Source organism: Motilimonas sp. 1_MG-2023 (genome assembly GCF_030547455.1).
Classification (GTDB): Bacteria; Pseudomonadota; Gammaproteobacteria; order Enterobacterales; family CBDFNC01; genus Motilimonas.
This window is the reverse complement of record NZ_JAUOPX010000007.1, coordinates 1-57,671: the sequence shown is the minus strand read 5'-3', so window position 1 is coordinate 57,671 and position 57,671 is coordinate 1. Positions and strand designations below refer to the sequence as shown.

The window sequence follows — 57,671 nt, the reverse complement described above, 5'->3', positions numbered from 1 at the left end:
ACTTACTCATGATCCGTTCGATTTCTTCAACCACTAAACCGTGTTCGTGTAGATCTTTACTGGTATTGAGCAGTGAGTTAATGGCGTGTTGATTTTGTTCATCTGAATCAGAGCGTGGGCGAGAGCCAGCCAACGGATTAGAAATGAGATGACTGCCTTTTTTTGCCACCAGCAGCTCAGGGCTGGCTCCCATCAGCTTTTGCTCGGCACTGATATTGGCTGCAAAGGTATAGCCTTTCGCGTTGATAGATAAAAGGTTACGTAGCAGTGTTTGCTGCTGGATATCTGTGTCTGTTGCCACGTCGATAGTGCGTGAAAGGACGACCTTGGCAAGCTCGGTATGAGCAAACAAATTGATTAGATCGGATACGCCTTGTTTGTAATGATGACCACTTGGCGAAGAAATCACGCGAGCATTGGCTGGCGTAAGTGCGTTTTGGCGCAAGGCTCGGGTGCTACTCGATACGAACAACTGCTCGGGAATAATGAATTTGGTCGGGTTTTTTTCATTAAATGGCACAATACCAAACAAAACCGGGTTATCGGATTCAGACTTTTTAGCGTCCTGTAGCATAGCATTCGCTTTATCAGCTAATGCTGAAAATGCAATAGGCTGGTGGCATTCCATTTCAATGCCTTTACCTAGCATAGTGTTGTTAGGAGAAGCGAAGAAGAATGGAGAAGACGCTAGCTCATTATCCAAAAGCTCACTTTCCATTTTTGAATAGCCAATCACTTCACGTTTCATAACAGATCCCTCTTGATATATAGATCGTGATGACGCTGCACAATCACCCTCAAACATGGTTAATGGATTGTGCACTTCATCGGGTTGCTTATTTTGGTCAGTAAGATTACATTTACTTTTTGATAAATGCTAATGATAATAATTGTTATTAGGTTTTATCTTTTGGTTTTAGCCTGGCTGGATATTTATTCGCGCCAGGCAGCAGGTAGTTGGTTTTTATTTAGGCGGTTCATCTCACACATGGAAAAGTTTCTTAAACAGCAGCACGTGTTATTAACAGGTGCTGCCAAAGGTATTGGGTTTAGTACCCTAGAGCATTTACTCCAATCGGGGGCCAAGGTGCTGGCAACGGATATTGATGAACAATTGCTAGCCAGTCACAGCGCTGTCCTTGCTGCGCAGTATCCGGGGCAACTTAGGGTGGCAAAGCTGGACTTGTCACAGCCTGAGCAGGTGAAACAGCGTATTGCTCAATGGGTGACAGAGTTGGGTGAGTTCGATCACCTAGTTAGCTGTGCAGGCATTCTTCACCTTGGATCGCTGTGTGATATGCCATCAGAACAAATAGAACAAACCTTTATGGTTAATTCGTTTGGCGTTCTAGCCGCCATGCAAGGGGTGGCAAAGTGCATGAAGTTACGCCGCAAAGGCAATATTGTGGTCGTTGGCTCCAATGCCGCCAATACACCCAGAGCCAATATGGGGGCTTATGCGGCATCTAAGTCGGCGCTGCACATGTTGGTCAAGTCAATGGGGATAGAACTCGCGCCATTAGGGATCCGTTGTAACCTTGTCAGTCCGGGTTCAACCCGTACCGAAATGCAACTAAAGCTGTGGCACGAAAACTACGGTGAAGAGCAGGTGATTGCTGGCGACGCCAAGCAGTTTCGATTAGGTATTCCCCTTAATAAAATCGCTGAGCCAGCCGACATTGCGCAATCAATATTGTTCTTGATGTCTGATGCGGCTAACCATATCACCTTACACGACCTGCGTATTGATGGCGGCGCAACGCTGGATCATTAATAGCCCTAGTTTAGTGACGTAAACAGTGGCGCATCAAAAGTGCATTTAATGGATTAAACATGTTGGAAATAAAAATGAGAGAACTGACAACGATACAAGCTGCTTATTTAGTAGGCAGACAATCAGGCCAAGCTATGGGGGGGATAGCAGCCCATATTTATGCCGAGTTTGATAGTGAGCACCTAGATCAAATTAGATTAGCGCAGGCCGTTACTAAACTGTTCACTCAGCATCCCATGTTGCGCATGCAGATAACGCCAGAAGGTCAGCAAACCATCGCGCCTTTGTCCTCGATTCATCAACTCATGGTCGATGATATTGAGCACCTCTCACCAGAAGACACGTGCGCCTTTTTGAGTAATAAGCGCGTATCCATGACTGACCAGCAATTGGATTTGAGCCAAGGGCAAGGTGCGCAAATTAGCTTGACGCGCCATGCAAACGGGCAATGTCGTTTGCATATCGATGTGGATATGATGGCCGTTGATGCGCAAAGCTTTCGCATCTTAGTCGCTGACTTGGCGCGTTTCTATCACGACCCAGCGGCAGGCAGCGAAGCGCCAGTTGGGGTTTCTTTTTTTGACTATTTAGCCCAGCAAGCGGCAGACTGCTACTTGATTGCGAAAAGGAAAGTGGACAAACAATGGTGGCAAGGGCAATTAGCCAAGGTGGCCGATGCCCCAAGCTTGCCTTATGTGAGTGAGAGTATAGATCGCCAACATGGCCATAGTCAGCGCTTTACTCATTTGTTCACGACTGCAGAAAGAACGGCCATCGAAGGGCTAGCCAAGCAGCATCATCTTACTTTAACCCAGTTATTTTTAGCTTTATTCTCGCAAGCCGTGGGCAGTGCCTGCGATAAGCCTAATTTTCGTTTGAATGTGCCGACTTTCCATCGCGGCTTTTATACCCAAGACGTGGATTTGACCATAGGCGACTTTTCCAATCTGTTGATTTACAGTGCCAGTTTACGCGCTCAGGAATCAACCCTGCAGCTGTGTCGTCGCACTGCAAATCAATTAAATCAATTACTTAATCACGAAAGTTATTCAGGGGTTGCGGTGATGCGTGATCTATCGCGGTTGCACGGCGCGGTGCAAGCATCACCTATCGTCTTTACCTCGGGCATGGACATAGCGGGTGATAACTTGTTTGCTGATGAGGTGACGCAGGCATTTGGCAAGATGAACTGGGTGATTTCGCAAAGTGCGCAGGTGACCTTAGATGCGCAGATTGCGCCGGCTTATGACGGTATTTTTGTTAACTGGGATGTGCGTATGGACGTCTTTCCTGACGGTTTTGTCGATACCTTGTTCAACAAGTTTATCGCCATGGTGCAAGCCTTGGCTGGCGATCCGCAAAGCATACATCACACCTTAGAGCACACCTTGGCTAAGCTTGGCTTTGCTTGTCCTGTGTTGCCATTACCGAGTTCGGATCCTAAGCCATTAACCGAGCTGCAAAAGTCTTATTTGCTTGGTCGCTCGACTCATATCCCGATGGGCGGCTGCGCGATGCATGAATTTAGGGAATATCGCGGCCAAATCGACCCGAGTGTGGTGGAAATGCGCCTGCAACATTTGGTGGCCAAATACTCAGCCCTGCGCACCTACATAGATGACGTTAAATTAGTGCAATATGTATCGGCTGAGCCCGCGCTCAATTATCAGTGCCATGACCTGCAACATTTAACGATTGACGCCGCGTTGCAACAGGTACAGTCGATCCGTCAAGCCAGTAGTCATGCCAAGCACGAGTTGTCTAAGTCGCCTTGGTCGGTGACAGTGATCCAACTGCCCGCATCGGATTTAGCTTATCAAACCTTAGTGTTTACCAGCTTTGATGCGCTGATTGTCGATGGCCGCACTCACTCACTTATTTTATCCGAGCTATTGCAAAAAGACAGTGAGCAAGGCCATGGTTTAGCTGCAAGCTTTGCCAATGCTCAAGCCAGTGGCCAAGGGATGAAATCAGCAACGGACAGTGCCAAGCGACAGGCGGATGAAGCCTATTGGCTCAATAAGCTGAACCCTGAGTGCGCGCCGCCAGCGCTGCCTTGGAAACAGCGCCTTGATCAGATTAAAGGGTCGCGCTATCAGCGTGAAAGTATCGTGATTGAAAAGTCGCTATTAACCCAACTGACCATGGTGGGGGCAACTCATAGCTTGTTTTTAAACTCGACGCTGTCGGCGTTGATCCTTGAAGGCATCTCTTATTGGACCTCAGAACAAGAGATGCGAGTTGGTTTTCCCGTTGCCATTCCACAAAGCGAGCGCCCGTTAGGTAATGATTCGACCTTTGTGATGTTAGAATACCGCAAGAACGAAGGCAGCTTATTAGCGCGCGCGCAAGGCATGCAAAATGACATGTTAGAAGCACTGGAGCACCTTGATTTTTCAGGCATTGATATCAACCGCCAGCTGATCAATGCGCGCTCAACCGCACTGGCGTTACCCGTTGTGGTGACCAACGGATTAGCTTGGCATACCTTATCGGCCCAAGACGACTTAGTCTTCTTTGATGGCATCACGCAGACCCCTCAGGTTGCCTTAGATATCCGGCTTAATTTCGATGAGCACAAGAACCTAGTATTAAGCTTTGACTTTGCCGTTGAGGCGTTAGAGCAACGTGTGGTGGTGGCAATCCTAGAAGCTATTGAGCGCCACATCCAAACCTTATGTGAAACCCAGAGTTTTGCGATTGCTTCCCATCAGGTGCTTAACCTTGACCACTACAAGCTGAACCGCGATAGCAACGAATTTGCCTGCTCGCAGTTTTTAGCCAAGATAGCGGATAACCTAGGCGCAAACGCCAGCACTGATATCGCGATTATTTGTGGTGAACGCCGAATTAGCTATCAAGACTTTGGCGCCGATGTACATAAAGTGATGCAACACTTAGCCCATTTAGGCTTAGGGCAAGGCGATGTGCTGGCAATTTGTTTACCAAAAAGCCCAGAGCATTTGGTGGTGACCTTAGCTTGTTCTCTATCTGGCATTATCTGGGTGCCGATTGATGCATCGTCACCTGAGGGGCGCTTGGACTACTTACTCAGTAATTGTAATGCTAGTCGAGTGGTGACATTGGCGCCGTCAACGCGGGCCAACGCCGTCACTTATGCTTCGCTGCTGCAAAGCGTTACATCAACCTATGAACCGCTTTCGCAGCAAGTCTTGGTTGAGCTTAGCCAAAGTGAGCAGGGCGCTTATTACCTTTATACCTCGGGCACCACGGGCAAACCTAAATGCGTGGTGGTCAACAGTCGCGCCACTTCGAATGTGATTGGCGAAACCTGCAAGGCGTGGCAGATAACGTCTGACGATGTGCTGATGTGTGTTACGCCATTTCATCACGATCTTTCGGTATTCGATATTTTTGCGGCGTTTTCCTCGGGAGCGACCTTGGTCTTGCCAGCCGCGGGCGAAGAAAAAGATGCGATCAGATGGAATCAGTTGGTGGAGCAGCACGGCATTACTATTTGGCAATCGGTACCGGCCTTAATGGAAATGCTACTGGCTTGTATGCAAGGGGAAAAGCTCAAATCCCTGCGACTGGTGTGTCAGGGCGGCGATTATGTTAAGCCTAAAACCATCGACGAGCTTAGAGCGTTGCCGCAAGACATCACGCTGGTCTCTATTGGTGGCCCAACGGAAACCACGATTTGGAGCATTTGGCACTTTATCACCGACCAAGACAAAACAGTGATCCCTTACGGCAAGCCATTTCCTGCCAATCAATATTACATTATGGATGGCCTAGGCAAGCATGTGCCACAAGGCGTGGTCGGTCGGATCATGACGGCTGGGGTGAACTTGGCATCTGGCTATTTAGCCGACGGCGAGCTTACCCAAACGGATTTTGTCACCATTATGGACCACCAAGGCAAGCCGGTCAGAGCCTTTAGAACCGGTGACTTGGGCTACTACCGTGAAGATGGTAACATCATTTTTGCTGGCCGAGTTAACGGTTATGTCAAGGTAAGAGGGGTGCGTGTTTCGTTGCCGGATGTCGAGAAAGAGCTCAACCTTTGCCCTTTGATAGAGCAAGTCTTGATCGTGGACTATACCGAGCGCAATGGCGATATCGCCCTTGGCGCAATTTACACCTTGGCCGAGGGCCTATCCGCCAGCGCCGCCGAGATACGAGAGTTTGCTCAGCAATGTTTACCCAACTCGCATGTGCCGTCACAGCTGCTTGAACTTGAACAACTTCCCTTATCGAGAAACGGTAAGTTCGATCGCATCCAAGCCCTAGAGTTATTAGTGAATGCAATGACTCAAGCCAAGCCTGAACAACAAGTGGCTGCTCGATCAGTTAAACCTAACAATGGCGCAGCAAACAGCACAGTAGCCACAACGGGTGATCTCATCACTAACCTTGTTACAACTAACGTTACAAGAACGAACATTGCCGCGATAATTGCAGCGTATGAACAAGCAACAGGTCAACAACGTGCAGATTTTGATGAAGAAAGCGCATTACTTTCGTTAGGATTAAAGCCGTCCCACCTCAAAGGGGTAGCCGCTGAACTTGGCCGTGTATTTGGGCGTAAGGTACTGGCGCACAAGTTGATAAAATGTCGAAACGTAAAAGAAGTTGCGGCAGTGGTGTTAGGCTAGCAGCAACAGCTTCATCGTTTAAATAATCTAATTTTAAAATGCTGAACCCTCTTAGCCCTCCTGTTTTTGATACTTAATATTCAGAGGGGCTTAGGTGGGGGATCTTGTTATTTATAAAACATACTTTACTAGGCAGCGTTTGGCTTAATCTTATGATTGCGGCAGCAATTGCCCTTTAACGAGATCATCTAAATAGATGTTTGAGCTCGCCGTGATCATTTACAAACCAAATAGGCATATCTAATTTAGGTTTGAAAATTCATGAACTTCCATCACCTGTTCAGCCCGTAACACAAAGTAGGATTATCTTGATTGTTATGTATGATAATAGTTATCATACAGTTTATCAGTTGTGTTAAGTGGGCGGTTTCAAATAACCCAGGTTGAAAAATACACTTAATTTCATCAATCGCAGACGAACGGAAGCCAAGCAGAGCAATGAAAATCAATAAAGTTTTAACAGCCATTATTTTGTTGGTGGCTTTAGTGTCCACTGCTGCTTTCGCAGCCCCCTCACAAGACACATTCCCAAGAACATTTGTTAACGTAGATGAAACACAAACAGTCATCCCTGCTAAACCGATGCGAATTTTGTCCACGTCTGTCACGATTAGCGGCACCTTGCTCGCCATTGATGCTCCCTTGATTGCCAGCGCCTTAACTTATGAAGGTAAGTTTTTTAGCCAGTGGGCAGACATAGCTGAGCAGCGCCAGGTTGAAAAGGCATGGCCAGCGGGTAGTGTCGATTTGGAATCTGTCTACCTGTATGAGCCAGATTTGATCGTGGTGGCTTGGAATGGAGGGGATTCTGCGAGGGATCAAATTGCTGAATTTCAACAAATTGCACCCACTATCGTGGTCGATTACACCTCACAATCTTGGCAGAGTTTGGCCATGAAGCTAGGTGAAGCTACGGGCTTAGAGATGCAGGCAAAGCAGAAAATTGGTCAATTTGAACAATTTGTTGCACAGAGTAAAAACAAATTAGACATACCGGCTGGCGAGGCCAATATCGTGGCGTATTTTGGTGCGGGCGCGACCAACTATATTGCATTAGAAGAAGGAGTGCATGCCGAACTATTGTCAGCGCTTGGCTTTAAAATGGAAGTGCAAAATCGCCAATGGCATGACAATACCGTCCCATTGGCTGACTTTTTACGCGTCCACTTTGAGCGACTACCCCAGCTTAAAGCTGAGACAACCTTTTTGTTAGAAGTGGGTGGAAACAGTCCTGCACGCTTTATGCAAGATCCAATTTTAGTTAATTTGCCCTCGGTTAAGAATAAGCAAGTATTTGCTCTAGGGAAGAACTCCTTTCGCATTGATATGTACAGTGCCACGGAAATCGTTAATGACATAGTTAAACTATTTGGTCGAGATGAACATGCTGGCTAATGTTTAAGGGATGGCTGTAATGAGTGGTATGGCAGAATCTACACCAACCTTTAACGTGATAAGAAAGAGCCAAAGGCGGTTTTGGCTAGTGGCGGGTATGGCACTGCTACTACTGGTTACTTGTCTTAGTATGTTCATTGGCACGCACTACATTTCTGCTGCGGTGACCTTAGAGGCGATTTTTTCATTTGATCCTGCCAATAGCGACCATTTGCTAGTGGTGCATTTGCGCATACCAAGAACCTTACTTGCCTTGGTTGTGGGTGGCGCATTGGGTGTGGCGGGGGTGATTATGCAGGGGTTAACGCGTAATCCGCTGGCTGATCCTGGGATTTTAGGCGTTAACGCTGGGGCTGCCTTAGCGGTTGTTCTAGCGATTGCATTTATCGGTATTCATGACATGGCTTATGTTATGTGGTTTGGCTTGTTAGGGGCGGCCATAGCGGGGGCGGGGGTTTTTGTCTTTGCCGGTGTCAATAAGGGGGTCAACCCCGTTCGGGTCGTGTTGGCAGGGACGGCCTTATCTGTGGTGTTGTTAGCATTTACTCATATGCTCACGATTAACAGTCACGAAATGGTGTTTGAGCAGTATCGCCACTGGTCAGTGGGGGCTTTTCAAGGGCGTAGTTATGATGTGCTGATACCTGCTGCCATGTTAATTACTGTTGGCCTGGTCATCGCATTTTGTTTGAGTCAGGCTCTCGATACCGTGTCTTTGGGTGAGGATATAGGTCAAGCCCTTGGAGTCAACCCGCTTAAGATTTGGTGTTTTGCGGCTATGGCCATTGTTATTTTGGCCGGTGCTGCCACAGCTGCCGCTGGTCCAATTAGTTTTGTCGGGTTAACTGCCCCCCATATCGCCCGTATTGTTGCCGGGCCAGATCACAAATGGTTAATCCCATTTTCTTTGCTGATTGCGTCGACTTTGGCGGTGGTTGCCGATGTGTTGGGACGCGTTATTGGTTATCCCAATGAGATTAGTGTCGGCATAATGATCGCTTTGATCGGTGGGCCATTTTTTGTGTTTCTCGTTAGGCGTTGGAAGATCTCCCAGCTATGAACAGTCGTTATTTTTTGCCAACGTCAAACGTGAGCCATGTTTGGCGACTAGGCCAATTTTCAATTTCTTATCAACCTTTGTCTATCCTTGTCGCATTTGTTTTGTTGCTTTTGGTTGCTGCTTTTGCCACCTACGCCATGACCTTAGGTAAACTCAATATCTCATTGCTGCAAGTGGTGGATGCCATACTTGGGGTCGGTGAAAGTGGGGTAAAAGAGCGGATCATCTTAAATATACGATTGCCTAAAGTGCTGACAGCCATTTTTGTTGGTGCGGCATTGGGCATATCGGGTGCGGTGTTTCAGTCGGTGTCAAGAAATGCTCTTGGCTCGCCTGATGTGATAGGTTTTACCACTGGGGCCGCAACGGGAGCAATCGCGCAAATAGTCCTGTTTGAGCAAGGCGCGCTTGAAGTTGCGCTGGCTGCGATTATTGGCGGTGTGGTGACGGCGATTATCGTTTATCTCTTGGCTGTCAAATCGGGTGTTGTCGGTGGTTATCGCTTGATCCTGACGGGGATTGGCATAGGGTCGATTCTCAGCGCACTGAATAGTTTGATGCTGGTTAAGGGGAATTTAGATAGCGCTATTATGGCGAACCTTTGGCTGGCGGGCTCTTTGCACGCTAGAACCTGGATGCATGTATACCCCGTGCTCATTGGGGTTGTGTTGTTGCTGCCTATTATGATGGTGTTAAAACGCGCCTTAGCCATGATTGAAATGGGTGATGAAATGGCGACTCAGCTGGGTATTCGCGTTGAGCGAGTTCGTCTGTCGATGATTTTTTTCGCTGTGGTGTTGGCGGCGTTTGCCACTGGTGCAGCGGGCCCGATTGCATTTATCGCGCTCGCGGCGCCTCAGTTGGTTAGCCGATTAAGGCAGTCTCGAGCACTTTCTCTTTTTTCCTCTGCATTGATGGGGGCATTGCTGGTGTTGGCCGCGGATGTACTGATCCAATGGTTGCCGTTTCAAGCCAGTGTGCCGATAGGCCGAATGACGGGCATTGTAGGCGGTATTTATCTGATTTGGTTACTGACACGCTCGCGACAGTTCTAGATACTTTAAATTATGATAATGAGAATGCTTTACATTAAAGTTTATTGTGAATAAAGTAAGCCACTCATTTTAATCAACCCAAGCATTTAAAGCCCCATCTCGCTGTGTTGATACAGAGTTGATGGGCTGACGCTCCAATACAGGATGGCTCTGAATGATTTCAGACCAGGAGAAAGGAACATGATGAATAACCAGCACCACTGGCAAGGACAGGGTGGGCGTGGCAGCGCAGTAACCGATTTTGAAGAGCGCGTTTGGATGCACCATCAGCATAATGAAGATGGCGCAATGCAATATGCAGCGGCATATCATTTCACAGGCAAAACCAACATAGGGCGGTTGGTTGCAGCACTGAACAAGCTGCCTCAATTTGTGCCTTCTCTTAATATTTGTTATCAGTTTGATGAGGATGCCGGATTACTTAAATATCCAGGTCATGCTCTTGCTCAACCAATTAACATCGAAGCGGTAGATTCTGTTGCCGACGCTATCGCTCACCTGCAAACCAAACAAGCCACGTCGTTCGCCCTTGAAAGTCAGTCTCCGATCCAATTCACAGTTTATATTTGTGGTGAACAAGAGATCGTGTTGGGCGTAATTTCACACCAAATACTTGAAGGTGGACTGTCGTGGCAAGAAATATTTGAAGTACTCAGTGCCTTATATAATCATGGTCTCGCCGCGCTTGATAAGCCAAGCCAGTCCAGTCAGGTGATAGGCTTCAGTCCGTTACAAAAATTACCAGATCTCTCTGCATCTCACTTACCTTGGCTGCAAAGCGTGAGCCAAGATATTGATATTGTGCAAGCAGGTGTTAGCGAAGACGTAGCCGCTTTTTTACAAGCCGCCATTCCCAGAAAATTTACCACGGTTGTCAAAAGAGATAGTTACGAAAAACGCCTTGGTAAAGTGATGAGTGAAGCTGAAATTCTTGCTGCTACTGCTGTTTTGTTTGCCCGCTATATCACCGAATCTAATGGTTTAGACAGCCTAAATGTGTTGGTTCCTTGCGACATTAGCCGGGCTAATTTTGCTATTAATGGCGCGATGATTGAATCAGGTTTGAGCCAGTTAACTTTAACAAACAATGACTCACACCTAGAGCAAGCCATCAATGACGTGCTATCTCAGCTTGGCTCGGCGAAGCTGTTAGAAGCCGAACCGCCAGAGACCGCGGCGGCACTGGTTACTTGGCTGGTGGATCCTGCGCAATATCTGTCCCTTACAGAAATTGAGGCGAAGAAATTACCGGTTGCGCCACGGCTAACAAAATGTGAACTTACCCTTGCAGTGGGGCTTAATTGTGATGGTGACCTTGCCTTCGAATGGGTGACTGGCGCAAGTGTATCGCCACATCTAGCGGCGTATTTATTTGAACAGTTTATTGCTTATATCGGTGGTGAACGAGTGGTTAAACCCGCGCCGCAAGGACAGAGTAAAGCTGAGTCCATACTGCCGCAGCAAAAAAATGTTCAAGATCACTTCATTGTAGACACTATTTTGGCCGAATTTCGCAGTGCACTGACGTTCGATGAAATGAGCAAAGACGATGACTTCTTCGATTTTGGTGGTCATTCCTTAATAGGCACCCGAGTGATTGGTCGACTGTTGAAAGATCACGGCATAGCAGTCGCCATTGCCGACTTATTCACCTATCGTACCGCGGCGGAATTAGCTAAACATGCCAGCAAAATCCAACCCGATGCACCTTCACTCGCTAACAAACAAGACAACCCACCAGCTGCTGTGCCTAGCTTAGGGGCTGTCGTTGAGCTGATATTAGCTGAGTTTAAGGAAGCCCTTGCCACAGACGATATGACAGCTACGGATGATTTCTTTGATTTTGGCGGACACTCCCTGATCGCCACCAGGGTAATCGGTCGATTGCTGACCCATCATGGCATTGCCATCAATATCAATGATTTGTTCGGCAATCCAACGGCACAATCACTGGCTGAGCAAGCCGTGTTGCAAGTCACTGAAACAGCGCAAGCAACCACGGCTTTGACTGAGGTGGGCTCCAACATCGCTCCCTTATCACTGGCACAAAATTCACTGTGGAAGGCGATTCCTAAATACGCCAAGTTTGGTTTGAATACGATTTTTAACTTGCCGTTTGTATTGCGTTTCTTAGATGAGTTGGATGAAGTTGCCTTTGGTGAGGCGTGCCGAGATCTGCTGATCCGACACGCCAGTTTGCGCAGCCACTTCTATGAAGACAATGGGCTACCTTGTCAGCGAGTGGTAGATGCCACTGAAATTGATAGTTATAAATGGTATTGGACGTCTGCGGAGTGTGACATTTCCGACAGAGACGAATTTCTCAAGCAAGAGGCCATTCATCCGTTTGACTTAAAACAGGAATTACCATTGCGGGTGCGCTTCATCCGCTGTCAGGAAACGGGTCTACAGTTCTTATCTTTCTTATTCCACCACATAGTACAAGACGAGTGGTCGGTGAATCTGATGATGGATGAGCTGAATTTCGCCTATAAACAGCGGGTGCAAGGCAAGTCGCCAAGTTGGCGCTATGAGGCGCTGCCAATGCACGAATATGCTCGTATGCAAAGAAGCTCGGGAGCCCATCAAACGCACCTTGATTATTGGCTAAATAACTTAAAAGGTGTGCCTTGGTCGACGCCTATTTTCCCGAAACATCACCCTTTATCAGCCCCCACTGATCCAAACGGTGCGAAAGGCGGCTGGGTTATCGTGGAAATAGAGGATGAGGTCAGGGACGGGTTATATGCCCTTGCCAAAGCGCAGAGCGCCTCATTGTTTAATGTTGTTTATGCTTCCATTGCGGCTGCGCTCAATGCTGTGGGCGCGCCTAACAAATTGATTGTTGGTACATCTGCGTCCGGTCGCCATGATGTAGAGTACTACGACACCATAGGCTATTTCACTACCGTGGTCGCGCATCTCGTGGATTTTGATCGGGCCCATACTGTGGCAGAATTGGTCGCTCAAGTGAAACATACCATCAATGAATCTATGCCATATGGTGATATCCCGATTGACCTGATTGAAGAGGGCCTCGTAGGGGGCGAGCCGGATGTTGACGGCCATATGTTCGAAGTATTTATTCAGTTACATGCCAAAAGTAAATTCAGTGGTGCATTTGAATTGCCTAATGGTGATAAGGTTAACTTCCAGCAAGTCGATTCAGATCGAAGCGAGTCCGGCTTAGGTTTGCAGTTTGAAGTATTGGAAGAAACAGTGAACGAAGAGCAAGTGCTGCGGGTAATGATGAGTTACCTGACCGAAAACTATAGCCAAGCTCAGGTAAAATTGCTGTGCGATACATTGAATGTGCTATTTACTGAGTTTGCTAAGTCCGCTAAGGGTGAGCAATTACTGGGTACGATCAAGCAACGGGTGATGGAGTCCCCGCCATTAGCCGAAGTGCAATAATGAAATAATCAAACGTGGCGGTTGAGCAGTATTGAAAAGTATTTTTCGCTTCTGCTTAATCGTCACCTCAAGCAAAGCATATTAGAATAAAATCAGAAAATTATGAGCCTATCCACAGAGATTGAACCTAGCACGTTATGTCGGTTAAAGGCAGAGCACCTCACCCTTGCCTATGAAAATCGAGTGATTTGCGAAGATCTCGAACTGACTATTCCACAAGGTAAATTTACCGTTATTGTTGGCCCGAATGGCTGCGGTAAATCTACCTTACTGAGAAGCTTATGCCGCTTGTTAAAGCCTGCCCAAGGGCAAGTTTGCCTTGATGGTAGAAATATCCAGCAAATGCCAGCCAAGGAATTAGCAAGAGCATTGGGGTTACTGCCGCAAAGCTCGCAAGCTCCAGAAGGGATCCGAGTCGTGGATCTGGTGGCTCGCGGCCGTTACCCGCACCAGCAGTTATTCAAGCAATGGAGCCCTGCCGATCAAGACGCGGTGTTTCAAGCCATGGCCGATACAGGGGTTACTGAGCTAGCCGAAAGGCAAGTAGATGAGCTTTCAGGTGGTCAGAAACAACGGGTTTGGATTGCTATGGTGCTGGCTCAGCAAACGCCGATCGTTTTACTTGATGAGCCAACGACCTATTTGGATGTGGCGCACCAGATAGATTTGTTAGAGCTGTTTTTAAGTCTAAACCGAGATAAGCAACATACCATAGTGGCGGTGTTGCACGATTTGAACCAAGCCTGCCGTTATGCCGATCACTTGATTGCTTTTGCGGATGGCAAAATCGTTGCTCAAGGTGAACCTAACACCCTAGTTGATGCGGCGTTAGTTAAACAAGTTTTTGGCTTAGACAGTGTCATCATTGCCGATCCTGTCAGTCATACGCCATTGATTGTGCCACTTGGCAAGCAACGAACATGACTTATATGTCCGAGCTACAAGTACGAACTTTGGCTGAACAGTCGCTATGGCAGTGTTCCTTTAAGGTGCAAGCCTATCGCGATGAGCATGCGCAGCTGCTTAATGTTACTCTGCCTAATGCTTTGCAACATGCGGTACCAAAACGCAAGGCTGAATTTGTTGCTGGTAGAGCCGTGGCCTTAGCCGCACTGCAAAGTGTGGGTTGTGATGGGGTTGATATTCCTATCGGAGAGCACAGAGCGCCAGTTTGGCCCCACGGCTGGAGCGGAAGTATCTCCCATACTGATGAACTGGCGATAGTGATAATTCGCCCATCCAGTAAGGTGAGTTTGTTGGGGGTGGATGTGGAAAATCTGATTGCAGCAACTCAGGTGGGCTCGCTGATGCCCATGTTTGTCAGTGCTAAAGAGCGTAAGCTGCTCGCTGCGACTCAGCTTTCATTGCCAGCGTTTGCCACCTTAATATTTTCTGCCAAAGAGAGCATTTTTAAAGCTGTCTACCCTTACGTGAAAACGTACCTAGAATTTAGCGACGCCATGCTGATAGGGGTTGATATGAGTAAGAGGGAGGCTTATTTTAAGCTATGTGCGCGCGGCGAAGCACTATTTGGCTCAGCATTGACACTGCGTGTGCACTTTTTGTTTGAAGATGGAAAAGTCTATACCTTGGTCTGCGCTAAGTAATCAATTGATCCCTGCCACCACTTTGAGACACTCTACTAAGTACAATCATCATTGAGGTACTTATGAGAACAAATCAATCAAGTGAAGCTCATACTACTGAATTTAAAAAAGAATCCCTTCAGCTAACTACTAAAATCGGGGTTGCTGTGACCGCTAGAAACTAATATGTCGCAAAGTGGGTTTTATACCCAATCAACCTTGAGATGCTTGAAACATGCATCTTCAAGTTGATTGGGGATATATTGCTTAGTAGTCACGTACATATGAAGGTGAAAATAGTTAACCCAATCTTGGATTAGCGAACATAGTATATTTTCCTGCTAAAACGCTGTGATATGTCCTTATAAGCTTTGCGTTTTCATCCCTGAAAACGAAATTTGTGCCGTAAAACATACTTTATTTAGCTGCATTAAGCTTAAACAGAATTGAGGTTAGTGAGTAAAGACCAATATCGCTATTTTTAGGACTTATTGCGTTAGTCGAGAAGTAAAAACTGGCTGACAATGCTCTCCATTTGTCGGGAGTATATATGTTACTGTCAAAGAAGATGAATCGTGGTACGGCATTTAAGGCCATGTTACAGAGTGAGCAACGTCAGGTCGCCTTTTCTTTGGCGAGTGCGGTTGCTGCTAGTATTGTTGAAGTCGTACCTTGGTTTTGCTTGTTTCTCTCTCTTGATGCTATCGCTTCTGGAGAGCCCCCAGACTCTTATTTGATTGTTTTTGTTGTTGCGCTGCTAGTTCGTTATGGCTTTTACGTTTTTGCTGTTTGGCAAGCCCATCTCGCCGCGTATCACATTATTCAAAAGACGCGTCAACATATTGTTCGTGCTCTAGCCGAAATGAACATCGAGCAGCTTAGAAGTCAAAAACGCGGTGACATTGAAAAACGCCTATCCGATGACTGTCAGAGTTTAGAGCCGCTGATTGCTCATCATGGTACAGATGTGATCAACGGCCTGTTAATGCCCGTGCTACTTACAATATTAATGGCTTATATAGATTGGCGTTTAGCTCTTATTGCACTGCTGCCACTTCCAGTGGCCCTCGCTGTCCAAATCACCTTGATGAGTGGATTTCAGCATCGTCAAGAAAAGTACATGCAGATTGTCGCTAACATGCATCAAGCTCAGATGGAGTTCTTGCGCAGTATTGGTGTGATGAAGCTATTCTCAGTCGATGCTGACTCTTACCGGGCACTCAATCGTACGATCCGATCACACAATAAGATTGTTACCGGATACACGCGAATCATGGTTGGGGCTTGGGTCACTTTCGTTACCTTGGCTCAAGCATCCTTGATGCTCGTTGTTCCCGCAGCGATAGCCTTGGTGGAAATGGGGCAATTGTCGCTTGTAGAGCTGGTGATGGTGGTATGTATCAGTGCAGGAATTTTAAAACCTTGGTTGGATTTAACTCAGGTGTTTTCACAAATCCAACAATCTTTTGTCGCCATTGACCGTTTATTACCTTTCTTCTCTACTCATCAGTCAGTCGCGCCAATCTATGATAAGCCGTTAACAAGCTTGTCTTGTCATAGAGTGACACTTTCTCGTGCGAACAACCCACTGTTGGCAGACGTCAGTGTTGAATTTCTTCCCGGCGAACGAGTCACTATCGAAGGGGAATCTGGCGCAGGTAAAAGTTCCTGGTTAGCGACCTTGAATGGTGCGCTGCTGCCTGACAGTGGAGAGTGGCAGATTAATGGTGTGCCGATGAGCGATTGGGGCGATGAAGCTCGTTGTCGCTATGTTGCAACAGTCGATCAGCACATGGTGTTTTTCTCTGGCACACTACGCGATAACCTCGCGCTGGTAAAGTATGCGTCAAATGATGATGACATCTGGTTGTTGTTATCGCTTGTTGGACTTAAACAATTAGTCAAAGACTTGCCTTGCGGCTTAGATTCGCCAATTGGAGAGGCTCAACGTTTGTTCAGTGGTGGTGAGATGCAACGACTCGCGATCGTTAGGGCTACGTTGGCTAAGACGCCAGTCTTGATATTAGATGAAGCAACCGCACATCTTGACCAAATCTGTGAACAAACTGTTCTGGAAGGTTTGCGTCATTATCAGCCTAAGCAGATTCAACTAATCATTAGTCACCGAGCCGCTCGCGTCCAGCATGTGGATCGCCGCTTGCGAGTGGAAGCCGGAGAAGTAAGGGAGAATCACCATGACTAGTATTCAGCTCTTGATACGCCATAGTGGTATCAGCGCGCGACAATTCTGGATTGGACTCGGCGGCAAGCTGGTGGTTGAAGCCATGCCATTATTAGTATTTGGTCTGCTGTTTTCTTGGTTACTGGCGCCAGAAGCATTGTCGTGGCTGGTGGTTGGTGCGATTGCAATTGGAGTGGTGGCGATTCAATGGTGGGTTGGCCAGAGTGCCAAACAAACTTTTCTCGGTGCATATGAAATCACTCACGGTCTTCGCAGTCAGCTGTTGAACGATATTCGCAGGCAACCGCTCTCTGCGCTGAAAGGGAAGCGTTTAGGCGACAAAATGAAAATTTTGACAGCAGATCTTAAACAGTTTGAAGATATATTCAGCCACTTGTTAGCCGATTTTATCTCAGCATGGGTGGTTCCGTTAGCCATGTTGGCCGTTATTAGCGTTATTCATCCTCTGTTAGGCTTGGTGACCTTAGGTATACTTGTTGTCGCAGTCGTCGTCTTAGCTTTTGCTGAGAAAAAATTCAGCAAGCGGGTAAGAGATCATCATCAAATGAATAGTGAGGTCTCAAGTCGTTTGCTTGAATACGTTGATTGCTTGCCCATGTTGCGTAGCTTTGGTCAAAGTGAGCGCCTTGCCGAGCCTTTGTGCCAAAAGATCGAGGCGCAACGAGCCGCTGGTCTTGGGTTAGAGTGGGCCGGTGGAATGGGAGTCTTGGGCGCTACATTTATTACTGAGCTTGTGCTAGTTGCAAACCTAGGGTTGGCGAGTGTGTATTTGCACTCAAATCAGCTGACTTGGCCTGAGTGTATAGTAGTGATTGTAGCCAGTGTCATTTGTATCCGCCCTTTAACGCGAATGACAATCTATGCCGCTTTACTCCGGTATATGCTTAACGCGTCTGATCGCCTATTAGCGCTCGCTCAGCTTCCCCAGCAAACCGTTAGAGGTAGTGCGCCTGTTGGTCATGATATTGTGATTGATAATATGCACCTTACTATAGACGGACAGAGAATACTGAATGGCGTCAATGTCTCAATAACGCAAGGAGATCGCGTCGCTTTTGTTGGTCCAAGTGGAGCTGGTAAGTCGAGTCTTCTGGATGCGATCGCTGCTTTTCATATTCCGACTCAAGGAACGGTGAAAATTGGTGGACTTAGCCTTGATGAAGTGGGCACGCATCGCTGGTATAAATTGCTCTCTTATGTGACGCAAGATGTGCAGTTGTTAGGCGGCAGTTTGCGCGATAACTTATTGCTCGCTAAACCCAAAGCAAGCAGTGAAGAGTTACAACGAGCAATTGATGCGAGTGGGCTAACGTCATTGGTCGCGAGTCTACCACAAGGTTTAGACAGCCCGATTGGCGAGAACGGCAATCAGTTGTCAGGAGGCGAGCGGCAGAGAGTATCCATAGCTCGAGCTTTGTTGCATGATGCGCCAATTCTGCTTTTAGATGAAATAACCTCAGCGTTAGATGAGAGCACTCAAAATGAAGTGTTAGAGGCGATAACCCAGTTATCTAAAGGCAAGACAGTGATTATGGTTGCTCACCGCTTAGAGACAGTACAACATGTTGACACGATATACTATTTAGAGAAGGGTGTAGTTACGGATCATGGCGCTCATAGTACATTACTAGCCGAAAAAGGGCGCTACCAAAAGTTGTGGGAAGCGGGTCGAACGGACGAAAGATAATTTGTCGACCAAGTAATCATCAGCCTTGCTAAGCAGTAAGGCTTTTATATGTGAGTTTATCCTTTATGCCATGGGATATCGTAGGGCCAAATATAGCTTTTTATCTATTTTTCCTATTGCGGCTTTCGGTAATTTTGAGACTAAAATCAACTCACCGGGTAGTTTAAAAGTGGCTAGCTTCTGTCCAATGGGAATTGACGCGGATCTTGAAGAGTCATGGGAGCGCCGCGTCCCACCACGGTAACCAAAGCCACTTAGATTATTCTGGGACGGGTCAATAATTGCTATTCAATTTCGTTGCCGGCAATGCATTTATCAGCTCGATTTGTTATATCCTTAATCTGGGCGGTGACATCGGCTTGAGTCGCTAACTCGTTATAAGTTAGTGACTCTTTGCCACCTTTAATTGCAATACGGGTATCAATCCTAGGGAGGATACACACAATAAGTGTCACAAGGGCATGTTCTCCCAAAGTCCTGTTTGCCGTACTGCGATTTTAGATCAGGGTTACCCTGCGTTGTTTGATCGAGAGATGTCATACTTCCACCTCTAGGTTGTCTTGAGTATTGGTAGACTGTTTGTCTTGTATTGAGGTTTCAAAAACCAAATGGTCGAGAACGCAAGCCATCTTTTCACAGGTTTCTTGCCACTCTCTATCTGGCGTTGATAAGCTGATAATGCCAGCGCCTGCTTGCAGCATTGATGCTGAATGACGCTTATAGGCTGCGCGTAACACCAACGCAGCATCAAAAAAACCATCCTGATCGGCAATTAAGACACTGCCGCTGTAGAGCCCACGACTTGTTGGTTCATAGCGTGTAATCGCCTCAATGGCTTCACGCTTTGGTATTCCGGATGCAGTGATGGCTGGAAACAGAACCTTAAAGGCACTCCAAGCCGATTTACCTTGCGCGAGTTGCCCTGTTACTCGCGAAGCCAAGTGTTGTACGCTGCCGCGCTCGGATACTTCCATAAATTGTGCAATATTGACTGTCTCCTGCTCACACACTTGCTCAAGTTCCTCAATTGCCAATTTGACCGATGTTGCGTGTTCGGCAATTTCTTTCGGATCTGTAGTGAGCTCCTTTTTCAAACGCTCGGCTTCTATCGGGTCAGCAGGTAAGAATCGAGTGCCTGCCAAAGGTTGGGTACTTAAGTGACCGAGGTTATCGACTTCAAGGACGGTTTCAGGTGAAAAGCCAAACGCTTCAAGCTCTCCTAACTTAAGCAAGAAGGAGCGGGCTGGTGTATTTTTACGACGTCCTGAGATGAAGCTGCGACGAATATCGATAGCCGCTGGAAGAGTAGCACTGCGTGACAAGATAATCTTTCTATAGTCATCGGCGACTATTTCTTTTATTGCCGAGGCAACCATAGCTTGATAATCATGTTGAATTTTCTCATGATTGAGGATATCAGCTTGCGTCAATGGCGCTATCGGTTCAGAGAGAGATAAAGGTGTTTTGGCTTCTGTTATGACTCGCTCTATTTGAGGTAAGAATGATGGGTCGACAGTGCGTATTACGACTTGATCCTTTGTTACACGAATGTCGTGTTGAGCGATGAACAAATCGAGTAGGGTGCGATGTGTCATTTTGTGCGGAAGCTGGTGGGCAAAATGACTGAATTCAAAATCAACTCGGCCAAAAACGCGCCAGCCATCCCATGGCAACGCTTGGGTAGCTTTATGAATAGCATCACAGAGATCCTTGGGGTTAGGTTGGTCCACTTTGCCAGCAAAGTCTTTTATTCTACCTTGCGTATCGACACTCAGCTGTTGCAATTTGTTGATGCCGATAGCCCATTCCCCGTTATGCTCATACACCACATAGTCATGGCAAAACTCAGCTCTGCTTAGTTCGGTAGCTAAGGTTTGAGGGTCACATTGATGGCTGATGGTATGTGTGCGGTATTGATTGAATGTAGGCTTAGCCATAATGATGTTCTCCAAATGTGTGACGAGATGCGCGAGAGGCATCAAGAGCGTGGTTTATCACACTCTGAATGAATAGTGTTGGTTGAGTTGTAATATAAAAATGGTCGCCAGGAAGGCTTGAAATTGATGTCATTTCAGGGCGTGAATGCCACTCTTTCCACGCAACTACTTCGCTAGACCACGCCTCGGGATCTTGCTCTCCAAATAGTAGTGTGCAGGGGGTATGGGATAATTTGGGGCTACTTCCTTGAAGCGTAAGATAGGCATCTGTCGCTGCGAAATCTGCTCTGAGCATCGGTAAAAAGAGAGCGAGTAACTCAGGGTGCTCTTTAAGTACAGGACTACCGCTGCCAATTTCAACTAACTGCTCGACAAAATCGTGGTCGTTAAGGTGACTTAGTGTCCGCCTACTCTTTAGGTGAGGGGCATGACAGCCAGATAAAACCAGCTGCGACACTGGCGTCGATTTACCGTAGTGCTCCTCAAAATGTTTGCATATTTCAAAGGCGACTTGCGCTCCCATACTATGTCCGCAAATTCGTAGGCGTAGAGAGCTGTTTTGTGGTTTGGAAGCGATCCACTTCATTAAGGCATCTCGGAGATCGCAAGCGATTTCTGAGATGCTCGATAAGGCGCGCTCTTTCATGCGCTGGTCGCGACCTGGGTAGGTTGCCAGAAGGACGAGGCTATTCATCGGTAACTCCTGCTGAGGTAAAGAGCTCCAGCTGCTGAAAGCGCTGTGACTTCCACCTGCGAAGGGACAGAGAATCCACAGCTCATCAATTCGGCTTCCCCGCTGGCATAAGGGTTTGAATGAGATTGGCGTGCTCACGCTTCACCTCCCGTAGAAAAATGAATCGCAGTGGCAGATTGCAGTTTGCGCTCTTTAACTGGCCCGCATAAGGTTAGAATCGCTTGCCAAAGATGGGCGACGTTTTGCTGATGGGCGAAAGAGAGCGATGGCACACTAGGTTGCCCTTCAATTTTGTGTGCGAACCTGTTTAGTGTAGTCTTTACCCCTTCGGGGCCTAATACTTCAAATGTATCGAGTCGTGATGCATCCTGTTGATACAGAACCTGTGTTGTGGGCGCATGAAGGTAATCACTGTCAGCCGTCCCAGCACGTTGATAGATACTGAGGTGGTCATTTTGGTGATTTTTGGCGTGTAATACTGGTGTCCAAGTTATCGGGCCATAGCTGTCGGCGAGAGATAGATAGCCTGTTTCCCAGCCCATCATCATTCGGTGCATCGCTAAGCTATGCATGTCAGGATCACGGGGGGCCAGATAATTTTGTAGTTGCAAGAGATAGTGACCATGCTCTGAATGGAGATTAATCACATCAAATTGCGGCTGCTGGCTCAGCAGCTCAGGTGTCAATGTTTCTACTTCTGTTCCTAAGCTTTGCAGTAACCAATCTAATGTCGAATACAATAGTTGTCGGCTAGTCGTGATGTTGCCATAGCTTGCAGGGTGACCCATGTGTTGGTTTATATCTTGAGTGCGGGACAACCAAGCTTGCCCCGCAGCAGAGGCTGCGTAGAAGGAATTTACGTAATAGTGGACCTGATGTTGCTCAGCGACGCTCTGATGACGAGTCATTTCCTGCACTGACACAGGGTGCTCTTGAATGACGTTTATACCGCGTTGCAATAGCTCTTCTACGAGTAAGTTACCCGTTCCGCCAATGACAGATGCACGAACGACAACGCACGCGATATCGATATCTTGAGGTAAGTCAGAGACGCTTTGATATAAGGGAATACCAAAGGCATCGGCAAGACCTTGTGAGCGGGCACTGCCTGTTGAAAGCAGACCCACCAGCTGTAAGTTGTCGGCTGGATCGATAAAAGCGTTGAGGTACAACTCCCCAAACTTAGCGCCAACAATGATGACTTTTTGAGCTTTATTCATTTTCTAGGGTTTCCGTAGTAGATGGTTGCGAACTCCAATCTTGCTCAGGTACGAGCTGAAGCAAGGAAACAAGCGTGTTAGCCAGCTCATTAACGTGGGGTTCTTGCATCAAGGTATAGTGATCGCCATTCACGCGATGAAGGGTTAGGTCGCAATAGTCTTTCCAGCCATGATGAGCGCAGCGTGCAATCTTAGGATCTTGATAACTCATGAAGTCCAAGTGATTGCTTTGACTCGCGGCTATAAGCGTGGTGGGAGCTGAGTGTAAGTTTGGTACCACATATGACAGCATGGCTGAGAGGTTGTGGCGATATATGTCGAGTAATCGCTGCACGCTATCAGTAGTGACATCATCGATAGCGGCAATTTGACTAAACGCCGCAGAAAGATGGGCACAAAGCGATGAATCTGTCGATAGATCTGGGGTATTCGCTTGAGTAAGTTGCGGGAAACGGCCAATCACATCAGCATAGAAATGGTGGCGAATCTCTTGGGCAGACATCGCCTCTTTTCGAGTCGTTGGTTTGTAACTATCAATTAAGATACACGCTTCAACCTCTTGACTCTGTTGGGTGAGTTGATACGCCATCTCATAAGCGACGATGCCACCAAATGACCAACCAGCAAGGCGATACGGCCCATGTGGCTGAATTTCTCTAATTTGCTCGATATAGTACTGGGCTAGTTGCTGCACATCCCATGACTCTTGCTCTGTCTCCATATTCGGGAAGGCTAATCCGTATAAGCTAACCTGATTCAAGTGCTGGGCGAGAGGCTGGTAACTGAGTAAGTGTCCCCCTATTGGATGGACGATAAATAGAGCAGGGTGCTCAGCCGAGGTAAGGAGCACTGGGCTTGAGCCTTCATCACTGAACTGCTGATCAAGTAGAGACGCTAAACGTTCAATGGTGTCATGAGACTGGAGCTGCCCAACAGTCAATTGTGCGCCTAGCTCTGAATTGATTCGACTAATTACACGTACTGCCGCTAATGAGTTGCCTCCTAGTTCAAAGAAGCTTTGGTTGGCCGGAATGGCAGACTGTTGTAGGCAGTCATCCCAGATCTGAGCAATCTGCTTTTCGGTACCGGTTGATGGAGGTCGCGCGTCGACACTGATTTCAATCTTAGGCGCAGGCAGCGCTTTTCGATCTACTTTGCCGTTTATTGTTAATGGGATGGCGTCAAGTGGCACTATCTGCACTGGGCACATATAGGTCGGCAGAGTCTGCCTTGCATATTGGAGTAGCTGTTCTGTGTCTTGAGCTTGGCGCTGGGAGCAGACTGTGTAGGCGACCAAGCGCGCGCTTCCATCTTCAACGGTTATCGGCTGAACGATCACGCTTTGAAGACGTTCCTCCAATCCGCTGATTGGGCAGTGACGAAGGGTAGTTTCTATTTCCCCTAACTCAATTCGATAGCCATTGATTTTTACTTGCTGATCATTTCGGCCTAAAAACTCTATGTTACCGTCAGATTGATAACGTCCCAGATCGCCTGTTTTATATAACCGCTCGCCACTTTGCGGGTGAGTGATGAAGGCGGCAGAAGTTTTGACTTCATCTTGCCAGTAGCCAAGTGATAAACCTAAACCGCCGATATATAGCTCACCTGTAACCCAATCAGGGCATGGATTAAGTTCGTGGTTAAAGACGAAAAAGCTTTGATTTGTTAGCGGTCGTCCATAAGGGATGCTACTTCGATGCACATAGCTGCCTTCGATCGGATAGGCAATTGACCAAATAGCGGCCTCTGTAGCGCCGCCAAGGCTGAGTAGCTTAGCGTTAGGAGCAACGAGATTAAGCTGATCTGGCAGTGATACCGGAATCCAGTCACCACTCATCATGATGTGACGCAAAGCGGGCAGAGCCGTGTTGCGAGAGGCCAAGCCATCCGACAATAGCTGAGCAAAAGCGGGGACGCTATTCCATATGGTGATCTGCGCTTGTTCAGCCAGTGTGATTAAACCGTCGGGATCTTGAGTTGGAGATATCTCAGGTATCACTAAGCACGCGCCGCAGTGCAGAGTTGAGAACAGATCGAATACGGACAAGTCAAAATTGAGGGCAGAGATTGCCAACACTTTGTCTCGCTCATTGAGATTCAAGCGAGCTTCAATATCCACTAAGGTATTGATAACTGCTTGATGATCCATCATCACTCCTTTGGGTTGCCCAGTAGAGCCAGATGTAAAAATGACATAGGCTAAATCGGTTGGATTGAGCGTCAGGGGCTTAAATGTAGGCACATCTTGGTACCCGAGTGACGGCGTTAGGACGTGGTAAGGTTTGAGTTGTTTCACTAACTCTTTTGGTGCAACGACTTGGGTGACTTCTCCTTGTTCGAGTAACGCATCAATTCTAGCTTGAGGATACGTCGCATCAATGGGGATATAGGCTTTTCCTGCCATTAATATTGCAATCACCGCAACCACTTGCTGCCAACTTTTGTCCATCACAACAGCGATTAAACGCGCGTCATCATTTTGTGCGGCAATCTGCGATGCAAGTGCTTTTGAGGCGCGCCAAACGTCTTGATAGGTCAGTAAAAGCTCACCTTGTTGAATAGCAATGTTGTCGGGATATTTATTGACCCCCTCAGCGATCATATCAAGCAGCGTTTGCGGTGTTGAATGAGGCGACGCTTCCGTCTGGACAATATGAGTGTATTGTTGGCGTTTCTGCTGCGCTTCAGGCAGGTTGAGGCAAAGAACATCCAACCAATTGCGAGTCGGCAGTGACTCCACTGCATTGATATAGGCGTGGAACATGGCATCAAACACGCCTGACTTAAGGTGACCATGCTGCACCGTCCATTTGATGTCGACCCCACCGCATGCTGAGGAAATTAACATCGCATCTAAGTAAACATGTGGTGTTTGAGCACCAAAGTCACGCAGCGTTCCTAACGTGAGCGAGCTGTGTTGACCAACAGAGGTTGTATCATTGAACACAACAGGCATACCGGCGCTGAAGTTACGATTGAGTCGGTTTTTCTCCGTTAATACATCCTGACCATCAAACTGAGCGTGCGCTAGGTCGTCTGACATTCGCTGCTGAATTTGTTGGATAAGAGTAAGTAACGCCGGCTCTTCACATACATCCACCTCTAACATTGATGTGGTTGAGAAGTTTCCTACCAGATTGGCGATTTCAGGGCTATTCGCCGGTCGATTGCCGTGCAGGACATTCAATGAAAAGTGTTTTGTCTCACTCCAGCGGCGCAGTACTAAGCAGAATGTGGCAAGCATTGCCATGGACGGCAGAACATTATGGCTAAATGCTTGATGTTGCAGTTGATTCCAGCGCTCTGCAGATAGACGATGGGTAAATACGCCTTGATCTAAAACGTCTCCCCTTGTCTCTGCTAATGGGAGTGCAGGGGCATCCGGGAGGGTTGGCAGGCGTTGATACCAGTATTGTTGAGCAGCTAGTGCATCTTCATCAACACTTTGTTCTGCTTTGTTCTCCAAGTATTGAGAGATGGTAATTGCTGGTGTATCGAGGTGTGTCGTGGGATCTTGATACAGCTGTTGCCATTGTTGGAACAGCAAATTGAGACTCTTTCCGTCGGCTACCACTAAATCAATTACCAGATGAAGTAGATGGGTCTCTTCATCTATGCGGATGATGTTGATGTCGAACAGAGGCCAACGATCGGTCGACACACCTTGAGTCGCAATTCGGTTGCGAGCTTGGGTTAAGTATTGTGTTGTGTCGGACTCGCTGCTGCTGGAGAGATCAACATAGTTTGGCTCATAGTGAGGTACTTGTTGCAAGATACAATAGCGTCCTTCGCGGACTTCTCCGCGTAACTGATCATGGTGGCTGACCAGACGATTCCAACCATCGACAAGTGCGGCGCAGTCTAGATCTTTGATCTCTAACTCAGCATAAAAATGAGCGATGCCTTGGCCGAGTGAGAAAAGGCGGCTCTCACCAAGCCAATAGGCGTTTTGCAGTGGAGTGAGTGGGTAGTCTCGACTCGCCTCATGCTGTTGATTGGTTGAATTGATATCTTGTTTAAACAACTGTTGACAGAAGTTGGCGAAAGCAGGGTGCTCAAAGATATGTTGCAGCGTTACACTTTCAAAACCGACTTGCTGGAGTTGAACGATCAACTTGGTCGCCATCAGGCTGTCTCCACCAGATTGGAAGAAGTCCGTGTCGGGGTTGATGGTTTGATCGAGCAGTTGCTGCCAGATGTGTTCTATCTCGCTGATCTCATCTTGACGCTCTGTTGCCGCATCACAGGGTTTAGCCTCACCACTCTCCGCTAATGCTTGGCAGAACTGTTTGAGCGTTGGGCGCTCGAATATCTGTTGCAAACTGACTTGATCGGGTTGTTGCTTATTGACCTCGACAATCATTTTGGTCGCCATCAGACTGTCGCCGCCGCTTTGGAAGAAATCGGTACTCAGATCGACCTCTTGCTGGAGTATTGATGACCAAATTTGCATGATGCGTGACAGGCGTTGATCTTGCTCTGGCATGCTTTTCAGTTCTGCAGCAGTTGCGTGAACCTCATCATTCTCAAGGGATAGCGATGGAGAAGGTTTAGCGACCAACGCCTGACTATTATTGGCCTGAGCCAAGAATAAATGTTGACGTAATACCGAGCTTTCACTGTCTGGGTAACGACACTGAGTTGCAAAGCCTTGTTGATTAAGGAGGGACTGCCAGTCCGTAGCATTGAGCATCGCACTACCTGTTTGGCAACGAAAATCGCTAAAGGCGTTGATTCCTTCAATGAAGCCAACTGTCGCCAGTTGCATCGGGCTATATTGGTCGGTTGCTTCGATAAGCAGTAAATGGCCGTTTGCGGCAAGTACGTGTCTTAGACGAGCTAAGGTTTTGGGTAAATCGCTAGCATCATGGAGAACGTTAACAGCGACAATGACATCGTAGCCGTCAAGAACGTGTAGTTCTGGTTCGATATCAAGGTTGATATCTAGCCAGTCAAAATCAACTTGGTTGTATTTTGCTAAGGATTGCTTGCCCTCATTCAAAAATGCGTGCGAGATGTCTGTAAAGCGATAGTGCTCTATGTGAGAGGCACTATGGTCAAGAATTGCAGTGGAAGTTGCCGCCGTTCCTGCCCCTAGCTCGAGGACTTTTAGCGGTGCCCCTTTTTGTTCGCCTAACCTTGTGATGAGGTTTGCCGCTCCTTGATTAAGTAGTGTAAGCGAAGGGTTTGTCTTGTACAGCGCATCCGTCACGTGATGATCTTTAAACAAGATCTCGAGCGCTGACATATGGCCACCTAATAACTCACTGTGCGCTTGAAGTGACGTAGCGAGATAGTGTGATAACTGCTGGCACCAGTTTTTGTTGGGCAATTCAACCTGTGATGCAGCGAGCTCGTTTCCCTGCCATGCGTAAAAGTTATTCTCTACCTGGAGTAGACCTTCTCTAACTAATTGGTCTAGCCACAGCTGGACTAATTTATGATGCTTTGGTGCAGCACTCAGCGCTTGAACAACGTGAGAATGGCTGAAAAGCTGCTCAGGCTGAGTAAACAGTTGGTGCTGACGTAGGGTTGCCCAAAGTCCTGCCAATGCTTGATGTTCCAAATAGGACCAAGCACTAGTTACTTCTTTTTCAACCGCTGGAGTGATTCTTGGGAGAGCCGCCGCATAGGGCGTAGGCTCAATTTTTGAAATCAATAGGTTACATTCGAAATTGTCAGGTGCTTGGGCAATTTCATCCAACCATTGAGCGTATTGCGCGAACATCTCGTCAATCACATCCGATGCAATGACTCCATCCATGCAATACCAGTGATACTTAAGCTCACCATCGACTTCCATAATTTGATGATCCAACCAAACTTGAGGTGTTTGACTGAGCACGTAGACAGGATCACCAAATAGGTGGGTCATGGCTTTTTCAATGTCCATACCATCCATCGACATACCAAGCATGCTAGTAAAAACAACCGGAGTCATGGGTAATGCAGCTTCCTGCTCTGTCAGCTGATTTTGAGCTTTGCGGTATTTTGCCAACTCGCGCATCACTTCAACGCCATTCACTTGGCTGTGGCTCAGACGCGTCCAGAGTGTCTCCTGAGTCCGAGATATTTGTTGTTTCAGATCGAGGTTTTGAGACCAATCGAAATCCATCAGTAGCACCGACGTAAAGTCGCCAATTAAATCTTGTACATCGTGATGAAATGGCTGTCTGTTGAAGAAGGTCATATTGAGGGTAAAAGCGGCTGATTGAGACCAATTCGCCAGCAAACGCGAGAACAAGGTCAGTAAACCAGCAGACGGTGTGATACCCGCTTGCTGCCAATGGGCTTTTATCTTTGTCCAGTGAGGTTTTGCTAAACGACCTTTACGAGTTACAAATGTTGGAGTGGGCGAATCAGCGACATTTTCCAACGGTAACATCGGCGCCTTGGGAATTGACGGAATAAGATTTAACCAGTAATTCCATGAGGCTTGCCATTCAGGTTGATCTTTTAACGCTTGCTCGTGAACCACGTAATCTCTGAATGATAAGGATAACGCTGGCAAGGCTTCACCTTGATAGGCTCGACTGAGATCGTCCATCATGATCTTGAAGCTTTGCACATCAAATTGGAGTAAATCTAAACTCATGTGAAGTCGATACTTGCATGGCGTCAGCTCACTAATACGAACGTCAAATAGCGGCCATTGGCTGGCAGGGCGTACTTGTTTGCTTATGGTCTGCCGAGTTTCTTCCAGCGCGTTTGTCTTGGCATCATCCGTTAAATTAGACAAGTTATGACGAGGAAAATTGTAACTCGGTACTTCTGCTGAGATGATTTGCTCACCAGTAGGTAACACCGACATTCTTAGCATATCGTGACGCTGAACAAGGGCATTCCAAGCGGCCTCAAGTCGCTCGATATCAAAATGAGCGTGTGATAAGTCCCACTCGAACACAACATTGCATGCAATGCCCCCGTAAGGCACCCAAGACTCTCGTCCCACCCAGTAGGCGTGTTGAATCGGGGTCAGTGGGAACGGCAGATGTTTTTGATCTGGTTGAACAGAAAAAGCAAGTGCCGATTGCGGTTTGGCATCTTGGCTCTTAGCATTAATCAATGCTTCTAACCCATGCACAGTCATCGTTTGGTAGGCTTCTTCTGCGGTAAGCTTAATATTAAATTGCTTTTGAATTGCTGCGTTGAGATCTAGGAATTGCAGCGAATCCATTCCTAACTGCAACAGATCTTGTTGAGGCTCAAGGCGATAGTTTTTCGCCAAGCCTAACTGGTATCGCACGCGGTCTTGAAGCCAGGTGTTTATCTCGATCTTTTCAACTGGCAAAGGCTGGGTTGACGGCTTGTTACTGGATTGAGATTCCAATCTAAAATGCTTGGCAAATTGAGCTGAATTTGGACTGACGTTCATAGCAAACGCATGTTCCGTGCCCATGATAAGGCTTTGACTCAAATGCCATAGACCTTCCGCTGGCGATATGGTGTGCATACCTTGTTGGCCAAGTTGGGCGATCAAACTATCACTGCTTGTCATGCCAATGCGATCCCATGCTCCCCATGCCAGACTCATAACATGGCACTGCCTATTCGCTTGATGAGATTGTGCAAAACCATCAATAAACGCATTGGCAGCGGCGTATAGCCCTTGCCCAGGCGCACCGAGAGTCGCGACAGAAGAAAAACCGATCAGGTACTTGGCTCGCTGCGCTTCAAGCCATAGGTAAAGGGTGACGAAACTTTGCGCTTTAACGCGAGTTAGACGCTTTGCTTCAGATGAGTCCCACTGTTCAATGAGACCATTATAAGGGTTACCTGCGGCATGAATAGCACCGGCGATAAGCTGTTTGCCTGCTAGTTGCTTGAGTAGGCGAGTTAGTTCACCATCGACCGCTAAATCGACTAAGTGTGTCTCGATTTGACAGCCAATTTCGGCCATTTGACGACAAAACCTCGTCCAGTCGGCGTGCTGCTGTCGACCTAGAGCTAAGATATGTTTGACGCCAGAAAGGGCCAACCAACGAATCACTAAGCGACCAATTCCTCCCATTGCGCCGGTAATAAGGTGAGCGCCTTGTGCATTGAACCAACGAGGTGGAATTGCGTCGTCGTAGGTTTGAGCATGTTTAAGTTGGAATGCCCAATATTGACCATCACGATAAGCGAGATCGTGATGACAAGAAAAGGGCGCAGCTGCCAATATTTTTGCAAGCTGCTGTGGTTGGCATACTTGCGTATCCAAGGCAAAAAATTGCTTGTTTGGATACTCGGTACGGGCGACGCGTATTAGTGAGAGTAAGGCTGTTGCTAGTGGTTCGATATCATCGTTAGCAGAGACTTTCATTGCACCGCAAACCACAATCCATAAATTATCTGGGCTATGACTTAAGGTCTGAGCAAGCTGAGTGATGCTCTCAGGTGCAAGGGCCTCGGATAGAGACGTTGCAGGTAAAACAATTAATCCTTGCTCCGGTGTGATTTTGTGGATAGTGCCTATTGAAGTATAGGCTAGTGTCACTTGTTCGGCGGTCACTGAGTTTACGTGGCAGCCGGATTCAACAGGTGTCGCTTGCCATTGGTAACGGTTGTGTGGTGAAGTGAGTAACTCTGGCGAGTCATTGTTGTTCGCTGTTTGAGGTTGGATCCTAGCTAGCCACTGCCAATGACCTTGGGGGGATTGAGCGCGCAGGTCGTAGATATCTTGCCCCCACATCTTGCTCAACCGGCATATGGCAACGCGCGATAATTCTTTAATTGGATAAGTGGCTGACACCGATAGGTCAACGTCTTGGGATATGGACAAGAGTTGTGAGCACTGATGGCGAATCGCAGTGGGCAAATCCAGTTGCTCACTGAGTGAATACCAGTCTTGATAGGTGAGGTTGGCATGCACATCTTGCCAACTGCTCTTGGTGTTGCTCTGGGTGAGTATTGATTCGAAGCTCTGCCCAGTGAGCAACGGCGCTAACTGTTCCTCTAAACTGACCACATGGTTCAGCTGGCGCATTAAGTTTGGCAGCTGTTGGCTTAACGACAATAGGTGTTGGCAGTATTGCTCAACACTGGCCATTTCGTCACCGCTGGTCTCTGCTAGCCAGCGTTGAGTAACGATATCAGCGCTAGGCAATAGTAGTGATTTAGATGGTTGCCATACATCGCCTTGTTTGTGGTAGTAGCCTTGGGTGGCCAGGAGGTCTAATAGTGCTCTAATATGGTGTCGATGACGCGGTAAAATTCTTCCTCCTCGAAGAATGTCAATCAGGTTTAGCGGGGCTTGTTTTGTGCACAATGTCAGGAAATCTCGAATGATCGCGCAGCGTAGCGTCGTTGGGTTGACAGGGGGGGCAATTTCGTTTTCTGGTTCAGCTAATTGAGGCGCTTTATTTGGTTGCTCTGTCTCGACCCAATACGCTTGTTCGTCAAACACGTAAAGTGGCAAATCACAACGTTGGTCTATTACGTTAAACACTTGCTTCCATGGAGCATCTACCCCCAAGGTGTAAAGTGCACAGCCAATATTATCCTCTTCTGCATGGAGCCATGAAGAAGGAGAGGACCACTGTTCACGGCGACCGATTGAAGTGAGGTGAGGTTTCGGTCCCATCTCCATAAAGACCTTGCACTCTAGCGCTAGAGCCTGCTCGATTGCTGGTCTAAATTGAACCGCCTCTCTGACATGACGTCCCCAGTAATCGGGGTTGAGCTCGTTGATGGAGTTGATGGTTTTTCCTGTCACGCCAGAAATGAGGGTGAGTCGTCCTTGAGTGGGAGTCAGTTGGCGAGTGAAGTTGGCGTATGAGTCTAGCATCGAATCAAGATGTCGAGAGTGTGCCGCGCAGGGGACTTCAAGCTGTCGATACATTAGGTTAGCCTCTTCAAGCTCGTGACAGGCTTTTTCTACATCTTGGATATCTCCGGAAAAAACCCAATGTGCTGTACCGTTATGAGCAGCCCTATCGAGCTTAATAAGCGCTGGGATCGCAATAAGCTGTTCAAGTGGGGCGAATACGGCAAGCATTGCCCCGTTATGTTGCTGAGCGCATTGATGCATTTGTTGACCGCGTTTAATAACCAGTTCAATCGCTTGTTGATGACTTAGATATCCGGCAACCACGCATGCCGAGATCTCCCCTACGGAGTGGCCTAACACAACATCTGGGTTGAGGCCTTTAGCTTGCCAGTGCGCAGCCAATGCGAGCTCAAATGCGACAATGGCGACTTGAGCACCATCGGTGTGAGCTAACTTATCACTACTTGAGCCAAACATAATCTCAGTCAGGGGAGCGGCGAGTTTATCTCGACAATAACTCTGGCTCTGGTCGATACTTTGACGAAAAGCGTCGCTGGTGTGGTACCAAGTTTCGCCCATGCCGCTAAATTGACTGCCTTGACCTGTGAATGTCCAAGCAAGTCGGGTACGTGATTGTGCGACACCAGTGATTAGCTCGGATGAGGCTTCGCCTGATTGTGCAAATGCACTGAGCGTCGATTCGGCGTGAGCCATATTGGTTACGGCTAATCGGTAGGGCAAGTCGAGTGCACGCGAGCATAAAGCTGAATCGGCGATATTGTTTGCAGCAGGGTGTTGGTTTAAGTACCTACTGTAGTTGTGCGCCAGTTGACGAAGAGATTTGGACGAATTGGCAGAGAGTAGTAACGGAATATCGGTACTTTTTTTTGTGGTGGGTTGCTCTGGGCAGGCTTGCTCCGGTGAAGATTGAACGAGCATATGGCAATTGGTTCCTCCCATGCCAAAAGAAGAGACCGCGGCGGTGCGAAGCGGAGCCAGCCAATCGACAGTTTGAGTCGCTAAGGCAAATCCCGAACCATCAAGCTGCAGCTCTGGATTGGGCTGGCTGATGTTCAATGACATTGGAATCTTTTGTCTTGAAACCGACAGAACAGCTTTAATTAATGAAGCAATACCTGCCGCTGTATCCAAATGGCCAAGGCCACTTTTCACAGAGCCTAATCGACATAAAGGGGCGTCAGAGCTGCGTTGGTAAGCATTTTTGATCGCTGTGACTTCTATAGGATCACCAAGCTTAGTTCCGGTCCCATGCGCCTCAATCATCTCGACGTCGTCTGGATGAATATCTGCAAGATGAAGGGCCTCGCTTAGAACTTGAGATTGGCCATTGACCGAAGGCGCGGTGAACCCAACTTTTTCTTTGCCATCGTTATTAATTGCACTGCCACGCAGTACGGCAAGGACGGTGTCTCCCGCTTTAAGCGCATCATCGAGGCGTTTTAGTACCACACTTCCGACACCATGCCCGCCAAAGGTTCCACTAGCTTGCTGATCGAAAGGGCGACACAGACCATCGGGAGAGAAAATCATACCGGGCTGATATTCGTATCCTGATATTTGCGGAAATGACACGGCAACGCCGCCCGCAATCGCCATATCACACTCTCCAGAACGTAAACTTTCGCAGGCGAGATGCGCAGCGACTAGTGAACTGGAACATGCGGTTTGAACCGTGAAGGCGGGACCGGTGAAGTTGAACTTATGTGAAACTCGAGTGGCAAGGTAATCTTTGTCGTTACCGAGCAGAGTTTGTAGTCCTTTCACTTGGCCGACTTGAGTTACGTCGAAAGCTTTAAATGAAGGGTAAGTACTGGTTCTCACCGCACCAAATACACCTGTTTTCGATGGTGCTTTAGTGGGAGCATAACCCGCATGCTCAAGTGCGTGCCATACATTTTGTAAGAATAAGCGTTGTTGTGGGTCGATAGATATTGCCTCTGCAGGCGAGTAGCCGAACAGGTTGGCATCAAAGTACTCAGGGTTATCAATAACAGCACTACTTGGAATAAAGTGTTCGCGTTGACGTACATTCGCATCCACGCCAGCGGCTTTAAGCTCATCGTCACTGAAGAAGGATTGGCCTGATAGACCATTGGACAGGTTATGCCAAAATGCGTCAATGTTTGGTGCTTTAGGGAACCGACACGCCATACCTATGACCGCAATAGGGTCGCAGTTATCATATAAATTATTGTTATCCATTATCATCCTCTGAATTCGAGTGTGAGCCCAGCGTTGAGTTCACCTTGCGATAGTCTTTAGTTAACGCGTTTTCGGCGTGCTAGTTTGCGCAGAGCTTGTCTCTGCTGGCGTTGTTCTCGGTCGGTATTTGGCTCGGTTTTCTCTACCGACATTAGATATGAACTTGCAAGTAAGGCGGGTGAAGGATAGGTAAACAGATCCGTCACTGAGAGTGTGTCGCCTTGTTGGGTTAGTAGTCCATGAAGTTGTATTAGCTGTAATGAACTGGCTCCTGCATCAAAAAAGTTGTCGTCTTCACCAATCGGCGTTGAGACAACCTGCTGAAATGCTGCCTGAATCCGTTGAATTTCTTCTGGTGCACCCTGCCGTTGCATTGACTGGGGCGCAAGGCGTTGAGTGGTGGAAATCGCAACAGATGATGGGAGTGATTTGGTATCGCCAGAGATCAGTTGAACAAGCGTTTGAGACCAACTCTGGGGTTGGTTAGCCAATGTTTTGAGTAGCTCAATATATTGACCAAACATTTGTTCAAGCAGGGGTTGAGGTAGTAATGCTTCCACCGCATCCCAGTTCAAACACAGTTGGCCTTCTGATTCGTACACCTGATGATCGAGCCAAACTTGCGGTGTCTGAGAGATGCCCCAAGCAGGCTTTAGCAACCCTTTGTTAGACAAAAAGTTGCCATCTGATGTACCAAGCGCACTGGTAAAAACCACCGGCATACTAGCGTTAGACAATTGCTGTTGTTTAGCTAGTTCTCTCATCACCCAAACTGCCGACACTTTGTTATGTTTTAAGTCCTGGGCTAATTGGTTCTGCAAACGCTTAAGACTATTGAGCCAGCTAGAATCATTATGCCAAGCTAATAATAGTAGCGTGGTGAAGTCACCTAACACTTGGCCAATCTGAGGATGTACATCAGGGCGATCAAACAGAGTTAAGTTCAGAGTCAACGATGACTGACGTCCCCATGTCGCTAAGGTAGCTGCGTAAGCGCCCATTAAAATGAGTGAAGGAGTGAGTTGATGTTGGCTTGCTTGTGTTTTCAGCGCTTGCCATTCATTGGCTGACAAGGTCTCGGAAGCTCGGATAAACCTTGTGCGAGATAAGGTTGCCGGATCCGCTTGTAAAGGTAGCGCTGGAGCTGCAGGCAGCGCTTTCAACTGAGCTTGCCAATAGCTTTTTGCTTGTTGCTCCGCATGAGCAGATCGGTGTGCTAGCTGCCATTGGATAACATCACGGAATGTAAGCTCAAGTTCAGGTAACGTCACTTTTGGATTTAGATACAGCGCTTCTAATTCTGAGAAGAAAATCTGCATACTCAATCCATCGAGCATCATGTTGTCTAATCCGATACACAGTCGCGCATCACTCTGATTGGGCGATACAATCGCTTCCGCGGTGAATAATGGCCAAAACGCGGGATCATTAACTCGGTGAGATAACTCGGTACGGAGCATGTTGGCTTGCTCACAATCAATATCGGCAAAGGAATGGCAGCGAATGGAAAAGGTTGGGACATAAATTAACACTTGCTGCAGGTGATTACGTATCACTGTTCTTAACGCATCATGACGCTCTATCAAACAATTGATGGCACGGTTGAAGCGTGAGGCATCAAACTTGGCGACGCGGAATTCGACAAAAAATTGGGCGCTTGTTTCACCGAGAGCAAAACCAGATTGACGACCAATCCAATACGCTTGTTGGACTTCGTTCATAGGGAACGGTCTATAGCGGTCTTCTGGGTTTGGTATTAACTTCTCAATCTGCTCTTGAACCTTAGTCGGCGATAGTTTTAGAGCAAAGCTTTCTAAGCTAGTGTGAGTGAAGAGATCGGTAAGATCGCCGATATAACCAAGTTTTTTCAGTTCACCGATGCAGCGCGTCGCCATCAAGCTGTCTCCCCCCAATAGGAAGAAATCGCTAGAGCGGTTTATAGCTTGCTTAGGGAAAAGTGAGCGCCACACTTGGGCCAAAATGCGTTCGTTGTCTGTTTGTAGGGGTGAATCCAGCGGTGATTCCTCATTGGCAGGCGCACCATGTTGTGACAACTGTTTGCGATCTACTTTTCCGTTTGCGCTCAATGGAAGAGACGTCAAGAAGTGAATACGCTTGGGCAGCATATATGGTGGTATATGTTCGCTCAGTTTAGCCTTTAGGCGCTCACTATTGGCAATGAGTACTGGCGATTGGTTACGCAGGACATACCCGATAAAGGGCGAATGGTCTAAGGTATGTTCTACGTGCAGTGCGTGGCTTTCGAACAGAGATAGCAGTTCGCTTTGCGTTGGCAGTGTAGACAACCCAGGTTGTATGACTTGAGCGCTGACGAGCGCGCCATCTTCAAGTGTTGATATTTCCAGTACGATCATTAGCCCTTGCGAAGTGGCCAGTTTCTGGGCGTTGCAGAGAACGTTTTGTGGCTTTGTCACTCGGTGAAGGACATTGTTGACTAGCACGATATCGCATTTTGCACACAACGGGTGCTGAGCGATACCATCCCAGTGATGAGTGTGAGCGTGTGAGAAACGACTCAATCTATCTGTGGCCGATTGAACCAAAGACAAAGAGGCATCAATTGCATGATATTCGACAGTCTCTGGGCCGCATACATCCAGTAATGCTTCGGCGACACGTCCGCTCCTCGAGTCGAACTCGGCAAGGATGACAGGGCGACCAAGTTGATCTGATAACTGAGATACTGCTTTTGAAATCGCGATGATTTGAGCCTGGAAAGCAGGATTTTGAGTTAACAGTGCTTCTGGTGATAGCGGGCTATCTAACAACGCGCTTGCAGATGTGTCTCCGATCATTATCCCTTTGAGCAATTCACTTGCTTGAATGAAATCTGCAGCCGTTTCAAACCCATTAGGATACGCAGTGACAGGTGATTTTAGTTGATAACCGCCTGCTAATTGTGTCGCCAAACCATGTTGGCAAAGTAATGCCCACCACTGGGAAAATAGTGGTTGATAGGCTTCAATGACTCCGTAGGAATGAGACCATGTTTCGAGTGAACATGGATCTTGATTAGTCGATATGGTGGCAAAAAGATGGCTCTGGAGGAAACAAGCCACTTGGTCTGTCTTAAGTTGGTGAGTTGAGGCACTATTGGTGGGAAACAGGTCCTTATAACTGCTAGGAAGATTGGCAGCAGGTGTTGCAACTTCGTACAGCAAATCGCCTTCTGTGACGACAAAGACTTCCAACTGGCGATCTTTTCCGCCGCGAGTGTTCAAGGCCAGGCTAACGCCATGGCGTACGCCATCTATTCGGTTAAGTGCTGCGTCAATATCACCTAGTTCTATTCGGTAACCGCCGACTTTTACTTGGGTGTCTTGACGTCCGAGAAACTCTAGTGTGCCACCTGGCCAATAGCAGCCCATATCTCCGGTTCGATACCATCGCTGATGTTGACCCGTAATCGGGTCCTTATCCTCGACAAATTGCGCAGCGGTACGCTCGGGGTCGTTCCAGTAGCCTTGCGCTACGCCCGCACCGCCAATCCACAGCTCTCCAACTACCCAGTCAGGACAGTCACGACCAGCGGTATCGACTACACGATATGCTTGATTGGCTAATGGGTAACCATACGGAATTGATCGCCAATGATCCGCGACCTGTTGGACCCAATATTCGTTAGACCAGATGGCTGCTTCGGTTGCGCCACCCATTGCGCTAAAGGTGCCTTGTGGTTGGAATTTTCGGTAACGCCCGGGGAGGGACAAGTCGACCCAGTCCCCAGAAAGCAATACGGTATTAAGGTGGGCTGGCGTGTTGAGTGACATGCCTTCACAGTACGTTAAAAGCATGTCAAACAAAGCTGGTACCGTGTTCCACAGCGTGACTTTATGACTATCGATTAGAGTAGACCAAGCCATAGGGTCTCGGCGTTGTGTTTCGAGCGGAATGACTAACGCCCCACCGGCTGAAAGAACTCCGAATATGTCATATACCGAGAGGTCAAAGTGCAGTGCTGATAAGGCTAAAACGCGATCGTTTTCGTTTATCTGATGGCGTTGGTTGATATCGATGCATGTGTTCAGTGCCGATAGATGTGAAATCACGACACCTTTTGGCGAACCAGTAGAACCAGAGGTATAAATAATGTAAGCCGTGTCTGCTGGTGTGCATTTATGCGGCGAAGATTGTAACGGTGAGTGGCTTGCATCTTGCCAATCGAAATGAATTGCCGATGTCCACTCGTAGTGCGAAAGTGTTGTTTGACAGCGCAGCACAAAGCGGATGTTTGCGCTATCGATTATCACTTGCCGACGGAGAATGGGTTGTTCCGGAGCGATAGGGACATAGATGCCCCCAGCGTATAATATCGCAAGTGCGGCAATGATTTGTCCGGGCCCCTTTTCCATACTGATAGCAACGCGTTCCCCTTTTTCTAAACCGGCGTTGATTAATATATTAGCTAAGCATTTGGCACGATAGGTCAGTGCCTCAAAGCTAAACATTTGCTCGTCATGCACCATAGCGAGTCTATCGGGGTCATGATCTGCATAAGCAAATATACGGTCATGAAGCAGACCATCTGGTAGCTTGGTAGATGCAGGCGTTCGACTTCTTCTCTGCTGCTTTTGTTGCTCAGGTAAGAGATCAGGTAACGGCTCTTCCCAATTGGCGTTATCATTAACTAAGTGTTCAATACAGTGGATAAACGCCGTAAATAGGGTGTCGATGAAACCGACTGGGAATAGGGCATCAACACTATCCCATTGCAGCATGATGCCGTCTTGATGCTTAGAAGCAACAAAATCCAGCCAGACCTGAGGTGTTTGTGAAATTCCCCAACCAGGTTGGCCCAAAGGAGAGGCGAGGTCATCGCCAAACAGACTGCGGTTTAGGTTACTGGTAAAGACGATTGGTGCGGCATGGGGATGAGAACCCTGCTTTTTGAGTTGACGAAGAACTTCAACTCCGGAGTGATGGCGGTGTTCGTAAATATCGGCGAAACGTTGTTGATGCGCCTGTGCTAACTCGACCATGCTCTTCTCTTCTAGATGCATATCGAGTAGTAGAATGTTGGTAAAGTCCGCCAGCAGGTGTTGCACATCATCATTAAATGGGTGGCAATCAAATAAGGTTAAATTAAGCAAAAGGTCAGTTTGACCGCTCCATCGAGAAAGCACCGCAGAATAAGCAGTCGCTAACGCCATGGTTGGAGTTATCTTATGCGTTGAAGCATGATGTTGAAATGCCGCCCATTGTTGTTGGTTTAGAATGTGGCTGCGGCGGTGAAACTGCGGCTTAACGATCTGGTTTGGTTCTTGGGCTAGGGGCAGTTTGGGGGCGGTGGGTAATGAGTCAATTTGCGCGGCCCAAAACGTTGCAGCGGCTTGACGCGAAGCTGAAAGTTCGGTTTTTTCTTGAGCGAGATAGCTGCAAAAATCGTAATGCTTAGTTAAAGGTGGTAACTGCATGCCTTGGAGTAGCAGTGACAGTTCATTGAAAAACAGACTAAAGCTCGCTGCGTCCATGACGAGCAAATCTATGCTGGCGTGAACTCGGCAATGATTTTGGGGCAGCAAAGAGCAGTGGAACTCTATTGTTTGAGCATTCTGGACATCTAATGGACGGTGGCTTAGCTGAGCTCTTAGGTCGAGCAGTTTGTTTTCTACTTCCTCTTCGGTGGCGGTTGTTAAGTTGTGGCGAATCACTTTAAGTGAAGTATTGGGCGCAAGCCAGCATTGCATGCCATCATTTTGAAATGCCACCCTTAACATAGGATGACGCTCTAATAGCGTGTTTAACGCTTGTTCTAGATGGTCAGGGTCAAGTTTATCCGCATCAAACTCTTGATAGAGGTGGCAACCATTGCCGCCCAAAGGTTGATTTGGTGAACGACCCACATAGTAGGCGTGCTGAACAGGGGTCATTGGGAATGGCTGACCATCCGTCATGCATGGGTAGGGTGAAGTGGGGGCTTTTGGCGCAAGAGAGTTGGCGTTGTCCGTTGTGGTATATGAACCGAGCAGAGTTCGCATTTCACCCAATGTGGCTTGCTGGTAAAGCTGTTTGAGGCTGACCTTGCATCCTAACCGTCTAAACTGATTCACTATACGCATAAGAAACATGGAATCTACACCCAGAGCGAACATGTTGTCTTGGTCATTGAGTGCGGAATGGGGGAGTGCGTAAGTGTCGCAAAGCGCCTGTTCAAACTGGACAATTAAATCAGTGTTATTGGACATAATTAGAAATCTTACTTTAATTAATTTTAGGTAAAGCCTCCCTATGCCACACCGATTGGTGCAACCGACTTGAGAGGGTGAATGTGCCCACCTGACTCGATGGGCGATACAGAATTAAATGACTTGTGGTTGGGGTGGTGATCTTGGTAATGAGATGTGAAGTAGGCCTAGTCCGAAAGCCGTTACCGAAGCAATAATCGCAATGGCGTAGTGAACTGAATAACCCAATGTGGAAATGACACTACCGCTGATAAGAGCCATAACGATGGTAACGGCCATATCTGCTGATTGGAATAGGGTGAAATCGACGCCTGCCTGTTTGCCATAGGCCCAGCCCATCATAAGTGTGTAGAGGGCGACAAACTTTGCGGCAACAACAACGGAGCTCAGTACAAATAGGATTTGTAACCCCAATGTTCCGCTGAAGAGAGCTAAAGTATCAAGGTAGAAGCCTAAAAAAATCACGGCTTCTAGACCTAAGCAAGCGAGTAACATAGTGCTAGGGGATAAGCGCTTCATCAAGACTGCGCTAACGAGTACACCGAACAGCCCAGTGAGCGCACCACCTCCAGCCGCTAGCAAACCGAGGTCTGTCAATTGTAGCCCTTGATCAATGAGGTAAGGCATTAACATTGACTGTACGCCTCGCGTTCCTATCTGGCATAGCACGACCACCAGTAAGCCAAAACGTACGCTCGGACTATTCCACGCTTGACGTAAAGAAGGGCGCTGTTCGCAAGGAACCTCGATTGCAGGAAGGTTTTTCTTCAACAATATACTGGTTGGCAATGACATTAAAACAATTAACGCCATCAAAACAAACAGCGCTGTTTGCCATTGATATGCCCCCATCAAATAGATGAAAAGTCCGCCCCCAAATAGAGCGCCAATATAGGCACCGCCGACTTGCATAACATTGCCTAAGTAACGGCTGTGTTTGGGTAACTGGTCGACCGCTAAGCCATCGGTACTGATATCGGCAATTGTTGAAAGCAAAGCCAATGAAAGTAAACCAACGAATAAAAGAGCCGGTTGCGTTATTGCTGAACTAAGAGCCAACCCCGCGAGGATCAAGACGATTGCTAATTGAGCAAGCCCAATGAATCGGCCATGGCTGATAAACCCGTTACACTTTCTTCTCGCTTCAATGTATGGTGCCCAAAGGAACTTGAACGCCCATGGCAGCAATGCTAAATAGAACAAGCCGATTTGGGAAGTCGAAATACCTTCAGAGCGCAACACTGCAGGCAAACCCTGCAGTGTAAACATCCCAACAAGGCTTTGTATTGTGTATACGCCAGCAAGAATAACGAGTAGAGGTTTAACACCTAGCGATGTTTGAGAAGTGTTCATGAGATTACCACTCTAACTTCATATTCACACCAACTTCTCGCTCTGAACCATAGTTGTTGAAACGCGTGTTACCAAAGCTATAGGCATAGGTGGTGTATTCTTTGTCGGTTAGGTTGTTGCTAAACACTCGGAAAGAGATATTGTCATTCATAGCGTATTGCACCGCTAAGTCGATAAGAGTGTAACTGTCTTGTGCCAGAGTATTACTTTCATCAAAGAATATTTTTGATGTATAGCGTGCATTGGTGGCGATAGACAGCTCACCAGCTAACCATGACTGTGGTAGGTAGTATTCAATACCAGCCACTGCCGTTGTATCTGGTGCATAGGGCAGTGTTTTACCTTCAATCTTGTCATTACCTGATTCGAACGTAGACTGGCCAAATGTTGCGCCCAGTGTCAGAGTCAAATCATCAGTAGGGTAGTAAGCCAGATCCAGCTCAACGCCTCGGCTTTGGGCATCGCCCATGTTTCTAAGAACTTGATTACCTGGGGTTCCGCTGTAAAGCTGAATATCTTTGGTGTCGATCCAGTACAGAGCCCCGCTGAACCGAACAGTGTTATCGGCTAAGTTAGTTCGCCATCCCAATTCTCCATTGAGAGACTTTTCTGCTGAATAACCATTTTCATCGCCAGAGCTCCGTGGTACAGGGCTAAAACCGCCTGGTCGGTAGCCACTGGCCAATGAGGCGAACACTCTTGAGTCTTGGTTGATTTGCCAACCTATTGCCGCTTTAGGAGAGATAACGTTTTCGGACTTATCTGATTGATAGCTGTCAATCATCCAAGCGGGGTTTCCACTAAAATCTGATTCAGAGGAAAAATGTGAAGCGCGTAATCCACCTGTCAAGTCGATACTATCGGTTAGGACGTTCGTCATTTGACCAAACAGCGCATAGGTTTGGGTCTTCATATCGTTTTGAGCACCCGAATTCACATCAAAGTGTCGATGTTCATAGTACCCGCCAATTAAAGTGGAGAGGTCATCATTGAATTGGGTGTTAGCGCGAACTTCCTGACTGAAAGTATTCTGATCTTCACCCCATTTTCCGCCGATATATTCACGATCAACATTACGGTTTTGGTAAGCGGTAATACTGGTTAATTGGGTTGCGCCTAGGTCGTAGTTTATATGGAGTGCATAGCTATTGACGACGCGCTTAAGTTCTGGAATGTCTTGGCTGGTGGCTCGATTGTCATATTCCTGTTGGGTCAAATACCACTCTTCATGGCTATCTAAGTGCGCAGAAGAGACAGAAAACGTCACAGCGAGCGGGGATTCCTCAGGCAGATAGTGGAATCGGGCCGTGCCGCTAAAGTCTTTGCTTTCGTTAGCGTCATCGGTGTTGCTAGGAATATGGCGAATGTTACCTTCGTCTTTTAATGAGCGAATTACTATATCGGCGTAGGTTGAATCGCTTATGGCTACTGCCGATGAGGCATCAAGCTGTTTGCTTCGATTGCTGTAAGTGACACCACCAGACGCTAAGTTTTGATCCGTTGCTTTTTTGGTGGTGATATTGATGATACCGCCCTGAGCATTGCCACCATATAGGGTACCTTGTGGCCCTCTAAGCAGTTCTACTTGTTCTACGTTGAGTAATTGCTGGGTCAGAAATGCACTATCTTGCAACACGCCATCTACATAGATACTGACGGTAGGAGAATAGTAATCAGGTGAACTCACACCACGTATGGTGGTATTGGCATAGGTACGGTTACCTCGGGTTTGAATTATTAAGCCAGGGAAGGCTTTTTCTAAATCCTTAACTTCATGGATTCCAGCTTTCTCAAGCTCTTCTCCAGTTTTGATTAGCACTGAGCTATCAACCCGTTCTAAAGAAGTGTTCTGCTTGGTTGCTTCAATAATCATAACTTCTGGATTATGTCCATCTGCACTAGCAGCTGGGCTCAAGGTTGCAGCTAAGATAGCGAGTGAAAGTGGAGTGAGCGAGAAACTGTTCCTGTACATCTTACGGGATCCTTCTATTTTCGATTCTAAGGGCCATGGTATAAATCTCAGCGCTATAGCGCTAACTCAATCAGGGGAAAAAAATGCGCGAATGGACGTTTTTCTGTTGTTTAGAGACAATTGTAAAAACGCACTTATCAGCGTTGCTATCACTTATGAGAGGATGTAATGGGGTAAAGAAAGGACTCTGGCGATGCAAGATACGTGGAGGGTGCACAACCAAACTCTTTTTTAAATGCGGCGGCAAAGTGGCCGTGGTTAGCGTAGCCCACCTCTTGCGCTATATGTGAGATGGACAAGGTTCTGCCATTGAGCAGTTCAGCCGCTCTGGCCATTCGCTGCTGTACAATATATTGATGAACGGTAGTGTTTAGCTGTTTGCGAAACCACTGTTTAAGTGAAGTTTCATTGGTACCAATTCGGTGAGCTAACTGAGTGATAGTAGGCGGCAGGATGTATTCCTTGTCTAAGATATCTATTGCCTTCTCGAGATTATTGCAACTGCTGAACCATGTACGAGGTGCTCCTTCATCCACAATTAAGTAGCGAGTTGCATCTGCCATAAAGGCATACGATAAATGGTGATGTAAGGCGCTATTTGATACTGAGGGTGAAGACAGGCGAGTTGCGAAGCGGGTAAATACCTCTGTCGCAGGCTTCATGATCAACAGCGGCTCTTTATGTTGAAGCTTAGCATGAACATCAGAATCAATTTGCATCACATCGAGATATTCCATCAAGACGGCTCTTGGCATTTGAAGTGCAAACAGTCGAGTCTGTTGTGGCTGATAGCGACACATTCCTGTTCGCGCATCTGAATAGCATAAGGCTAATGTGTGACTAGGAAGTATGCGAGGAGTCGATAGGCTATCGATATGATAATAAACCGCATTGCCCATATTGAGCATAATGGTCACGGAGTCATGTTCCGTCTTATCTAGCGTGTCTAACTGAGTTGGAGAGTAGAAATTGCCATGAAACTCGCTTAATGTGATGTGCTCATTGAGCTGGTTGCATCTGAGAGAAAACTCACATCTTGGGTGTTTAAACTCAATGTTGCCATTAGTCTGGATGGACTCCTCTATGAGATCTAAATGGAATGGAAGACGATAGTAAGCCATAAATAATCAAATAAATTAATGATAATGAGAAACGTTATCATTGGGTGTCTGTTATGTCCATCTTTACGTTAGTGTAATTACACCATCCGGCTACAGTGCTTTGGGTGGCTTTGATTTTGAATTAAAGACGAATACTACTCAGCTCGCTGACGGAACTTACGGTATTGAAGAGGGTTTTGACCAAAATGTTGTTTAAACAGTTTGGTAAAGTGCGATGGGCTGGAATAACCAACTTGGTAAACGATATCTATAATAGGTTGATCGGAGAACTCTAACTCTTTTGCTGCTTTATCCATTCGAGTCTGCTGTAGACGTTTGGAGAATGTGGTGTCAAATAGTAGCTTGAAACCACGTTTAAAGCTGGTTTCATTGGTACCAACTTCTTTACATAGCTCGGCGATACTCCAGTTTTTTTCCGGCTTAGCCTCTATCAGGGTATGCGCTTTACGGATTTTTCTCAGGGTTCGAGTAGATAAACATGCGCATTCATCTGGTTTTCTATTGGGCTGAACCGTTTCTAACTGGTTGAGTAATTTCGACAAGCATTGGTAAGCTTGAGATACGGTATACAAGTGAGTCGTCGCATCAGTTGAGAGAGAGCTATCGTTGATATCTAACTGGCTGAGAAAGCGCTGAATATCAAAGCTAGTGTCAAATACCCACGGACGATTCTTAGTTAAAAGATCAAGAGTGTGATATTTGAGCCCCTCTTGGATTTGCTGATATATTTTACCTAAATAGCGGCATTCAAATCGAATGTCAGCGATCTCAACATAGCTCTCTCCGCCGCTTATAAAGACGTCATTAAATCTATTCGTTGATAATATTAAAACGCTTTTCCCCCGCTCAAGCTCTAGCGGTTGATCTTGACCATTGTGCCAAAGCAAGCGTTCGCCATGTACAACGGTTAATATACGCAGGCAGCAAGTGGGTTTCTCTGGTTGCGCTTCATAGGCGGTACAGCCTCCATATCCAGACAGTGTATGGATTTGGCACCCCAAACATCCGCCGTAAGAGTGGCATGTTGGTTTAATTGGTGAACGCAAAGCTTGGTGGGGTGTGCACGGCGTTGTCGCACCAGAGCAAATAGTTTGAGACTTTAAATCAACGCAGTTCATAGTTGGTACCTTTCAATACGGCTTAGTTGGCGAATGCACACATGTTTCGTTGAAGTATTGAGAAAAAGGCCACACGATAAAATTTTTTTTCCATGCGTCGTCTCGTATTATTGTTTTCTTCTTGTGCTCGTATCATCAGTGCACTAAACGAGATTCTCATTCTGTAGAGGCGCTCGGTTTTTGTCTACTCGGTTCGGAAGTCATTTGCCCCTCTTTTTCACCCAATTTGAGTAGTCTTTTCCCGTTAGTCGTTATTTTTAAGTCGCTTTAAACTAAATTGCATTAGACCATTGTGGTCGGGAGCAATTGAACGTGGAGTTTATGGTGTACTTACGATCTCAATGCAAAACAGCGCGAGATCATCAGCGCCTATTTTTCACTCCTGCCGCAAAAAATTGCTCAGCAGGTTCCGGTTTCATCCATGCTTTTTCTGTTTACAGCGAATGCTTAGATTCGACTTTCCTTTCAATATTGCATCAAGCAACAGTGTCGTACACACGCTAAATTTTCTGCCCATTGCCACGATAAATCTGACAACTATCTTCATTCACCGTCGGATCAAACACCCAATGCAAGCTGTTTTCGATGCCCCAGTGATTGTAGCTTTCCACTTAAATTTGAGCGTTACCTAATCATAATAATTAAACTCATTCTTTAGCCAATGATAAAATTGTTGAACCGCACCTATCTCTTTACGAGCAGGGTTAACGCGCAACCAATAGTGATAACCTTCAAAGGCGGTAAAATCTGCTAGTGGTATAATCCAGCCTTGCTCAACCGCTGTCCTAGCAAGAATATCACTTAGTAGCCCAATACCTTGTCCCGACATAATAGCTTGCAGTACAAAGTACTCTTGCTCAACAGTGGTTACACGATAGCCTGATACATCTACATGACTTTGCCACGGGATATTCTTAAGCATGCTTTCGTTAGCCCATTGCGTGACAAACAGAGCTGGCGGGTACGGTCCTAAACGTTCATCTCGAGCGACTAATTGTGCCGATTGATAGAGGGCTATTTGCTCTGTTGCCAATCGTTGCTCTGATGCATTATGTTGTGAAGGCCCATAGCGCAATGCCATGTCGATATGCTGATCTCGTGAAAAGTCGATAAGGCTATCACTGGCACATATTTTCAATGGGTTACGAGGAAAGGCAGTGCTAATTTGTACGCTTTTTGGGGTCAACCAAAGCGCGGCAAATGAGTTACAACAGGATAAGTTCAGATCCCGTTTGTCGTGTTGCAGTTCGTTGAGGGTGGCATCTAATTGATTAAATGCTCCTAAGCAGGCGAGCAATAGTTTGTTACCGGCTGCGGTTAATGACACGGCTCGGGTATGGCGTTGAAATAGCGCGACACGAAGTTGTGACTCCAGTGCCTTAATTTGATGTGATACGGCAGTAGGCGAGATGTTTAAGGCGTTAGCGGCCGCTTTAAAGCTTAATTGCTGCGCCGCAATAACAAAGGTTTTGAGGTAATTAAGGGAAGATATTTGCGTTAGCATAGTGTCTCTATAGTTAATTTTAAGTTATCTATTGTTGGCTTTTTCTAATTTGTCACGAGTGCGGCGTGATTTATACACTCCACCTATCAGCAAAATAAGGAGAGTGTCATGAAAAATATTCTATATGTTAGTGCAAGTGTCAGGAAGTTTCATCCAACTCAGCTGCATCATGTGTCAATAAGCCGGATGTTAGGCGATACATTTATTGATGAGTTTAAGCGGCAGTATAATCAAGTTGAAGTAACTCATCGCGACTTGTCTTTAACCCCACCTATGTTTATTGATGAAGCGTTTATTGCTGCAGCTTTTGCTAAGGGAGAGTTAAGTGAGCAGCAGCGCACCGTACTGGCCCAGTCTGATAGGCTAATTGATGAGGTGAGCAAAGCTGACATTATTATGATCAGTAGCCCTATGTATAATTATGGTATGCCTGCGGTGCTTAAAGCTTGGTTCGACTTAGTGATAAGAGTAGACAAAACCTTCTCATTCGATTTAGGTCGTGGTGACCAACCTCTTGCGCCAATCCTCAGTGGTAAACAGGTGGTGCTGTTGGCGTCTTGGGGCGAATTTGATTTTAAAAAAGGCGAGGCTAAGTCTGAGTTCAATCATTTGTCGCGCCATATTGAGCAGCTTTCTCCGTATCTCGGCGCGGATGCTTTTTATGAAATTGCATCTGAATATCAGGAGTTTAATGATGATCGCCATCGCGCGTCAAAACAACAAGCGCTCGTTGCAGTTCAAAAGCTGGCAGAGACATTAGCAGCATCATAAATCAAGCCATTCGATAGCTCATCAGCCGCATCTGTGCGGCTGATATTTGTTTAAGAATTCAGCACTCATTCACGTTAATTTACATTTTTGATAATCAGCCAAGCTATCGAATGTTTGATAGCCCGCGCTGCTAGTGTAAGACCCTTTCTTGATCAGTTGTTTAAGATTTAACGATTGATTGTCAAAATCGTAGGCAAGCTCAGTTACCCCTGCGGCTTGCCAGCGTGTTAATAAAGATTGATGCACTAAATACATGCTTTTGTGAGCCGTTAATTGAATGCGGATCATTAAACGCTGCGCCACGGGCACATCGGCTAATCTTGATTCAACTCGGGCATAGCTAAACACTTTATGAAATGAAAACACGGTGTAGCCAGAGCGAGTTTGCTTGGTGGCATCGATGATCGTCGCCGGGGTGCGAGTGACACCTAAGATTGGCGAAAAATATATCATCAGCAATCTTGTTGCTGAGCATAATGCTTTGCTCTTGGCCCCAACAAAATGAGATAACTGGTAATCGTAATGGGTTATTACCTAGTTTAGCTTTTAGCGCTTTAACCGCTAACGGATCACTTCTCTTACCATGAAATGTCAGTGGCTCTTCGCCGGTGAATAGTTGTGCTATGCCACCATCTTTCGGCTCTGGCTGCCAGGTGAAATTATATTCATTGAGGTACTCAATATATTCATCGCCACTTTTTTCACATACATCGACACTGAACATTTGTAACGGGCGATACTCTTTCAATATTCCTTGCATGTCTAACATATTGCGTCTCCTACGCCGTGTAAGGTTGCTAATTGTTTCGTGGTCTTTTTTTGTAATGTGGCTAACTCTTTTTGCGCAGCGTCATTTAAATCTTTTCGTCTTATTGCATGGCGCTCATCAAGAGTGATGTGGCCGGCCTGAGAAATCTTATCCAGGTATAACTCAAGGCAAATATCATTGAGCACATATTTACCTCTAACGGGGTGGGAAGTGAGTATGCTGATCAGTCTTAATTGTTTCGCAGCGTCCTGTGTTGTCAAAATGATGGGCAGTATGTTGCCGACGTCTCGGTTATAGCCTTCAATATCGAGGCTGTAAACTTTGCTATCAATATAATTCTTGGTTGCATGTTGATAATCTGAGAATGTGATGTTGCCGGTGATATATTGCGTCAGTGATTGAGTGATAACTTCATTGCGCGTTCCAAGTGGGGGAAGGTCGATGAGGCTAAAAACAGCTTTGTCGGTAACATCTGGCGCTAATATGACGACACTTAATACGTTTAGAAATCCGTCGTTGCGATCAAATGGGCGATTTGGAGAATCGATTAATAGTTCAAGATGATCCTTTTGATAGCGCAAAACGGTGAAGTTTGTATCCCTTGGCATGACGCGTGTTGCAGCAGTGAGTTTTATTGGCAGTTGATATTGTTTGGCAATAGACTCGACATAATCAACACAGAGTAATTGTTCTTTTGTAAAGTGAGTGGCAAACACTTCATCATCACAGCGTAGGGCATGACGGTGAATTTCTTGAAAAATATCTACATATTCGTGAGCACTAGTAAATATATAGCTTGGGTTCATGCGCCAAACATCAGCAAAAAATTGCTGATAGCAAATCGGCCTTAGCCGTAATATGCCCTGTTCAAGATATTGCCGCTGCGCTGGCTCAGATTGAAAATAAGCTGCGATTAACACTAAATATTCAGCCATATCGTATTGTTGGCAATAGCGCACCTTAAATGCGAACAAATCAGGTTCACTCACGTTGTAATGTTGCAGTGACTGATAAAAATCTTGTTGCAGCCTTGGTGTAACAAAGCCATTGTAACGATTGCAATAAAACTGCGCGAAGTTGCTCAGCGTGACTTGTGGGGCTAGCGCTAGAAAAAGCGCGATGACTCTTTGCGTCAAGCTTGTTGGGTTGGCCAAACTGCGCCAATAGCAGGTGGCTAATAGCATATGAAAATCACTGATACTAGATAGTAACTCATACTTTGGCTGAGCACTTTGTATTTGCTTGTGGCTATTTTCAAGTTCAAGGCAAGCGCTCAGTTCGACTGCTATTTGCTTTGCGTTGACAGCTTCTAAATCAGCTTGTTCGAGCCAAACTTTAACGACTTTTGGTAATGTAGATTTAGGTTTTAGCTCTGCAGATATATTGTCCAATATGGCGCTTAGTAGATGCTGGTCGATTAATTGCAACAAGGCTTGACTGTGTTGGTCGTGAACATTTTCATGTTTATCCATGGCTAGCATCATGGCCGCCAGTAACCCTTCATTGGGGTTCCCTTGTAGCTGCCATAAATTGGGGTCGCATACATTGCGTGTTTCGCTACGAAGTCGGGTTATTCTTTTTAAAATGCTGTAGTCCAGTCCATGCACAGACTCTAAATCATCGAGCAATTCTGTCATAGTTTGTTCTTGTCTCACGTTTAACTCATCAGTGACAGACTCTGGCGGTATAAAGCGTTGTTTGTAAGTTTCAAAGTTGAGGCAAGCGGTGTCTTCATCTTCGACTAATTGCTCATAAATAGCCTCATTAAACGGCGTTTGATCGAGTAAATGATAAAAAATATCCAATATACGTAAATAACAGCCTTGTTTTTGCTGGTGGCTCTCTTGCGTTTTTAGAAGTTTGTCGGATAAACCTTCAAAAATGCAATCTAACGTATCTTGGATTTCACTTTGCTCAGGGAAACCTGACGTAGCAACGGCGCAGCAAATTCGCTGGAAAAATGCTGGCGCATGTTGCTTAGCGTGCAGTGCGACCAGCACATGGTCTAAATTGAGTAATAAATCTTGCTCTCTGAGCGCGTCGCCATTTTCACCTGTTAATACATAGTGCCAAAGCTTATCACCAGCAGGCAGATAGTAAATAAAGGGGGCAACCTCAATTAACTCGTCGTTAAGGGGGAAAGTCAGCAACGCGTTAGCTTGCTGTAAATAGGGGGCTTCATGCTCATTTTCTGTGGATGCAGCATGAGAAAATATTTTACTGAGCATACGGCTAAAAAGGCTAGGCTTGGCCTTTGGTTGTTCGGCAGTTTGGCTTGGCCGCTTTTGCTCGTTTCCCTCAACCTGATCGTATTCTCGGTATTGTTTAATCCCAGGCCAATTTTGTCTATCTGTATAATCATTTAACGCGATACGACTGTGTAGTCGGTTATCCGCGATAAGCTGCTGCAACTGCGTGACATTCCAGCGTAAAGTATCACTTGGCTGACCTATTGGGTTATGTCTAAATACCGCCATCCAAGTTAACTGGTTATTTTCTTTTAAGTATTCAAGAGTGGCATCAACAAGGATTTTTATTTCACTGTACTCCCCCTCAACTAAAAGTAATTGTGTGTTAGGGGCTAAAGCGATAAGTTCAGTTAGTGCCATCTCTGCGTATGTTGCACCATAGGTAAAAGCAGAGTGGAGCTGTTGCCGCTTGGCTTTACTGCAAACAAGGACAAAACAGGGGTTATCGTAGCTACCCAGTGCCTTTAATGCCTGTTGTACTTCGGGATCATTTTGACAAATGGAGTAAAGGTTTTCGTTAAACATGAAAAACACGCCTGTAATATATCAAGTGAATAGCCAATGCAGATATAAGCATGACGGAGTTAGCGAAGGCTCCAGTTGTTTACTGCGTTGGCCAATAATCAACTGAAGCTTGGGTATATACCTAGCTGGCTTTGTAGTGAGTATGTTTTAAAATTTAGGTTGGTGTGTCTACATCATCCCACTCTGAGCCTTCAAACCCAATCAGCCAGTTTAGTGCGTAGTGACGCTCTACAATAACGCCACTATCTACTTCAAAGGGAAGTGCTTTTTCATCAAGCCTGGCCTGTCTACATAACCAATGAAGCCTGTAGTGCAAATCCAAACAATCCAATACTTCATTGATAGGCTTCAACTTAATATCTTTTTTAAAGGCATCGCAGTTAAAGGCTATCTTAGCCACGTTAGGCACATCGCAAATTGAGTTTGGGAAGACAAGCTCAGGTAGTAATCCTAGTACCCAAAGTAATAAAGCAACCCCTTCATAGCGCCAAGCAAATTGTATGACCTCTTCTTCACTTGGTTCACCATCTAGAAAAACGATTTCAGCAGGGCTAAGATCTATAAATCCGTCAGGAATTTTTTCCTTGAGGGTCTCAATTTGAATAGGCTCCCCTGTTGCAAGAGACTCCGCTCTAAGTGCGACAACAAAAAGAGCCATAGCACGATGATAAATTGCATCTTCAGACCGTAATAATAACTCTTGCTCACATGGGATTGGGGGAAGGTTAGGGACAGGAATATTAGCTTGTTTTAGGAAATGTGCTGTTTGCTCTCTACGTTTGTAACTCTCGGGTAAAAAGGGGACGTTAACAGCTGGATCGGGCAGATCACCATTTGGGGTAAATAAGACGCTCCCCTCTGGACTACGAATAGAGCCATCTTTGAGAAAAAGGATGGCATTTGAAGCCAGTGACCATTGTGCTAAAGCATCTAAATCAGTCTCTTCAATAGTAAAGCTAATATGATGATTGACTCTTTGAATGTGCCTAAGGAGATGATATTTAATCTTGGTCATTTCCTTTTTGCCTTTTTCCAATACATAGCCTTGAAACCCTTTTAAATGCTGAGTGAGTTCAGGATTGGTTAAATCACGTCGTCCATGAAGGGTATGGGAAAAAGCTAATGAAGGAGGCATAAGGTGTGTACAATATGCGTTAACTAAAATGCTCATGTTTAAATGTCCAAATTAATTTAAATGCGGTTGAATTACAGGATACCCACTTAAAACTAAACAGTTCGTAACGCGAAAAGTGGCGACCAAAAACTGAAATGCCGAGTGCCAATAAGTCACCACTCATGCAGGTATTTTTTATGATAAAAATAATATCATTCAAAAGCGGTTTGGTCAGTACCTGATTGTTCAAAGTATTTAATCACTTAACTTTGTTTTTACGCGTTAGCTCCTGAGATTAAGCCGAGGCTTAATCACTCAGTAACCACCGATGTGTTTAAGCCTGACGCAGTCAAATTTGCTCTAGACTGTACATGTTAGGTGGTTTTCACTTCGCAATTCACCCGTGTTACAGATTGATTTTCGATAATAAAGAATGCGTCTTGGGGTAAATCTTGTGTCCAAGCCTGCTCGTAACTCAAGCCTAATAATAACCCTCTGAGTGCAATTCCGGTTAAGCCGTGACTGACCACTACGACGTTATCCGACTCTGGGATCTCAGAAAGCCAATGAGTTAACCTTGCTTGCACCGCGTCATAGGTTTCTGATTGTGGCGCGTTAAGATACCAATCATTATTTTCCAGTAATGTGGGATGTTCTAACGTTAAACTAGGTATGGTTCGTTGCTCCCAAGTGCCAAGTGAGAACTCTTTTAAGCGGGGGTCTTCCACGACTCTAGTGGGGCAGTAACTCAGTGTTTCACAAATAATGTGTGCAGTTTGAACTGCGCGGCCCAACGGGCTGCTATAAACAGTAAAATTCTGCTCTGCTAAATGTGTTTTTAACTGGGCAGCAACACCCTGTGCTTGCGCGGCTCCTTTTGCGGTTAATGGTGAATTGCAATGGCCTTGCAGTTTTTGCTCTGCGTTAAACTGCGTTTCGCCGTGCCTTAAAACAAATATTTTTCGTGTCATGGAGTCCTCTTCATTTGACAATATTTACTGTAAATTAACGGAATAGAACATGATGCGCAAAAGCATGATTTTGAGTCAGTTTTAACTCGTTGTTGGCAGGCGCTTACAGTAGCCCTTGACTCCCATCCTGTTGCTTAGCTAGTATGACGCCACTATTTCTTGAGGAGTTTACGCCAACATGAAGATCTAAACCTGTTATCCATTTTTTACTTTATTTTTGGATCTACAGGGTTAGTAGGCGTAGCTCACTTTCCGATATTTCGTTGCCATTGCATTTTCTGTTCATTAATTGAATCGCTATTTTAATTGCGCGCATTGGCATCGTTGTCATCACTAAAATATACAGTTACGGCTTATGTCCCTGTCACACAGGAGGCAAATTATGCCTGTTTTACAAGCTCACCATATTAGTCATCAATTTGAAAACGGCGACACGCTATTTCAACAATTGTCATGCTCAATGACCAAGCGCCGCGTTGGCTTAGTCGGCCGCAATGGGGTGGGCAAATCGGTATTTGCATCAATATTAAGCGGCGAGCTAACCCCATCGAGTGGCACTGTTACTTTGCCAACATCGTTTGCTGTGTATCGCCAGCAACCGTCGCAGTTACTTGCTGGCGAACTTACTATCGCGCAGTTTTTGGCGAAAGACGATGTACTTCAAGGACTCAAGCAGATTGAGCTGGGCGATTGCTCAGCACATTGGTTTGACCTGATTGGCGATGAATGGGACCTTCCAGCCCGGCTTAGTGCGCAACTTAGCGCCATGGGGTTACCACCAACGCCAGACTTTCCTTGCGCTCAACTGAGCGGGGGGCAGCTAGCGAAATTACAGCTGTGGCAATTGTTGGATAGCGATGTTGAGCTGTTGATCCTTGATGAACCGTCAAATCATCTTGATCGCCATGGCAAGCATTGGTTAATTGAATCGATGCAGGCGTTTAAAGGAGCCATTTTGCTCATTAGCCACGATCGTGAATTACTGCGAGAAATGGAAGAAGTGTGGGAATTGTCTAAATTGGGCTTGCAAGTGTTTGGTGGCAACTATGACATTTACGCTGAACAAAAAGACATTGAGTTACAATCGGTTGGGCGTCAATTAGCCAGTATTGAGAAACAGAAAAAACAGCTTCTAGAGCAAGCGCAGCGCAATCGAGAAAAAGCAGAGCAACGAGCCGCGCAAGGCAACAAGTTACGTAAAGAGGGCAGTCAGCCATCCATTTTACTTGATGCCAAAAAAGACAAAGCCAGTGCTCGCGCCTCGAACCGCAATAAAAGTGAGCAACTGCGCCAAGCTCACCTGCTAGAAAAACAGCAGACCTTGAGCGCAAGAAAAGAGCAAATGAAAAGTCAGAAGCTGTATTTGGCAGACAACCAAAGCCGCGCTCGCAAAGTGGTTTCTATTGTGCAGGGGAGGTTGGCGTTCGGTAGCGAGCAGCCCATCACCGAACAGATATTTTCAGCTGATAAGGTACACCTAATAGGGCAAAACGGCGCTGGCAAATCGACTTTTTTGAAAACCCTTTTAGGTGAGGTGCCATTACAAACAGGTGCGCTGCAGCTGAATACGCCACTTTATTATCTTGATCAGCATGTTGGTGCTGTTCGTCCTGAATTATCGATGTTGGATAACTTGATGCAACATTGTGATGGCATAGCTGAGAGTGATGCGCGAACGCTACTAGCGGGTGTTGGCTTTCGACGTGACAGTGTTTTTCGCCTTGGCGGCATGCTCAGTGGCGGCGAAAAGATGAAACTTGCAATGTTGATTGTTAGTCACCAATCAATGCAACCACTGTTGTTACTTGATGAGCCAGACAACCATCTCGACCTTGATTCAAAAATAATGCTGGCGCAGGCGCTAAAAGATTATCGTAGTGGCTTTATTTTAGTCAGTCATGATGAAGAATTTGCCCAGCAATCAGGTGTGACACGTTGCATTAACTTGTGAGAAACCGTCAGCCAGAGCAAAGAGCGCTGGCTGACTCGTGACCTTTCAATGATAGTGTGAGCGCTCAAGGCATACGCTTTTGCCTTGTCGCCCGTTTCATATCAATGTGCTGGGTAGCATACAACTTTTTTACTTGGGAGAGTGCAGACCAAGTCGGTTTCCTTCTGTGTCTAGAAATAATGCGAAGAAACCGCTTTCGTCTGCATGTGGTGTTTTGGCTGCGAGAATTTTTCCGCCATTTGCTTCTACTTTTGATAGCACCAGTTGAAGGTCTTCGCCTGCATTTAGATATAAGGTGATGCCTGAGCTAGACGGCAAGTAGCCTTCCCCCTGGACAATCACCCCAACCGTAGCTTGATCCTCGTAAGGGAATATTCCCATTCTCATCCCTGGCATATCCATGGTTTCAATCGTTAAAGCAAAAATGCTGCCGTAAAATTTTACCGCACGATCTAAGTCTGTTGCTGGGATCTCAAAAATTGATGCGATACTGTGCATTATTTCATCCTTGTAGTTTTGCCTGTACAGCTAGCATTCTGTGTGATTAGTGTGCCGCTGTTGATGGTCGTGTATTACTTTGAGCGAGCGGTTTTCAAGATAGAGCAGGGTGGTAACAAGAAATTGTAAAAAAGCGACAGATCTGCTTATTTGTTGAAAAGCAAAGAAAGCGCCATGCTTTTGTCGTCGAGAAAATCGCGAGGGTTGACTCCTGTGAATTCCTTAAAGTCTTTAATAAAGTGAGATTGGTCATAATAGTTGCTTTTGTACGCAATGCTCGTAAGGCTGTCTTCTTGGCTTATTATTAGTTTTAAAGCCGTTTGTAAGCGCACAAGTTTACTTAAATTTTTCGGGCTTACGCCAACCATGTTCAAAAATTTCCTTTCTAACTGGCGTTTTTTATTGGGGTTTGAATCGGTGATTGCATCAATGGATACATTGCCATTCTTTGAAAATATAACGTCCACTGTTGTTTTTACAATGTTCTCAATGGTATGTGGGGCACTCAGTTTGGCGAGAAGAAAATCTTCTAAGATCTTAATTCTTTGCTTGGTGTCCTGTGCTCGAATGATATTATCTTCCAGCTCTGCGGCTTCATCATGCGCAAATAATTCATAAATTGATGTTTCTTTATTTCTTAGGCTTATTATTGGCTTAGATACGAAATGGGAAAAAGCATAAGGAAAGAAACTGGCGGCGAAGGTATGGACATATCCTGTTGGTTGAATATAGAAAGGCGAAACCGTTTGTCCAAGTACCACGGCGCGTGGCTGCAGTATGTAATCATTTGCTGAGGTAAAGCGCTTAATGTCATCGCCTAATATAAAGGCTAATTCAATGCAGCCATCGGGTGTTCTGGTCTAATCCCATCGGACACTTAATTTTGAGACAATAACGTCAATAGATTAAGGAAATGATATGAGCCTGA

31 protein-coding genes and 2 pseudogenes (1 of these 33 running past the window's edge) are annotated in these 57,671 nt (G+C 46.5%); 12 read left to right on the top strand and 21 right to left on the bottom strand.

What is annotated here, in order from left to right:
* On the bottom strand, positions 1-748 hold the 5' portion of the coding sequence (locus Q4519_RS05360; RefSeq protein WP_232801181.1) for an isochorismate synthase. It extends 434 nt beyond the left edge of the window; 748 of the gene's 1,182 nt are visible here — the first part of the coding sequence; the start codon lies at positions 746-748; the stop codon falls past the left edge of the window.
* Between the two features lie 240 nt (positions 749-988).
* On the opposite strand from Q4519_RS05360, the gene Q4519_RS05355 reads away from it, so the two are divergent.
* The 10 genes from Q4519_RS05355 (at position 989) to Q4519_RS05310 (ending at position 18,793) form a co-directional block, all read left to right on the top strand.
* On the top strand, positions 989-1,774 hold the full coding sequence (locus tag Q4519_RS05355; RefSeq protein WP_232801182.1) for a 2,3-dihydro-2,3-dihydroxybenzoate dehydrogenase: 786 nt from the start codon (positions 989-991) through the stop codon (positions 1,772-1,774).
* Between the two features lie 74 nt (positions 1,775-1,848).
* Positions 1,849-6,393 (top strand): amino acid adenylation domain-containing protein, encoded by a 4,545-nt coding sequence (locus tag Q4519_RS05350; protein WP_303510423.1) that lies wholly within the window; start codon positions 1,849-1,851, stop codon positions 6,391-6,393.
* Between the two features lie 438 nt (positions 6,394-6,831).
* Positions 6,832-7,788 carry a Fe2+-enterobactin ABC transporter substrate-binding protein gene (gene fepB / locus Q4519_RS05345; protein WP_303510420.1) on the top strand — a complete coding sequence of 319 codons (957 nt, stop codon included), beginning with the start codon at positions 6,832-6,834 and terminating at the stop codon, positions 7,786-7,788.
* A gap of 19 nt (positions 7,789-7,807) precedes the next feature.
* Positions 7,808-8,848 (top strand): iron ABC transporter permease, encoded by a 1,041-nt coding sequence (locus Q4519_RS05340; protein WP_303510417.1) that lies wholly within the window; start codon positions 7,808-7,810, stop codon positions 8,846-8,848.
* Entirely contained in the window at positions 8,845-9,903 is a 1,059-nt protein-coding gene (locus Q4519_RS05335; protein WP_303510415.1) for an iron chelate uptake ABC transporter family permease subunit, read from the top strand. The genes Q4519_RS05340 and Q4519_RS05335 overlap by 4 nt, the downstream gene beginning before the upstream one ends.
* A 180-nt stretch (positions 9,904-10,083) precedes the next feature.
* Complete coding sequence (locus Q4519_RS05330) at positions 10,084-13,317, top strand: condensation domain-containing protein (protein ID WP_303510413.1); 3,234 nt, start codon at positions 10,084-10,086, stop codon at positions 13,315-13,317.
* A 102-nt stretch (positions 13,318-13,419) separates the two neighbouring features.
* Positions 13,420-14,241, top strand: coding sequence for an ABC transporter ATP-binding protein (locus tag Q4519_RS05325; RefSeq protein ID WP_232801189.1), 822 nt, complete (start codon positions 13,420-13,422; stop codon positions 14,239-14,241).
* Positions 14,238-14,924: a 4'-phosphopantetheinyl transferase gene (locus tag Q4519_RS05320; RefSeq protein WP_303510410.1), complete on the top strand. Its 687-nt coding sequence runs from the start codon at positions 14,238-14,240 to the stop codon at positions 14,922-14,924. Before Q4519_RS05325 ends, Q4519_RS05320 begins: the two co-directional genes overlap by 4 nt.
* A 529-nt stretch (positions 14,925-15,453) precedes the next feature.
* Positions 15,454-17,106, top strand: a complete 1,653-nt coding sequence (locus tag Q4519_RS05315; protein WP_303510408.1) for an ABC transporter ATP-binding protein — start codon at positions 15,454-15,456, stop codon at positions 17,104-17,106.
* Positions 17,099-18,793 (top strand): ABC transporter ATP-binding protein, encoded by a 1,695-nt coding sequence (locus tag Q4519_RS05310; protein WP_303510405.1) that lies wholly within the window; start codon positions 17,099-17,101, stop codon positions 18,791-18,793. The genes Q4519_RS05315 and Q4519_RS05310 overlap by 8 nt, the downstream gene beginning before the upstream one ends.
* 284 nt (positions 18,794-19,077) lie before the next feature.
* Here Q4519_RS05310 and Q4519_RS05305 read toward each other — a convergent pair whose 3' ends face one another.
* The 12 genes and pseudogenes from Q4519_RS05305 to Q4519_RS05250 all read right to left on the bottom strand — a co-directional run bounded on the left by Q4519_RS05305 (position 19,078) and on the right by Q4519_RS05250 (position 47,895).
* Positions 19,078-19,248 carry a hypothetical protein gene (locus Q4519_RS05305; RefSeq protein WP_303510403.1) on the bottom strand — a complete coding sequence of 57 codons (171 nt, stop codon included), beginning with the start codon at positions 19,246-19,248 and terminating at the stop codon, positions 19,078-19,080.
* Between the two features lie 81 nt (positions 19,249-19,329).
* Positions 19,330-20,730 (bottom strand): salicylate synthase, encoded by a 1,401-nt coding sequence (locus tag Q4519_RS05300; RefSeq protein ID WP_303510401.1) that lies wholly within the window; start codon positions 20,728-20,730, stop codon positions 19,330-19,332.
* Positions 20,723-21,562 carry a thioesterase II family protein gene (locus Q4519_RS05295; RefSeq protein ID WP_303510399.1) on the bottom strand — a complete coding sequence of 280 codons (840 nt, stop codon included), beginning with the start codon at positions 21,560-21,562 and terminating at the stop codon, positions 20,723-20,725. Before Q4519_RS05295 ends, Q4519_RS05300 begins: the two co-directional genes overlap by 8 nt.
* Positions 21,559-22,644, bottom strand: coding sequence for a Gfo/Idh/MocA family oxidoreductase (locus Q4519_RS05290; RefSeq protein ID WP_303510397.1), 1,086 nt, complete (start codon positions 22,642-22,644; stop codon positions 21,559-21,561). Before Q4519_RS05290 ends, Q4519_RS05295 begins: the two co-directional genes overlap by 4 nt.
* Complete coding sequence (locus tag Q4519_RS05285; RefSeq protein ID WP_303510394.1) at positions 22,637-34,621, bottom strand: non-ribosomal peptide synthetase/type I polyketide synthase; 11,985 nt, start codon at positions 34,619-34,621, stop codon at positions 22,637-22,639. Before Q4519_RS05285 ends, Q4519_RS05290 begins: the two co-directional genes overlap by 8 nt.
* A 56-nt stretch (positions 34,622-34,677) precedes the next feature.
* A complete protein-coding gene (locus tag Q4519_RS05280) occupies positions 34,678-40,827 on the bottom strand; it encodes a non-ribosomal peptide synthetase (RefSeq protein WP_303510391.1) in 6,150 nt (2,049 codons plus the stop codon).
* Positions 40,828-40,941: 114 nt separating this feature from the next.
* On the bottom strand, positions 40,942-42,180 hold the full coding sequence (locus Q4519_RS05275) for an MFS transporter (protein WP_303510348.1): 1,239 nt from the start codon (positions 42,178-42,180) through the stop codon (positions 40,942-40,944).
* A gap of 4 nt (positions 42,181-42,184) precedes the next feature.
* Positions 42,185-44,152 carry a TonB-dependent receptor gene (locus tag Q4519_RS05270; protein WP_303510345.1) on the bottom strand — a complete coding sequence of 656 codons (1,968 nt, stop codon included), beginning with the start codon at positions 44,150-44,152 and terminating at the stop codon, positions 42,185-42,187.
* A gap of 149 nt (positions 44,153-44,301) precedes the next feature.
* A complete protein-coding gene (locus Q4519_RS05265) occupies positions 44,302-45,273 on the bottom strand; it encodes an AraC family transcriptional regulator (RefSeq protein ID WP_303510342.1) in 972 nt (323 codons plus the stop codon).
* Positions 45,274-45,407: 134 nt separating this feature from the next.
* Positions 45,408-46,274, bottom strand: coding sequence for a helix-turn-helix transcriptional regulator (locus tag Q4519_RS05260; protein ID WP_303510340.1), 867 nt, complete (start codon positions 46,272-46,274; stop codon positions 45,408-45,410).
* A 603-nt stretch (positions 46,275-46,877) separates the two neighbouring features.
* Positions 46,878-46,987, bottom strand: a pseudogene (locus tag Q4519_RS05255) (ISAs1 family transposase); the annotation flags it as partial.
* 32 nt (positions 46,988-47,019) lie between these two features.
* Positions 47,020-47,895, bottom strand: a complete 876-nt coding sequence (locus Q4519_RS05250) for a LysR family transcriptional regulator (protein ID WP_303510337.1) — start codon at positions 47,893-47,895, stop codon at positions 47,020-47,022.
* 108 nt (positions 47,896-48,003) lie between these two features.
* Between Q4519_RS05250 and Q4519_RS05245 the strand changes: the two genes are divergently transcribed.
* Positions 48,004-48,666: an FMN-dependent NADH-azoreductase gene (locus Q4519_RS05245; RefSeq protein ID WP_303510334.1), complete on the top strand. Its 663-nt coding sequence runs from the start codon at positions 48,004-48,006 to the stop codon at positions 48,664-48,666.
* Positions 48,667-48,735: 69 nt separating this feature from the next.
* Here the strand turns inward: Q4519_RS05245 and Q4519_RS05240 are convergent, their stop codons facing one another.
* The 5 genes from Q4519_RS05240 to Q4519_RS05220 all read right to left on the bottom strand — a co-directional run bounded on the left by Q4519_RS05240 (position 48,736) and on the right by Q4519_RS05220 (position 54,294).
* Complete coding sequence (locus tag Q4519_RS05240; protein ID WP_303510332.1) at positions 48,736-49,032, bottom strand: hypothetical protein; 297 nt, start codon at positions 49,030-49,032, stop codon at positions 48,736-48,738.
* Positions 49,016-49,435: a hypothetical protein gene (locus Q4519_RS05235; RefSeq protein ID WP_303510329.1), complete on the bottom strand. Its 420-nt coding sequence runs from the start codon at positions 49,433-49,435 to the stop codon at positions 49,016-49,018. The genes Q4519_RS05240 and Q4519_RS05235 overlap by 17 nt, the downstream gene beginning before the upstream one ends.
* Positions 49,429-52,209, bottom strand: a complete 2,781-nt coding sequence (locus Q4519_RS05230) for a hypothetical protein (RefSeq protein WP_303510326.1) — start codon at positions 52,207-52,209, stop codon at positions 49,429-49,431. The genes Q4519_RS05235 and Q4519_RS05230 overlap by 7 nt, the downstream gene beginning before the upstream one ends.
* A 154-nt stretch (positions 52,210-52,363) precedes the next feature.
* A complete protein-coding gene (locus Q4519_RS05225; RefSeq protein WP_303510323.1) occupies positions 52,364-53,380 on the bottom strand; it encodes a DUF4272 domain-containing protein in 1,017 nt (338 codons plus the stop codon).
* Positions 53,381-53,697: 317 nt separating this feature from the next.
* Positions 53,698-54,294, bottom strand: a complete 597-nt coding sequence (locus Q4519_RS05220) for a histidine phosphatase family protein (RefSeq protein WP_232801196.1) — start codon at positions 54,292-54,294, stop codon at positions 53,698-53,700.
* Between the two features lie 382 nt (positions 54,295-54,676).
* Between Q4519_RS05220 and Q4519_RS05215 the strand changes: the two genes are divergently transcribed.
* The gene (locus Q4519_RS05215) at positions 54,677-56,245 is read left to right on the top strand and encodes an ABC-F family ATP-binding cassette domain-containing protein (protein WP_303510316.1); all 1,569 of its coding nucleotides are present in this window, start codon (positions 54,677-54,679) and stop codon (positions 56,243-56,245) included.
* Between the two features lie 129 nt (positions 56,246-56,374).
* On the opposite strand, the gene Q4519_RS05210 is transcribed toward Q4519_RS05215, so the two are convergent.
* The 3 genes and pseudogenes from Q4519_RS05210 to Q4519_RS22390 all read right to left on the bottom strand — a co-directional run.
* Positions 56,375-56,743, bottom strand: a complete 369-nt coding sequence (locus Q4519_RS05210) for a VOC family protein (protein ID WP_303510313.1) — start codon at positions 56,741-56,743, stop codon at positions 56,375-56,377.
* Positions 56,744-56,889: 146 nt separating this feature from the next.
* The gene (locus Q4519_RS22395; protein ID WP_336623437.1) at positions 56,890-57,210 is read right to left on the bottom strand and encodes a helix-turn-helix transcriptional regulator; all 321 of its coding nucleotides are present in this window, start codon (positions 57,208-57,210) and stop codon (positions 56,890-56,892) included.
* Between the two features lie 171 nt (positions 57,211-57,381).
* Positions 57,382-57,585: pseudogene (locus tag Q4519_RS22390) on the bottom strand (DUF6597 domain-containing transcriptional factor); the annotation flags it as partial.
* Between the last annotated feature and the right edge of the window lie 86 nt (positions 57,586-57,671).

What these genes read in the sequence shown, in the direction of transcription:
- Q4519_RS05355 (WP_232801182.1), top strand. Translation starts at nt 989, where the DNA reads ATGGAAAAGTTTCTTAAACAGCAGCACGTGTTATTAACAGGTGCTGCC.
- Q4519_RS05350 (WP_303510423.1), top strand. Translation starts at nt 1,849, where the DNA reads ATGAGAGAACTGACAACGATACAAGCTGCTTATTTAGTAGGCAGACAA.
- fepB (WP_303510420.1), top strand. Translation starts at nt 6,832, where the DNA reads ATGAAAATCAATAAAGTTTTAACAGCCATTATTTTGTTGGTGGCTTTA.
- Q4519_RS05340 (WP_303510417.1), top strand. Translation starts at nt 7,808, where the DNA reads ATGAGTGGTATGGCAGAATCTACACCAACCTTTAACGTGATAAGAAAG.
- Q4519_RS05335 (WP_303510415.1), top strand. Translation starts at nt 8,845, where the DNA reads ATGAACAGTCGTTATTTTTTGCCAACGTCAAACGTGAGCCATGTTTGG.
- Q4519_RS05330 (WP_303510413.1), top strand. Translation starts at nt 10,084, where the DNA reads ATGATGAATAACCAGCACCACTGGCAAGGACAGGGTGGGCGTGGCAGC.
- Q4519_RS05325 (WP_232801189.1), top strand. Translation starts at nt 13,420, where the DNA reads ATGAGCCTATCCACAGAGATTGAACCTAGCACGTTATGTCGGTTAAAG.
- Q4519_RS05320 (WP_303510410.1), top strand. Translation starts at nt 14,238, where the DNA reads ATGACTTATATGTCCGAGCTACAAGTACGAACTTTGGCTGAACAGTCG.
- Q4519_RS05315 (WP_303510408.1), top strand. Translation starts at nt 15,454, where the DNA reads ATGTTACTGTCAAAGAAGATGAATCGTGGTACGGCATTTAAGGCCATG.
- Q4519_RS05310 (WP_303510405.1), top strand. Translation starts at nt 17,099, where the DNA reads ATGACTAGTATTCAGCTCTTGATACGCCATAGTGGTATCAGCGCGCGA.
- Q4519_RS05300 (WP_303510401.1), bottom strand. Translation starts at nt 20,730, where the DNA reads ATGGCTAAGCCTACATTCAATCAATACCGCACACATACCATCAGCCAT.
- Q4519_RS05290 (WP_303510397.1), bottom strand. Translation starts at nt 22,644, where the DNA reads ATGAATAAAGCTCAAAAAGTCATCATTGTTGGCGCTAAGTTTGGGGAG.
- Q4519_RS05285 (WP_303510394.1), bottom strand. Translation starts at nt 34,621, where the DNA reads ATGGATAACAATAATTTATATGATAACTGCGACCCTATTGCGGTCATA.
- Q4519_RS05280 (WP_303510391.1), bottom strand. Translation starts at nt 40,827, where the DNA reads ATGTCCAATAACACTGATTTAATTGTCCAGTTTGAACAGGCGCTTTGC.
- Q4519_RS05275 (WP_303510348.1), bottom strand. Translation starts at nt 42,180, where the DNA reads ATGAACACTTCTCAAACATCGCTAGGTGTTAAACCTCTACTCGTTATT.
- Q4519_RS05270 (WP_303510345.1), bottom strand. Translation starts at nt 44,152, where the DNA reads ATGTACAGGAACAGTTTCTCGCTCACTCCACTTTCACTCGCTATCTTA.
- Q4519_RS05265 (WP_303510342.1), bottom strand. Translation starts at nt 45,273, where the DNA reads ATGGCTTACTATCGTCTTCCATTCCATTTAGATCTCATAGAGGAGTCC.
- Q4519_RS05250 (WP_303510337.1), bottom strand. Translation starts at nt 47,895, where the DNA reads ATGCTAACGCAAATATCTTCCCTTAATTACCTCAAAACCTTTGTTATT.
- Q4519_RS05245 (WP_303510334.1), top strand. Translation starts at nt 48,004, where the DNA reads ATGAAAAATATTCTATATGTTAGTGCAAGTGTCAGGAAGTTTCATCCA.
- Q4519_RS05235 (WP_303510329.1), bottom strand. Translation starts at nt 49,435, where the DNA reads ATGTTAGACATGCAAGGAATATTGAAAGAGTATCGCCCGTTACAAATG.
- Q4519_RS05230 (WP_303510326.1), bottom strand. Translation starts at nt 52,209, where the DNA reads ATGTTTAACGAAAACCTTTACTCCATTTGTCAAAATGATCCCGAAGTA.
- Q4519_RS05225 (WP_303510323.1), bottom strand. Translation starts at nt 53,380, where the DNA reads ATGAGCATTTTAGTTAACGCATATTGTACACACCTTATGCCTCCTTCA.
- Q4519_RS05220 (WP_232801196.1), bottom strand. Translation starts at nt 54,294, where the DNA reads ATGACACGAAAAATATTTGTTTTAAGGCACGGCGAAACGCAGTTTAAC.
- Q4519_RS05215 (WP_303510316.1), top strand. Translation starts at nt 54,677, where the DNA reads ATGCCTGTTTTACAAGCTCACCATATTAGTCATCAATTTGAAAACGGC.
- Q4519_RS05210 (WP_303510313.1), bottom strand. Translation starts at nt 56,743, where the DNA reads ATGCACAGTATCGCATCAATTTTTGAGATCCCAGCAACAGACTTAGAT.